Annotated in this window: 37 protein-coding genes and 2 CRISPR repeat arrays (2 of these 39 cut by a window edge); of the genes, 22 read left to right on the top strand and 15 right to left on the bottom strand. The window is 45.5% G+C overall.

Features of this window, described 5'->3' with window-relative positions:
* The 4 genes from ACZ5XY_RS00215 to ACZ5XY_RS00230 all read left to right on the top strand — a co-directional run.
* On the top strand, positions 1–1,501 hold the final stretch of the coding sequence (locus ACZ5XY_RS00215; protein WP_464741857.1) for a UvrD-helicase domain-containing protein. Its footprint begins 4,076 nt before the window's first position; 1,501 of the gene's 5,577 nt are visible here — the last part of the coding sequence; its start codon lies off the left edge, out of view; its stop codon occupies positions 1,499–1,501.
* Positions 1,502–1,515: 14 nt separating this feature from the next.
* Positions 1,516–2,343: a hypothetical protein gene (locus ACZ5XY_RS00220; RefSeq protein WP_464741859.1), complete on the top strand. Its 828-nt coding sequence runs from the start codon at positions 1,516–1,518 to the stop codon at positions 2,341–2,343.
* A 213-nt stretch (positions 2,344–2,556) separates the two neighbouring features.
* Entirely contained in the window at positions 2,557–4,071 is a 1,515-nt protein-coding gene (nirK, locus tag ACZ5XY_RS00225) for a copper-containing nitrite reductase (protein ID WP_464741861.1), read from the top strand.
* A 73-nt stretch (positions 4,072–4,144) separates the two neighbouring features.
* Positions 4,145–4,525 carry a TehB family protein gene (locus tag ACZ5XY_RS00230; protein ID WP_464741863.1) on the top strand — a complete coding sequence of 127 codons (381 nt, stop codon included), beginning with the start codon at positions 4,145–4,147 and terminating at the stop codon, positions 4,523–4,525.
* A gap of 211 nt (positions 4,526–4,736) precedes the next feature.
* A CRISPR array of direct repeats spans positions 4,737–10,768; the repeat unit is 28 nt; unit sequence CTTTCCCACCGCATAGGTGGCTTAGAAA.
* Between the two features lie 80 nt (positions 10,769–10,848).
* On the opposite strand, the gene ACZ5XY_RS00235 is transcribed toward ACZ5XY_RS00230, so the two are convergent.
* Positions 10,849–12,330, bottom strand: coding sequence for a PepSY-associated TM helix domain-containing protein (locus ACZ5XY_RS00235; RefSeq protein ID WP_464741865.1), 1,482 nt, complete (start codon positions 12,328–12,330; stop codon positions 10,849–10,851).
* A gap of 81 nt (positions 12,331–12,411) precedes the next feature.
* Positions 12,412–12,945 carry a hypothetical protein gene (locus ACZ5XY_RS00240; RefSeq protein WP_464741867.1) on the bottom strand — a complete coding sequence of 178 codons (534 nt, stop codon included), beginning with the start codon at positions 12,943–12,945 and terminating at the stop codon, positions 12,412–12,414.
* A 224-nt stretch (positions 12,946–13,169) separates the two neighbouring features.
* Between ACZ5XY_RS00240 and cas1f the strand changes: the two genes are divergently transcribed.
* From cas1f to ACZ5XY_RS00275, 7 genes are all read left to right on the top strand, one after another.
* Entirely contained in the window at positions 13,170–14,165 is a 996-nt protein-coding gene (gene cas1f, locus ACZ5XY_RS00245) for a type I-F CRISPR-associated endonuclease Cas1f (protein WP_464741869.1), read from the top strand.
* Complete coding sequence (cas3f, locus tag ACZ5XY_RS00250) at positions 14,166–17,672, top strand: type I-F CRISPR-associated helicase Cas3f (protein ID WP_464741871.1); 3,507 nt, start codon at positions 14,166–14,168, stop codon at positions 17,670–17,672. It begins immediately after the preceding gene.
* A 625-nt stretch (positions 17,673–18,297) separates the two neighbouring features.
* Positions 18,298–19,683, top strand: coding sequence for a type I-F CRISPR-associated protein Csy1 (gene csy1, locus ACZ5XY_RS00255; protein ID WP_464741873.1), 1,386 nt, complete (start codon positions 18,298–18,300; stop codon positions 19,681–19,683).
* Positions 19,683–20,759, top strand: a complete 1,077-nt coding sequence (gene csy2, locus ACZ5XY_RS00260) for a type I-F CRISPR-associated protein Csy2 (protein WP_464741875.1) — start codon at positions 19,683–19,685, stop codon at positions 20,757–20,759. The genes csy1 and csy2 overlap by 1 nt, the downstream gene beginning before the upstream one ends.
* A 53-nt stretch (positions 20,760–20,812) precedes the next feature.
* Positions 20,813–21,829, top strand: a complete 1,017-nt coding sequence (gene csy3 / locus ACZ5XY_RS00265; RefSeq protein WP_464741877.1) for a type I-F CRISPR-associated protein Csy3 — start codon at positions 20,813–20,815, stop codon at positions 21,827–21,829.
* A 3-nt stretch (positions 21,830–21,832) separates the two neighbouring features.
* Positions 21,833–22,438 carry a type I-F CRISPR-associated endoribonuclease Cas6/Csy4 gene (gene cas6f, locus ACZ5XY_RS00270; RefSeq protein ID WP_464741879.1) on the top strand — a complete coding sequence of 202 codons (606 nt, stop codon included), beginning with the start codon at positions 21,833–21,835 and terminating at the stop codon, positions 22,436–22,438.
* A gap of 169 nt (positions 22,439–22,607) precedes the next feature.
* Positions 22,608–30,445: direct repeats of the CRISPR family, unit length 28 nt; unit sequence CTTCATCACCGCATAGGTGACTTAGAAA.
* 234 nt (positions 30,446–30,679) lie between these two features.
* Positions 30,680–30,805: a hypothetical protein gene (locus ACZ5XY_RS00275; protein ID WP_464741881.1), complete on the top strand. Its 126-nt coding sequence runs from the start codon at positions 30,680–30,682 to the stop codon at positions 30,803–30,805.
* 62 nt (positions 30,806–30,867) lie between these two features.
* On the opposite strand, the gene ACZ5XY_RS00280 is transcribed toward ACZ5XY_RS00275, so the two are convergent.
* Together ACZ5XY_RS00280 and ACZ5XY_RS00285 are read right to left on the bottom strand one after the other, a co-directional pair.
* Positions 30,868–32,412 carry a sensor histidine kinase gene (locus ACZ5XY_RS00280; RefSeq protein ID WP_464741883.1) on the bottom strand — a complete coding sequence of 515 codons (1,545 nt, stop codon included), beginning with the start codon at positions 32,410–32,412 and terminating at the stop codon, positions 30,868–30,870.
* A complete protein-coding gene (locus tag ACZ5XY_RS00285; RefSeq protein WP_464741885.1) occupies positions 32,412–33,080 on the bottom strand; it encodes a response regulator transcription factor in 669 nt (222 codons plus the stop codon). Before ACZ5XY_RS00285 ends, ACZ5XY_RS00280 begins: the two co-directional genes overlap by 1 nt.
* Positions 33,081–33,297: 217 nt before the next feature.
* Here ACZ5XY_RS00285 and ACZ5XY_RS00290 point away from each other — a divergent pair, with 217 nt between their 5' ends.
* Positions 33,298–33,852: a Spy/CpxP family protein refolding chaperone gene (locus ACZ5XY_RS00290; RefSeq protein WP_464741887.1), complete on the top strand. Its 555-nt coding sequence runs from the start codon at positions 33,298–33,300 to the stop codon at positions 33,850–33,852.
* A gap of 89 nt (positions 33,853–33,941) precedes the next feature.
* On the opposite strand, the gene ACZ5XY_RS00295 is transcribed toward ACZ5XY_RS00290, so the two are convergent.
* Together ACZ5XY_RS00295 and ACZ5XY_RS00300 are read right to left on the bottom strand one after the other, a co-directional pair.
* The gene (locus ACZ5XY_RS00295; protein WP_464741889.1) at positions 33,942–35,531 is read right to left on the bottom strand and encodes a hypothetical protein; all 1,590 of its coding nucleotides are present in this window, start codon (positions 35,529–35,531) and stop codon (positions 33,942–33,944) included.
* 79 nt (positions 35,532–35,610) lie between these two features.
* Positions 35,611–37,392 (bottom strand): hypothetical protein, encoded by a 1,782-nt coding sequence (locus ACZ5XY_RS00300; protein WP_464741891.1) that lies wholly within the window; start codon positions 37,390–37,392, stop codon positions 35,611–35,613.
* Between the two features lie 224 nt (positions 37,393–37,616).
* On the opposite strand from ACZ5XY_RS00300, the gene ACZ5XY_RS00305 reads away from it, so the two are divergent.
* The 7 genes from ACZ5XY_RS00305 (at position 37,617) to ACZ5XY_RS00335 (ending at position 45,425) form a co-directional block, all read left to right on the top strand.
* On the top strand, positions 37,617–38,018 hold the full coding sequence (locus ACZ5XY_RS00305) for a DUF4236 domain-containing protein (protein ID WP_464741893.1): 402 nt from the start codon (positions 37,617–37,619) through the stop codon (positions 38,016–38,018).
* A gap of 157 nt (positions 38,019–38,175) precedes the next feature.
* On the top strand, positions 38,176–41,856 hold the full coding sequence (dnaE, locus tag ACZ5XY_RS00310) for a DNA polymerase III subunit alpha (protein WP_464741895.1): 3,681 nt from the start codon (positions 38,176–38,178) through the stop codon (positions 41,854–41,856).
* An 80-nt stretch (positions 41,857–41,936) separates the two neighbouring features.
* The gene (locus tag ACZ5XY_RS00315) at positions 41,937–42,299 is read left to right on the top strand and encodes an Hpt domain-containing protein (RefSeq protein WP_464741897.1); all 363 of its coding nucleotides are present in this window, start codon (positions 41,937–41,939) and stop codon (positions 42,297–42,299) included.
* 3 nt (positions 42,300–42,302) lie between these two features.
* A complete protein-coding gene (locus tag ACZ5XY_RS00320) occupies positions 42,303–43,115 on the top strand; it encodes an RNA methyltransferase (RefSeq protein WP_464741899.1) in 813 nt (270 codons plus the stop codon).
* Between the two features lie 88 nt (positions 43,116–43,203).
* Entirely contained in the window at positions 43,204–43,647 is a 444-nt protein-coding gene (locus ACZ5XY_RS00325) for a YtoQ family protein (RefSeq protein ID WP_464741901.1), read from the top strand.
* A 211-nt stretch (positions 43,648–43,858) separates the two neighbouring features.
* The gene (cysE, locus tag ACZ5XY_RS00330; protein WP_464741903.1) at positions 43,859–44,761 is read left to right on the top strand and encodes a serine O-acetyltransferase; all 903 of its coding nucleotides are present in this window, start codon (positions 43,859–43,861) and stop codon (positions 44,759–44,761) included.
* A 208-nt stretch (positions 44,762–44,969) separates the two neighbouring features.
* Positions 44,970–45,425, top strand: coding sequence for a PACE efflux transporter (locus tag ACZ5XY_RS00335; RefSeq protein WP_464741905.1), 456 nt, complete (start codon positions 44,970–44,972; stop codon positions 45,423–45,425).
* Between the two features lie 10 nt (positions 45,426–45,435).
* Here the strand turns inward: ACZ5XY_RS00335 and ACZ5XY_RS00340 are convergent, their stop codons facing one another.
* The 6 genes from ACZ5XY_RS00340 to pheA all read right to left on the bottom strand — a co-directional run bounded on the left by ACZ5XY_RS00340 (position 45,436) and on the right by pheA (position 52,468).
* Entirely contained in the window at positions 45,436–45,948 is a 513-nt protein-coding gene (locus ACZ5XY_RS00340; RefSeq protein WP_464741907.1) for a 2-amino-4-hydroxy-6-hydroxymethyldihydropteridine diphosphokinase, read from the bottom strand.
* Positions 45,945–46,430, bottom strand: coding sequence for a dihydroneopterin aldolase (folB, locus tag ACZ5XY_RS00345; RefSeq protein ID WP_464741909.1), 486 nt, complete (start codon positions 46,428–46,430; stop codon positions 45,945–45,947). Before folB ends, ACZ5XY_RS00340 begins: the two co-directional genes overlap by 4 nt.
* Before the next feature lie 77 nt (positions 46,431–46,507).
* The gene (gene rarD / locus ACZ5XY_RS00350) at positions 46,508–47,449 is read right to left on the bottom strand and encodes an EamA family transporter RarD (RefSeq protein WP_464741911.1); all 942 of its coding nucleotides are present in this window, start codon (positions 47,447–47,449) and stop codon (positions 46,508–46,510) included.
* Between the two features lie 237 nt (positions 47,450–47,686).
* Complete coding sequence (locus ACZ5XY_RS00355; RefSeq protein WP_464741913.1) at positions 47,687–50,026, bottom strand: bifunctional prephenate dehydrogenase/3-phosphoshikimate 1-carboxyvinyltransferase; 2,340 nt, start codon at positions 50,024–50,026, stop codon at positions 47,687–47,689.
* 65 nt (positions 50,027–50,091) lie between these two features.
* The gene (gene hisC, locus ACZ5XY_RS00360; RefSeq protein ID WP_464741915.1) at positions 50,092–51,207 is read right to left on the bottom strand and encodes a histidinol-phosphate transaminase; all 1,116 of its coding nucleotides are present in this window, start codon (positions 51,205–51,207) and stop codon (positions 50,092–50,094) included.
* 82 nt (positions 51,208–51,289) lie between these two features.
* Positions 51,290–52,468, bottom strand: a complete 1,179-nt coding sequence (pheA, locus tag ACZ5XY_RS00365) for a prephenate dehydratase (RefSeq protein WP_464741917.1) — start codon at positions 52,466–52,468, stop codon at positions 51,290–51,292.
* 304 nt (positions 52,469–52,772) lie between these two features.
* On the opposite strand from pheA, the gene ACZ5XY_RS00370 reads away from it, so the two are divergent.
* Complete coding sequence (locus ACZ5XY_RS00370) at positions 52,773–53,714, top strand: transaldolase (protein ID WP_464741919.1); 942 nt, start codon at positions 52,773–52,775, stop codon at positions 53,712–53,714.
* Between the two features lie 93 nt (positions 53,715–53,807).
* Here ACZ5XY_RS00370 and ACZ5XY_RS00375 read toward each other — a convergent pair whose 3' ends face one another.
* Positions 53,808–54,347 (bottom strand): adenine phosphoribosyltransferase, encoded by a 540-nt coding sequence (locus ACZ5XY_RS00375; RefSeq protein WP_464743643.1) that lies wholly within the window; start codon positions 54,345–54,347, stop codon positions 53,808–53,810.
* A 369-nt stretch (positions 54,348–54,716) separates the two neighbouring features.
* Here ACZ5XY_RS00375 and ACZ5XY_RS00380 point away from each other — a divergent pair, with 369 nt between their 5' ends.
* Together ACZ5XY_RS00380 and ACZ5XY_RS00385 are read left to right on the top strand one after the other, a co-directional pair.
* Complete coding sequence (locus tag ACZ5XY_RS00380) at positions 54,717–54,881, top strand: rubredoxin (RefSeq protein WP_464741921.1); 165 nt, start codon at positions 54,717–54,719, stop codon at positions 54,879–54,881.
* Between the two features lie 13 nt (positions 54,882–54,894).
* Entirely contained in the window at positions 54,895–55,911 is a 1,017-nt protein-coding gene (locus tag ACZ5XY_RS00385) for an alpha/beta fold hydrolase (RefSeq protein ID WP_464741923.1), read from the top strand.
* Positions 55,912–56,001: 90 nt separating this feature from the next.
* On the opposite strand, the gene ACZ5XY_RS00390 is transcribed toward ACZ5XY_RS00385, so the two are convergent.
* Together ACZ5XY_RS00390 and ACZ5XY_RS00395 are read right to left on the bottom strand one after the other, a co-directional pair.
* Positions 56,002–56,979: a WG repeat-containing protein gene (locus tag ACZ5XY_RS00390; RefSeq protein ID WP_464741925.1), complete on the bottom strand. Its 978-nt coding sequence runs from the start codon at positions 56,977–56,979 to the stop codon at positions 56,002–56,004.
* A 204-nt stretch (positions 56,980–57,183) separates the two neighbouring features.
* Positions 57,184–57,671: the end of a solute carrier family 23 protein gene (locus ACZ5XY_RS00395; protein WP_464743645.1), read on the bottom strand. 901 nt of this gene lie beyond the right edge of the window; only the last 488 of its 1,389 coding nucleotides appear in the window; its start codon lies off the right edge, out of view — the gene reads right to left on this strand; its stop codon occupies positions 57,184–57,186.

The following is a 57,671-nucleotide window of genomic DNA, read 5'->3' on the forward strand; positions in this document are numbered from 1 at the left end:
TCAATATATTATGGTCGATGAATTTCAAGACATTGACGAATATCAATATGAAATGATTGGGCTGCTTGCTGATTTGCAAAAAGAGGAAACAGAAGATAACGAGCAAAATTTTGAGCGGACTATCAATGATAAAGACGCGGATAATTTTGACCAACGCGGCTATTTGATGGTTGTTGGCGACGATGACCAAAATTTATATGCTTTTCGCGGCGCAAGTATCAAATACATTCAGCAATTTGAAAACAATTATCATATCAATTCTCAGCAAAAATATTATCTGCTTGATAACTATAGGAGCGCGGACAACATTGTCAGCTTTGCCAATGACTTTATTGCACAGGCGCTGCCAAGTCAAGAGCGCCTAAAGCAAGCTGAGCATAGCGTCAAGGTCACGCAAGCGTACCCAAACCAAGCCATCCGCTACGGTATTTTTCGGCAACCTCGCGGCATCGATATGGCAGCGTTTATTGCCTCAGATATTAAAAATCGGCTAGAAAATCCGGCTAGCAATGCCGAAACCATCGCCATTCTTGCACCAAAATGGTCGCAGTTTGATGCCATTCAGCACTATTTGGAAGCCCAAAACATCAGCAGTCAGCACTTTAATGAAAGCGAGCAGGTTATTCCCATTAATAGCTTTATTGGTCAGGCACTTTTTAAACATTTAAGCCAAAATCGTTTAACGGTTATTGATGGTAAGGTTTGCGACTTTTTGGAAAATTGGCGCATTGAAAACGGTTTTACCCATTTAGACAAAGCTTGGGAGGCGCTACTTCATCGGACGCAAACTTTGCAAGACGTCACGTATGAGCAATTGCTTCAAGCGCTTGATAGCCTACTTTATGATGACAAAACCCAAGTTATTTTAATCACTTATCACAGCGCCAAAGGCATGGAATTTGACCACGTTTACGTTATTGATGAGCAAAATCCAAATGACAACAGCCACGACCGAGCGCTGTATGTGGCATTAACTCGCGCCAAACAAAGCCTCATACTATTTCAGCATTATAAAAACCATCATCCGGTTCTCGCCAAAATCGCAAAAAGCCATACCGAACAAATCAATTTACCTGCCGTTCCCAAACCGGACTGTCTAAGCTTTCATCGCTTTTTGCATTTAGATGAACTTATATTAACGCCGCGTGACTTGGTCAGTGATGACGGCAGAGCGTTTGTCGAAAAGGTATTTTGTAGCAATCATTGGGCGCAAAATCGCGCTCATATAAAAGGCGTATTTCAGGTTCAACGCTGCAAAGAGAGAGTTAAAAATTACGGTTTTCACTCAAATAAAGGTCAGCTGATTGCTCAATTTTCTGGCAACTTTGCCCAAAAATACGCTACAAATGGTCAAGGTAATTCACGCTTGTCAATGACCGGATTTACCACCATGCTATATTATCAGCAAGATTTGACTTGGTATGCGAGGGCGGGCTATTCAGGAAATGAAACGACGCATTATTTAATTATTCCTTATGTTAAATTTAGTGTGCCGTTTTAAAGGTTAAAGGCGTTATGACAAATTTTAAAACGAGCCGCCGTTTCTTTTTTATCGTTATTTTAGGCACTTTTATAATCGTACTTACTATCCTTTTATGGTTAAAAAATCATGACACCTTGCCAAAACCTGAGCCAACCGCTATCAAGAACAGTTTAAATCACGATGTCAAATCACCGTTAAATATATCAGGCTACGCCTTCCCTATCACAGCAATTGAAGCTAAAAACTTAGTCAAAACTATAAATCCAGATAACGGCGCCGAATACATCAGCATCGATAACAGCAGCTTACCTATAGATGAAATCAACAGCTTAAAACGTAATTTTGACAATTTAAAACAATTTGGCAGTTTTAGTGGCGGCAAAATGACGCATGAGTTTGCGCAAACCACTTATTTTAGATGGGCGCTGCTAAAAAATGGCGGTTTAAACCATATTTTGGCAAAGCTAAATTTTACGCCCATTGATATTGGCACGCTGCTTGGTGAGGACTTTAAGCTGATTGGCGCGGATTACTCAGGAGCATTTAATAAGGGTAAATTCAACTCTATTTTTCAGTCTTACGAAAGCCGCAGCGGTAAAAAAGTTGAAATCAACGAGATGTATTTAAACCCTGAAAATAACGTTAGGCTGACCATTTATAGTGAAAGCATAAACTTTGATTTGCTCAGTCATCCTGCGACGTTTCAACAGTTAACAAGTGCGGATGATAAAGATATTTTTGATTTAGATTTTAATATAAATAAGAGAGCTTTTTCAATCAGCTCAGAAGGCTTGAGTTATGATGAGTTTTGGCAATTGGCGGTAAAAATTGTAAAAGCTGCTGAGGAAAATCCGCTTTAAAGGTTGCCTTTTAATAAAAAATACTTTGCCTTGACCATTTTTCAAAATTTGCGCCCATAATTAAGCCCTAATTTATAACTTCTGTAACTTATGTTATCAATGTAATTAAATGCTATGATTCTGCCTTGATATTATATACCCTTTTAGCATTAAGGATTTAAATTTTATAATTATTGAAATTTTGAGGGATAAGCTCAGTCAAGGAAGGTAGCTATGATTAAGGATTTACAGATTTTTAAAAGGCAAGAAAGATTTCAAGGCTCAAGATTAGCATTAAGCCTGCTGTTAGGGGTCAGCGCTTTAACCCTTACCGCTTGCGATAAAACGCAGCCGCCTGTGAAGAACGAAACCGAAAATCAGACTAAGACCACTTCTGATTCGAGCAAACAAAACAACGGCGAGCTTCCCGTCATCGACGCAGTTTTAACCCAAGCGCCCAATGTGCCGCCGCCGATTAACCGAGATTATCCGGCAAAGGTTATCGTGAAAATGGAAACGGTCGAAAAAGTCATGCGCCTTGCCGATGGCGTTGAGTATGATTTTTGGACGTTTGGCGGTCAAGTTCCGGGACAATTTATTCGCATCCGTGAAGGCGATGAGGTCGAGTTTCATTTATCCAACCACCCTGATTCAAAAATGCCGCATAACATTGATTTACATGCGGTGACCGGCGCAGGCGGCGGCGCGGCGTCCTCGCTGACTTCCCCTGGTCACACCTCAGAATTCAGCTTTAAAGCGCTCAACCCAGGGCTTTACGTGTATCACTGCGCCACCGCCCCTGTGGGAATGCACATTGCAAACGGTATGTACGGTCTGATTTTGGTTGAGCCAAAGGAAGGACTTCCCAAAGTTGACCGTGAATACTACGTGATGCAGGGCGACTTTTATACCAAAGGCGGTTACGGCGAAAAAGGGCTGCAACCCTTTGATATGGATAAAGCGGTGGCTGAAAATCCGGACTACGTTGTCTTTAACGGCGCAGTTGGCGCGCTCACCGGTAAAAATGCGCTAAAAGCCAAGGTTGGCGAGACTGTCCGCTTGTTCGTTGGTAATGGCGGCCCAAATTTAATTTCCTCATTCCACGTCATCGGCGAGATTTTTGATAAGGTGAATATCGAGGGCGGAACGGTGGAAAACCATAACGTTCAGACCACTTTGATTCCCTCAGGCGGCGCGGCGATTACGGAATTTAAAACCGACGTTCCAGGTGAATACGTTTTGGTTGACCATTCTATTTTTCGCGCCTTTAACAAAGGGGCGCTTGGCATTTTGCAAGTTGATGGCAAAGAAGATAAGCGCATTTATTCAGGAAAAACCCGTGAAAGCGTTTATTTACCTGAAGGCTCAGCGACGCAAAGTATCCCAACAGCGGATGCACCTCCCCAAAAAGTTGCCGCAAATAAGCAAGAGCGCATCCAAATGGGCGAGTCGGTTTATAAGAGTAACTGCGCCGCGTGCCATCAGCTTGACGGCTTGGGCGTTCCAAAAGCCTTCCCACCGCTTGCAAAGTCGGACTACTTGGCAAAAGACCCGAAGCGCGCCATCAACGCCATTTTATACGGACTTCAAGGCAAAATCACCGTCAACGGCGAGGAATATGACAGCATCATGCCTGCCGTTGCTTTAGATGATGAAAAAATCGCCAACGTCGTGACCTATGTTATCAACACTTGGGGCAACAATGGCGGCGAAGTGACCCCTGATCAGGTCAAAGCCGCTCGCAAATAGACGGTCAACCGGTTATTATTAAACAGTAGTCAACGGTTATTTTAAAACCATAAAACTAAAATAAGGAACAATAATGAAGCCGCAAATTATCCCAAGCCATTATAAAATCAAGCGCTCAACGCATTTTTTTACCAAAGATAAAGTGCCAAAAGCGCTATTGACCCATCACAATACCGCTGAGGGCGTGTTTGGGCAAATCTGCGTGATGCAAGGCACGGTAACCTTTTATGGCTTTGCCGATGAAGCCGCTACCGAACCTGAACAAACTATCGTGATTCACGCTGGCGAGTTTGCCGTCAGTCCGCCGCAATATTGGCACCGCGTTGAATTAAGCGACGATGCTCAGTTTAATATTAATTTTTGGACGGAAGGCGAAACCGAAAACAAATCGCTATTTAACAGCTCAAAAATTCATAATAAGCCGATTAATGCGCTGTTTGATGAGCAAAAATAAGTTTTTTTAAACGCTAAATATCAAAGGCACGGTACTAGAACACCGGTCGTAACGCGCGACCCAAAAAAAGGGCGTCAAAACCCTTTTTTTGCACTATTTAAAAACTTGCAATAAAATCAATAAGTTATACCAAGGCAAAAAATAGAGGGTAAAATAAGGGTTTTTGCCCTTGATGCTTTGGTATTACTGACTTTTTTGAGGTATAATTCCTCTTTCCCACCGCATAGGTGGCTTAGAAAAAGCCCAGTAAAGCGCGTGTCCCAAACAAAGTCTTTCCCACCGCATAGGTGGCTTAGAAAATTGCTTAGCGATTTCGGCCGTAGGATTAAACCTTTCCCACCGCATAGGTGGCTTAGAAAGCTAGGCGGCTAAAATACTCTCTGAGCTTGAGCTTTCCCACCGCATAGGTGGCTTAGAAAAAGCAAGAAACCACTAAAACCGATGACAAAGACTTTCCCACCGCATAGGTGGCTTAGAAAAAATTACAGTAAGAACGACAACAACAAAATCTCTTTCCCACCGCATAGGTGGCTTAGAAAACTTGAGAAGCTGCCTGGCACTGATGGGTATGCTTTCCCACCGCATAGGTGGCTTAGAAATATTACGCGCGACCCCTATAGCGCTTCCGATGCTTTCCCACCGCATAGGTGGCTTAGAAATTGATGGCTTAGACAGTCACGCCATTGCACACCTTTCCCACCGCATAGGTGGCTTAGAAAAAGCGCAGGATTCCCGTCTGTGACGGCGGCGGCTTTCCCACCGCATAGGTGGCTTAGAAAGTTGACGCCGTACACCAAGCAAACTATTCAAACTTTCCCACCGCATAGGTGGCTTAGAAAACGACCGGCAACCCACACAAAACCCAATGCGCCTTTCCCACCGCATAGGTGGCTTAGAAAAATAAAATAAAAACCGGTTTTGCCGGCCCATGCTTTCCCACCGCATAGGTGGCTTAGAAACAAGGTGATGCGCTTAGGCACACCGGTACCGCCTTTCCCACCGCATAGGTGGCTTAGAAATAAATTCCAGTAGTTTATTCGGTCGCTAAGCACTTTCCCACCGCATAGGTGGCTTAGAAAGCTTTGGCGTAACGTCAGCCAGTCTTCACGACCTTTCCCACCGCATAGGTGGCTTAGAAAAAACGTCAGCTGCTTTCGCACCTGCTCCCGCGCTTTCCCACCGCATAGGTGGCTTAGAAAACGACAAAAAAAACTGAACCGCAAATTCCTAACTTTCCCACCGCATAGGTGGCTTAGAAATTTTGGTATCAAGACGCATGGGATAGCGCAAACTTTCCCACCGCATAGGTGGCTTAGAAACACGACCCTCGGCTTCGGAGGTCATGAGTCGTCTTTCCCACCGCATAGGTGGCTTAGAAAAAAGACATGGTGTTGCTCAAGTGGTGGCAAATCTTTCCCACCGCATAGGTGGCTTAGAAATGACCGATATTGACGCACTTGCCGATAGCAATCTTTCCCACCGCATAGGTGGCTTAGAAATTGGTATCCATTCAATTACATCATCTATTGTTACTTTCCCACCGCATAGGTGGCTTAGAAAATCTGTCTGATAAGGAGTACAATCCCGGCTGCCTTTCCCACCGCATAGGTGGCTTAGAAAACGCGACAGCACGCGGTAATTCGTCGCCGTGACTTTCCCACCGCATAGGTGGCTTAGAAATGCCTTCTTTAAAGCGAACGTTTCCTGACATGCTTTCCCACCGCATAGGTGGCTTAGAAAGATTGTAGCCGATGGGTGTCCCAAACGCTGTCCTTTCCCACCGCATAGGTGGCTTAGAAACGTCAGCAGCGCGCTTGCGCCAATTAAACCTACTTTCCCACCGCATAGGTGGCTTAGAAAAGCATTACAAAAGAAAATACGACTCCTCCCCACTTTCCCACCGCATAGGTGGCTTAGAAAAATAATGGTCGCGCCAATCGCTAAAATGCCAACTTTCCCACCGCATAGGTGGCTTAGAAAAACCGTTTTGACCGTGCGTAACTTCCGTAGCTCTTTCCCACCGCATAGGTGGCTTAGAAATAAACAATTCCACTCCGTTTCATCGTTTGGTCCTTTCCCACCGCATAGGTGGCTTAGAAATAAGCGTTCGGTATTGCCTAACGATTTGGTTTCTTTCCCACCGCATAGGTGGCTTAGAAATATTATTGATGCCATTATTGGCACGCTATCAACTTTCCCACCGCATAGGTGGCTTAGAAAGGCTTCCTCACCTGCAATTGCTTTTAATAAGCCTTTCCCACCGCATAGGTGGCTTAGAAAATTAATTGCAAAATCTACTTTAAAAGGCTCTTCTTTCCCACCGCATAGGTGGCTTAGAAAATGACTTGTTCATGTGCTGCAAGGTTGACCGCCTTTCCCACCGCATAGGTGGCTTAGAAATAAGAACTCTTTGCGCTTAATGAGCCGTTGCCCTTTCCCACCGCATAGGTGGCTTAGAAACTGCAACCAAACCCTGTAGGAGACGCTTCTAGCTTTCCCACCGCATAGGTGGCTTAGAAATTTGAAGCCCGCGCCACTGCACGGACTGGAAACTTTCCCACCGCATAGGTGGCTTAGAAAGATGACGGCGCAGGAAATTTAATTAACGAAAACTTTCCCACCGCATAGGTGGCTTAGAAAGAGGTTCGCCCAGCAGGCAACTCAAAGGTTTGCTTTCCCACCGCATAGGTGGCTTAGAAAAAGTTCGCCATAATGATCCGCATATACATTGGCTTTCCCACCGCATAGGTGGCTTAGAAAAGCTTTCAAACTTATAAACTTCCGGTTTTAGACTTTCCCACCGCATAGGTGGCTTAGAAAGCCCCTAATCGTTGTTGCTTTGGATTCAAACTCTTTCCCACCGCATAGGTGGCTTAGAAATTTAGCTATAATTGCTGCTGTCGGATTATATTCCTTTCCCACCGCATAGGTGGCTTAGAAAGTACAGCGTCGATTTAATCGTTGACGATAAAACTTTCCCACCGCATAGGTGGCTTAGAAAAGAAATTTATGAATGACTTGGGTCATTTTGAGCTTTCCCACCGCATAGGTGGCTTAGAAAAGGCGGATAAAATGATTGGACTGTTGCTTACCCTTTCCCACCGCATAGGTGGCTTAGAAATACAGCCATTACCGCCAGTGACGCAATGGCAACTTTCCCACCGCATAGGTGGCTTAGAAATTACTGCTTTCACTTAATCGGACTCTTTTTTTCTTTCCCACCGCATAGGTGGCTTAGAAACACTTTTACTTTGATGACACGCTCGCCTTTTTCTTTCCCACCGCATAGGTGGCTTAGAAAGCGTCACTTGGCAAGCCGTGACGCGCAATTGACTTTCCCACCGCATAGGTGGCTTAGAAAATCTTTACCAATATCGCCTGATAGCATGAGTCCTTTCCCACCGCATAGGTGGCTTAGAAAAACTCCTCAGCGGCTTTTCGCATCGCGTCTGCCTTTCCCACCGCATAGGTGGCTTAGAAAGCTTACCGTGACACGTTTGCCGCGCGTGAGTTCTTTCCCACCGCATAGGTGGCTTAGAAAATTATCCAAACGCCCTCGCAGTCGGGACAGCGCTTTCCCACCGCATAGGTGGCTTAGAAATCATTAGTTAAAAACACGTTACCGCTATATCTCTTTCCCACCGCATAGGTGGCTTAGAAATCACATGGGCGATTTAAAAGAGTCTTCAGCGACTTTCCCACCGCATAGGTGGCTTAGAAATTTAGTTTCAGTACTTATTAATGCATTTATAATCTTTCCCACCGCATAGGTGGCTTAGAAATACACTTGGCTGACCAAAACTGAGGAGGGCTTCTTTCCCACCGCATAGGTGGCTTAGAAAACATCAACCAGGCTTTCCAAGTCGTCCAAAATCTTTCCCACCGCATAGGTGGCTTAGAAAATTTGTACTGCCAAGCCTTGCACCGCCGCCGTCTTTCCCACCGCATAGGTGGCTTAGAAAAAAGTTGGATTCAAAGCGGCGGTTATGAAAACCTTTCCCACCGCATAGGTGGCTTAGAAATTGTTCGTTAAACAAGCCTGAGTCAGCATACTCTTTCCCACCGCATAGGTGGCTTAGAAAAAATGCGTTTGCAAATATCAGCGCAAACATTTCTTTCCCACCGCATAGGTGGCTTAGAAAAAAAGGTGAGGATAAGCCGATAGAAGTTAGTGCTTTCCCACCGCATAGGTGGCTTAGAAAATAGTGACTAGCTTTTCACGACCCTTATCCAACTTTCCCACCGCATAGGTGGCTTAGAAAATTTATGACGCACACCCTGACGCCAATTCAATCTTTCCCACCGCATAGGTGGCTTAGAAATCAAAAAACCAGCGGCGAAACCTGACCATCTGCTTTCCCACCGCATAGGTGGCTTAGAAATAAAATGTTATGCTCTTTTCTTACCGTTCTAACTTTCCCACCGCATAGGTGGCTTAGAAATTTTTCATAATATAAAGGGTAATAAAGATTCGCTTTCCCACCGCATAGGTGGCTTAGAAAGCTGTCCCATCGTTTGGTCGCGGCAAGTAAGGCTTTCCCACCGCATAGGTGGCTTAGAAATTAGAAGTCAGGCAGTCATTCCGTGCTTTGTGCTTTCCCACCGCATAGGTGGCTTAGAAAGTTTCTGCACCAACGCCATGCCAGTGATTAAACTTTCCCACCGCATAGGTGGCTTAGAAATGATGTGCACGACGAGCAAAGTTACTTATCCATCTTTCCCACCGCATAGGTGGCTTAGAAAGAGGATTAATCGTGACGCCCCTTATTCAAATGCTTTCCCACCGCATAGGTGGCTTAGAAAAAATAACGACCAACGCTAAACCAAAATTTATCCTTTCCCACCGCATAGGTGGCTTAGAAAATCGCCCTTGCTATGTTGGTCTTGACCTTGCCCTTTCCCACCGCATAGGTGGCTTAGAAATTGTCCCAAAGCTTGCGAACTGACACCGTGTTCTTTCCCACCGCATAGGTGGCTTAGAAAGCCCTTGTTGTTTCTATCCCAGATAGTATGCTCTTTCCCACCGCATAGGTGGCTTAGAAAACCCCAAAAGGCGGTAGCGTCTTGCCGTCAACCTTTCCCACCGCATAGGTGGCTTAGAAATTTTACGTCCAAATAGGCGCTGATTAGCGCACCTTTCCCACCGCATAGGTGGCTTAGAAATATTGCCAGTGAGGTTGCTGGCTCGTTTGCAGCTTTCCCACCGCATAGGTGGCTTAGAAAGGTCAATGCCCATCCTCTGATTTTTCTTTCACCTTTCCCACCGCATAGGTGGCTTAGAAAAAGTTCAGGTTCTTGCCAATCTGAGATTGAATCTTTCCCACCGCATAGGTGGCTTAGAAAACGCGCGCTCTGAGTTTAGCAGCTCGCAGATTCTTTCCCACCGCATAGGTGGCTTAGAAAAATGCTGATACGTCGTCTGACAAATCGGCATTCTTTCCCACCGCATAGGTGGCTTAGAAATTCTTTTGACCTTCAAGTAATTGAACTAGATTCTTTCCCACCGCATAGGTGGCTTAGAAAAACCGTCAAAGTAAATATTTAGGGCGTCGTCACTTTCCCACCGCATAGGTGGCTTAGAAATAGCGCCCAATGATAAATAAGGACAATACATCCTTTCCCACCGCATAGGTGGCTTAGAAAACTCGCGACCAACTTCAAACGTTGCTGCAAACCTTTCCCACCGCATAGGTGGCTTAGAAAGTCACGTCGGCGTTCGCTCAGGTGGCGATACACTTTCCCACCGCATAGGTGGCTTAGAAATCTGTTTGTTCAAGTTTTAAGTAATCGTTGTACTTTCCCACCGCATAGGTGGCTTAGAAAAAAGCAATTGTTTCATAGGGCAATCTTAATGACTTTCCCACCGCATAGGTGGCTTAGAAACTTGCGCTGCTCAATAGATGTCAAGACGGATACTTTCCCACCGCATAGGTGGCTTAGAAATGTTCACTTAAACGATTATATGGAATTTACTACTTTCCCACCGCATAGGTGGCTTAGAAAAGAAGCAACCGCAAGCGTTAAACCAGCTCCGGCTTCACCACCGCATAGGTGGCTTAGAAATTTTCGACCTGCAAGCGTCAATTGCAAAACGTCTTCACCACCGCATAGGTGGCTTAGAAAAGTTTCTATTGCCAGTTTTAATTCATCAGCCTCTTCACCACCGCATAGGTGGCTTAGAAACTGTCATGATGTCAACAAGCCGCGTGACAGCACTTCACCACCGCATAGGTGGCTTAGAAAAACTGATTGCCGCTCAAAAGCCCACCATACTGATGGGCTTTATCATAACCGCCGACTGCCGATTCAAAAAAGATTTCCGTCTATTTCAACCACTTTTGCAATACTGGTAAATGGCGAATCAGCAAACTATCCAAAATCGCGATAATGCCAATAGCAATGATAGCTGTGGGAAAAATAGCCGCAATAATGAGTAGCAACACGGCAAACGACCACGGCATGGCTAGCTGTTTTTGCGATGCGGGCGGCTGTAATCCTGCTGATGGTTCAGGGCGGCGCTGCCACCACATGACAAGTCCGGTCAAACAAATCGCAATCACTGACAAACAAAACAGCACATTGACTAAAATGCTAAAAAATCCCAGCGTCCCCATATGCAGCGCAAGACCTGCCGCCATGAATTTACCAAACGCGTTATAGTCACTAAAGCGGATATCTGCCAAGATATTGCCAGAATAACGGTCAAGATGAACGGTGCGATCGGCAAACGGACTTGTCAAATCATAACTCATAGAATCTTGGCTTAGCGTCCAAACGCCAGTGTCCCCTTGCGGTAGATTTAACTGATAGCGCCCTGAAAAGCCAAGTTGCCTTGCAAAATCGTCCACGCGGTCAATCGTGATGACCGATTGTGAATCAAGACCACGTTTTCCCGACATGGTGCCGCTCATTGGCATGGGCGTTTGTTCCAATATCCACGGCACTTCTTTGGTTTTGCCATCATTCAGCACCTCGCCATGCGAGGGCATTGGGTGAGTGCCCGAATTATCCGCCCCATGAACGTGCGGCTTGGCAGATGGCGCGGCAGCTTTTTTGTTGCCAAATGGCGATGATGACACGGGTGTTGGCTCAACGCCCCATTTTCCGGCCGGAAACTGACTCCAAGCTTGAACCATTTTACCGCCCCAAATCCCCGCCCAAGCCAATCCGGAAATACAAAAAAACAGTAAAATTATGGCCACCCAACTGCCAAGAGTGGCATGAATGGCGCGAAAGCTGAGCCGTTTTTGCCGTAGATTTTGCGCAGTCGGAATGAGCATTGATTTGAGCGACTGATTTTTTTGCCACCATAAATAAATGCCGGTGACAATCAATAAAATGGTCAATGACGCAGCGGTTTCTTGCAAATAATCGCCGGTGACCCCTAGCATTAAATCGCCGTGAAATTGGTCAAACTTATGATACCAGTTGCTATCACGGGCAAAGCTGTCGACCACTTTGCCTGAATAAGGATTAACGAGCACCATATTGTCCGCAGGAGCCGCGTCATCAATGGATTTGACTCGAAATATCGCCACCGTATCAGCGCGGCGCGGCGCGATATATTGCAGAACCTCGGCGTTTGGCACGGTATTAAGCGCGTTTTGGGCTTGAATAGACACCGCCGCCCTTGTTTCTTGCGGCGAAACGCGGGTTTGGTCAAGGTCACGACCTGTAGTATTGGCAAGCAGCACCATCGCAAGACCTGTGATTGCCAAAATTATCAAAAATGGCGCAACCACAATGCCGGCATAAAAATGCCACCGCCAAACGCGGGCATAAAACTTTGAAATTTGTTTTTTCATAATTTTCACTATTAATTTTTTACACGCAACCAACTGCCCTTTTGATAACAAACCAAAAAGGTGGATTGCAAAGCTATTGGATTAAAAATTAGGGCAATAGTGAAATTTCGGTGAGGCTCGGGTTGGTGGTCGTAAAAAAACAATAAAACGCTGACAAAGTGAGCGGTAAAGAACAGCTGCCAAAATTGCAAATATTGAGACCAGTAGCACAATTAAATCAAAGCCGCTTGCAGGCAAGCTAAACGCCATCATGGCAAGACAAATGCTGCAATCATGATTTTGGGAGGCTGATTTTTTAGAATCTGAATGGGAAGTTTGGATAGCAAAATGTTGACCATCGTCTAATGATGGGAGTGTCAGTAAACTTATATTTTGTAAATGATGATTGTTATTTTGATGGTTTGAGTTATGTTGGTCATGATGTTTTTGAGCGGTAATCACCGGTGCAAGCTCAACACAAATGCCGTGACCCGCGTATAACTCCTTGAGCCATAACGGCGCAAGCAGCGGTGACATCTGCAATAGCCAAGCAAAGCACGCCAGCAGCATCCCAAGATACATCATCCGAGGCGGCAAAGTAGCACGGCGAGCAACTGAAAATAGGCGGCTTATCATAACTTGGGTCTAAATGAGCAAGATGGCAAATTATAGGACGTTTATGGAGCAAGCTCAATGATTAGTTGAGTTTGGTGGGCTTGGATAAGACTATCGATAGGCTAGTCTCAATTAAAACTTACTCATAAACGACAACAGTTGTCGTTTTAAAATAGCACACTATTGTTCTAAGTTTTAAAACTCGTTATATTAAGGTCAATTTTAATAGTTATAACGGCGCGACTATGAGCAAACCCCAAAACCCTTATACTGATAACAGCTTTGTATCTTCAGAGCTCAAAACTATCCTTCATTCCAAACGCGCCAATATCTATTATTTATCGCACTGCCGAGTGATGCAAAAAGACGGCCGTGTGCTTTATCTCACCGAAGATGACAAAGCCAACTTGTTTTATAACATCCCGATTGCCAATACCACCTCGATTTTATTAGGAACCGGAACGTCCATTACCCAAGCTGCGATGCGATTGCTGTCGCAAGCAGGCGTTTTGGTTGGCTTTTGCGGCGGTGGTGGCACGCCTTTATTTATGGGCGGTGAGCGTGAAGTGTTTGTTGAATGGCTGACCCCGCAAAGCGAATATCGACCAACTGAGTACGTTCAAGGTTGGCTAAGTTGGTGGTGGGAGGATGACAAGCGCCTTGCTGCCGCTAAACTGTTGCAACACGCAAGGCTTGCTTATTTGCAAACCATTTGGAGCAAAGACGTTGATTTAAAACGCGCAGGCTTTGATAGCAGCCGTGATGATATCAAAGCGCTTATTGATAATAACAGCCGGCAAATTAATCAGCAAATGGAGGTCATGCATTTATTGCAGTTAGAGGCACGCCTAACAAAAAGCCTTTATAAACTTGCTGCAAAAAATACTGGCTATGATGGCTTTACTCGCGACCACGAGGGCATTGATAAGGCCAATAGTTTTTTAAACCATGGCAACTATTTGGCTTACGGATTGGGCGCAACGACCGCTTGGACGCTTGGAATTCCGCATGGCTTTGCCGTCATGCATGGTAAGACGCGGCGCGGCGCTTTGGTGTTTGATATTGCGGATATTATCAAAGATGCTTTGGTTTTACCGATGGCATTTATTTGCGCCAGTGAAAATATGAGCGAGCAGGAATTTCGCCAAGAGTGCTTAAATATGTTTACCAAGCATCACGCGCTTGATTACCAGTTTGAGGTCATTAAACAAATTGCCCTCACCAAAACTTGGGAGCATTAAATGATTGTCACCTTTATCTCTCAATGCGAAAAAAAGTCGCTTAAACGCACGCGGCGTATCCTTGATGCTTTTGCCAACCGTATTGGTAGCAACGTCTGGCAAACGGCGATTACTGAAGATGGGCTAAATACAGTTAGGCAACTGCTGCGAAAGTCTGCCACCAAATCTACCGCCGTCAGTTGCCACCGCAATAAAACGCGGCAGCTGACCGAAGTGGTTTGGATTGTCGGCAACAAGCGTAAGTTTAATGAAGTTGGGATTGTTCCTGTGAATCGTACCAAACGAAATATTTTGCATAGTGAATGGGAAAATGACTGGACGTATGCCAGTAGTATCCAAATTATTGCTACTATTGCTGCTCTACTTCATGATATCGGCAAATCTACCAAAGGTTTTCAAGATAAGCTTATCAATCGCAGCAAACTTGGTGATCCTTATCGCCACGAGTGGATTTCCCTTAAATTATTTGAACTTATTATTCAAGATTGCAACACGGATGCTGAGTGGCTCAATCGATTTATTAATCTATCTGAATGGCTAAATCATAAAGATATTGAAAAGCAGTTTACGACTTTAAATTTAGAAGATCCGGTTATTGGGTCTATGCCGCCGCTCGCTCAGTGGGTCGCTTGGCTTGTTGTTACCCATCACCGCCTGCCGCCGTTAAATGAGGTATTTTTATCGCGAACCAATATCCAAAGAGCGACCGCTGCTACCAACGCTAACCTTGATATCGAAGTCACGCTTTTTAACTTTTATCAGGGTTTAAAACCTATCGACTACTGGGTAAAAAACCGCAATTCTTTTTTTGCTAAAAAAGATGGCGGAATGACCGCAGCCCAGCGGCAGCGTTTTTGGAGTTTTGATCAGCTGGTAATTCATAGCTTAGTGTGGCAAAAAACCATCAAACGCTGGGCAAAAAAGGCGCTCAATGATCCGGCATTATGCGCCTTATCTGAGTATCATCAGCACGAGCCTATTAGCGATCCAATCTTGATGCAATTATCTCGCCTTTGTTTAATGGTAGGCGATCACAATTACTCAAGCTTAAAACCTAATGACCCCCGAAGTATTACTGTTAAAGCAACCTTTAGCGACTTGGCAGCCAATACCGCAAAAACTGCGGCAAACGCTAACTCAGTGATTAAGCAAACACTTGAAGAGCATCTTATAGGCGTTGGCTCATTTACCGCACATTTTGCTCGCGTATTGCCTATTATTGCAAGCCAGATGCCGCGATTAAAAGATCACGATCCTTTGGTGAAGCCGACCGCAAATAAGCGCTTTAAATGGCAAAACAAAGCATTTTCACTGGCGCGTGATTACGCTGAAATTAGCCGAGATCATGGGTTTTTTGGGGTCAATATGGCGTCAACAGGCGCAGGTAAAACCATTGGCAACGCTCGGATTATGTATGGTCTGGCCGATCCTAAAAAAGGCGCGCGCTTTACCATTGCGCTTGGCCTTCGCGTTTTGACCTTACAAACGGGACTAAGCTTTCGCGAAAATCTAAACTTAAAAGGCGATCAGCTGGCCATTTTGGTTGGCGGCAGCGCTCATAAAAAGCTGTTTGAAATGAGCCATGATCCAACAACTAAAGCGTTTGATAAAATCCTTCAAGAAGCCGACACGCCTTATGACTTGCAAGCTTTTGGTAGTGAGTCAAGTGAAGCGTTGGTTGATGAAATTGTCGATAGCGATATTGATTATAGCGATTTTGATGGTCTAAATCTTGGTACAGTCATCAGTAGCGCCAAAGCCCGCGATTTGTTATTTGCCCCTATCGTGACTTGTACTGTTGACCATCTTATTCAGGCAAGCGAATGTAAGCGCGGCGGTAAATATATTACCCCTATGCTGCGACTGCTTAGCAGCGACTTAATATTTGATGAGCCAGATGACTTTGATCAAGCTGACTTGCCTGCCCTGTCTCGGCTTGTGCATTTGGCAGGACTGATGGGAACGCGGGTACTGCTGTCCTCGGCGACGCTCACCCCCGATTTGGTCACAGGATTATTTGAAGCTTATCTGACGGGTCGCGAGCTATTTAATCACAGTCAAAACAAGCCTGCGCCGCAAGTGGTCTGCGCGTGGTTTGATGAAAATGAAAAATCTATCAACGCCGCGCAGTGCAGCGAAATTGATAGTTTTTATGACAAGCATCAAGCATTTAGCGAAAAACGTGCGGCTTATTTAGCCAAACAGCCTATCAGACGACAAGCAGAAGTTTTGCCGTTATCTCTTAGCTATAGCAATGATAAAGATAGGTTTTATAGCAAGCTTGCGCAAATTTTAGTAGATAACGCTCATAAGCTTCATCTCAAGCACCATATCACTTATGAGCCTACAGCGAAAAAACCACCTAAAACCGTCAGTATTGGTCTGGTACGTATTGCCAATATTAATAATATTACGGCAATTAGCAAGCAGCTATTAACAACCGATAACGTACAAGCTCCCAGCAATACTATGGTTCATGTGGTGTGTTATCACGCAAGGCAGCTTTTATTATTACGAAATAGTCTTGAAAACAAGCTCGACCGGATTTTAGACCGCAGTAATCCTAGACTGACTATTATTGATCATCCTGAAGTTCAGCAAGCAGTCAACAGCCACCCGTCGACGAACCATATTTTTATAGTGCTTGCCACCCCTGTGGCTGAAGTAGGCCGCGATCATGATTATGATTGGGCGATTGTCGAGCCGTCATCGATGCGCTCAATCATTCAGCTGGCTGGACGAATTTGGCGGCATCGTCCGGATAAAGTCGCGGATACAACCAATATGTTACTGCTGCAATATAATCTCAACTATTATAAACGTCATGGTGCAAGCTCGCCGGTATTTACCCGGCCAGGGTTTGAAACTAATGACAGTCGCCCTGACAGTTACGACATCAACAGCCTTATTCCTAAGTGGCAACTGGCGCAGATTGACTCGCGACCCAGAATTATCATTTCAGCAGATGATGCGGTTAATGAAAAAACGGGCAAAGTTGCCACGCTTAGTGGGCTTGAGCACGCCGTTATGCAAAAGCTATTAAACAATCCCAGTCTAAATTATGTTAATGCGTACTGGGATGGCGAGGCAAACTCGCATCGGGCGCATACGCACTTGCAGCAAATCACCCCATTTCGGGCAGGAACGCCACAAGAAGACTGGCTGCTAATCCCGCGACTGGTTCATGACAGCGATGATACGGACTACCCAAGCCATGGTATCGACGCTTATCTTAGCGAAGACGTGTTTGAAAAGGGATTACGTCAAGCCAGCACTCACAATACAGAGGTGCAAGCTATTGATATGACCTTTAATCACCCTTTCATTCAACCTTGGCTGACCACGGACATCACCTATGAGCTGAAACAATTACAGCAGAGCAATCTTGATAAAAGCTTGCGTTCATTAGCCATCACTTATCTGTCGGTATCGCTTGAAAAAAGCAGCATTAGCCAAAGTCGCGGCTGGGCGTATCATCCGTTTTTTGGGTTTATGAGACAGGGATAACGGCCTAGATACCAAATCGCACGGCTATTACCGCGCGATTTGATAAGCCACCTATGCGGTGGGGAAATTTAAGACGTAATAAAGTACTAGTATTTCTAAGTCACCTATGCGGTGATAGTTGAATATGATAGCTAAATAATATTAACTAATCAAATATAGTTAATATAAGGTGGTAATTAAGGTATTAGTAGGTTGACAATTAATGGATAAAGCAGTAAAGTATCAATTAAGCACTTAGCAAACTAGATAAAAAACTCACTATTGTAAAGTAAGTCACTTTAAATAGTTTGCTAAGCGATTCGGATGACGTTCTTGGTATGACTGTTGGTCGTTAGGTAGTAAAATTAAGGATGTTATTAATTTTATTTGACTGATTTTAAAGCTAAAAATAGGAAGCTACTTCTCTAAACAAAATACCTATTTTAGTAAGATAGGTCACTTTGAATAGAAAGTTAGCTTTCGCGGATAAAGTTTATCGTGTGAACTTTAGTCGTCAGGTGGTAGGGTTGATTATGATTGGCGTCAAATCAGCCCTATCTTACCAATTAATCTTAATATCGTAAATACCCATACGATTTTTACTCGTATGTCTTTTTTTGCCCTATAAAAGAGGGAGGATAGAATAATGGAAGATAATAGCTATATAGATGTCAAAGACGCCGTTCAAGCATTCTTAACCAGTCAATACGATAAAAAAACAGAAAAAGAGCAAAAACAGTTAGCTCAAGCTATTGCCGATAATGACTTGGTCAAAATGGGAGCGCTAAAGCAAACCCTTTTGGATGCTCAAGAAAAATATAGTAAATCCACTTGGTTGGATGACGCGGCAACTCGAATGGCAAGGCAATTAAATTTTGGCACACACATCTCAAAAGGGATTCACCCTGACGCCAAAGGCGATAATATAAGCTTTGCTGCCTCTACCAAACTGCCTCATACCATCGTTGGCACGCACTCTATTGATAGCGGCTATATTGATGCTAATGGTAATGCCGCTGCTCTACCTCTAGCGGCGTTTTTTGATTTTGCCGTGACGGACAGTATAAAAATAAGAGACCTTATTTTGTCGGACAATAGCGATTTTATTGATACGCTCAGTCAAGATAAAAATATCGCGCAGCAAATGCATCATATTTTTAAAAGCGCCTTACAAAATACGATAACTGACCCTGCCACTCATGAGCGCAATAAACAAACCTTATGGCCATTAAATGCTTATAGCGCCAATGATTTAGCGGCGCTAAATTATATCAATATTATTCCACTTTATCCGTCAGTGCTAACCTTTACCGTATATCAGCGTATCAATCATCTTAAGTTTTCTGACGAGAATAAGCTTGCGAAAAGCAACCGCTTTAAAGCAACTGCTGAGCACAAGCCTTACGTAAATATAAACGATTTAGCCACGGTTCAACTGGGCGGCACTAAGCCACAAAATGTCAGCCTACTGATGAGCAAGCAAGGCGGCCGCAATTACCTACTGCCCTCACTTCCGCCAAGCTTAAGCTTTAAAAACAGCAATTTTAAACCCTCCAAATTTGCCAAAAGTATCTTTTCGGTCGCCCTTGCAAATAAAGTCAATCCCATCTTACAAGATATTTATGACGTGGTGAAAAGTAAGAAAAACCCTTATACCGTCCGAGAGGCGCGGCAAAAAGCGATGAATGAAGTTCTAAATCGTTTGTTTGAATTTGCAGCTTACATGCGCGATGAGCTGCCTGCAGGTTGGACGATTGATTATGAGCTTGATGAGGTGGAGACGTTTTGGCTCGACCCTAATCGCGCTGATTTACCTGAGCAAGCAGATTGGCAGTCGCGGCGCAATGATCCCAATAATGATTGGAATACAGAAATCGTGCGCCGGTTTGCCCGATGGATCAATGAGATTTTGCAGGTCAAATTTGACGATAAGCGCAGCGACTTTGCTGATCCTGAGCATCATCAATGGGAGCGCGATATTGAAGCTATGCAAAAGCAGTATGAGCGCGCAGGAAAAGGAGTGTTTTTATAATGATACCACCCATTAGCCCCGCTAAAAAACGATCTCGCGTGACGGCATCAAAGCAGACTCATGAGACAAATGAGACAAATGAGACAAATGAGACAAATGAGACAAATGAGACAAAGGGAAATGATAAGTCCATCATTGGCTATTTATTGTTTAAAAAGGTGGTCATTGAGGGCGCAAATGCCATTTCAAGCCCTCTGACTTATGGCTTTCCTGCTGTGACCGGGTTTTTGGGCAGTTTTCATGTCATGTCACGTAAGATGGCAGAACATGATGAGCTAAAACAGTTGTCGCTAGGCGGCGTTTTGCTTGCTTGCTACGAATGTACGCCGCACGTTTACCGCGATCAACCCTATAGCAACTATACCTTTAATCAATCACGTAACCCAATAAAAAAAGATGGCAAAACCGCTTCTATCATTGAAGAAGGCAAATGCCGCTTGGTCATGAGCTTTGTGGTTGAGGTTTTAGCTGATAGCAAGCCGGCATCTGATCGGATAGACAGCTTAAAGGTGCAAAGCTTACAGTGGATTCAGCAGCAGCGTTTGGCAGGCGGCAGCGTGTTTGGGGTCGATCGCGTCACTCCCGTTCAGTTTTTTGCCCGTGATGATGTTGATGCCGTTGTGCCGCATTTACTGCCAGCTTTTGTACTTATGGAAGCAAAACAAGATTTTAGTGAAATTATCGATGCGGTGCAGACTGACCATCCAGACGCCACACCTTTAGACGTGTTAATCGATGTTTGCGCTTTGCATCATATTCCAGAAACCAAAGCAAGTGGCGAGACCAAATGGTCAACGATGTCACGAAAATCAGGTCATGGCTGGCTTGTTCCCATGCCGATAGGCTATCAGGGCATCTCTGATGTCTTTGACGCCGGAATTATGCAAAACGTTCGCAATCCTAAATACCCAAGTCAGTATGTCGAGGCGGTTTACAGCCTTGGTAAATGGGTCTATCCGCAGCGATTGGGAATCAATAGCGAATATGATCTGACAACAGCCTTTTGGCGATATCACTATGACGCCGCTGATCAGCTGTATCTTGTCACCCAGTCATCAAGCAGTTTGCCTATTTAACCATTCATCATTTTAACCTTCATTTTATTTAATCATACCCAAGGAGTCACCTTATGAGTAAGCCCGCCCCTCAACTAAAAACGGCCTCTGTTCTTGCCTTTGAGCGCAATCTTGATACCTCCGATGCTTTTTTTGCGCAAACAGACAGCCAAAATAAAAACCCTCAAGCCAAACCTGTCACCATTAAAGAAAAGTCGGTTCGCGGAACGATCAGCAATCGTCTTAAAAATACCGTGACCAATGACCCTGCTAAGCTTGATGCTGAGATTGAAAAAGCCAACTTACAACGGGTAGACTCAGCCGCTCTTGATGAAAATAGTGATACCTTGGTCGTTACTTGGAGCTGTAAAGTCTTGCCATTTACAGGAAAGCCTTCAGTTTGTAACGATCAAGACTATCAGCAAGCCCTGCAATCCACAGTTCAAGACTATTTAAATACTGAGGGCGTAGACGAATTATCGCGCCGCTATGCAGCTAATATTGCCAATGCGCGCTGGTTGTGGCGAAACCGAGTTGGTGCTGAGAGCATCAAAGTAGAGGTCAGCTGTGATATTAATGGCCAAAATCATAGCTTTGAATTTGATGCCAAATCAATCTCACTCAAAGACTTTAATACAGACAATGCTAAAATCGATGAACTGGCAAAGCTCATCACCCAAGGTTTAAATGGTGACGCTTTTGTAATTTTATACATCAAAGCTTTTGCAAAAATGGGCTACGGTCAAGAGGTGTACCCTTCACAAGAGCTGGTGCTTGATACCGGTAAAACCAAGTCCAAAGAGCTGTATCAAATCAATGGCAAAGCTGGAATGCACTCACAAAAGATTGGTAATGCCATCCGCACCATTGATGATTGGTACCCAAATGCTGAGTTTCCAATCGCCATTGAGCCTTATGGCGCAGTCACGACACTTGGCACAGCCTTTCGTCAGCCGAAAGCAAAAATGGATTTTTATACCTTATTTGATAATTGGGTGCTAAAAGGTGATACGCCTGATATTGACCAGCAGCATTATGTTATGGGAGTATTGATTCGCGGCGGCGTATTTGGTGCTAGCGGTAAGGAGTAAGTTATGACTTGGCTTACTCATTTTCAAGAAATTACCATTCTTCCAGACCCTGACATTGCACCTTACTTTATTTGGAGTAAGTTATTTACTCAGTTGCATATTGCTTTAGCAGACGTTAAACATAATCATGGTATTGATACTATTGGTGTTAGCTTCCCTGATTATCATTACGATGATAAAAAAGAGCAATCCTCTAAACTTGGGCTAAAGCTACGTGTCTTTGCAACCAGTCAAAAGGATTTAGAAACTCTAAATCTTGCTAAATGGCTGGATAGGTTGACTGATTATGTTCATATTAAGGGTATTAAAGAAGTAGGGGAAAAGGCAACAGGATTTGTCAGCGTCCGTCGCTATCGCTTTAAGCCTATCGATGTGCAAGTTCAGTCACTTGCTCAAAAGATGCAGGTCGGTACTGATGAGGCGGCAGCAATTGTTGCAAAACGCAAACCTGAAATGAAGCTGCCTTTTATCAGAATGTTTAGTGAAAGCAATCGAACGCATTATCCATTACAAGTCTTGCAAAGGCCTTATGAAAAAGAAATAACTGGTAGTTTCAATGTGTACGGTATGAATGGCATGTCAGATCAGGTCACCGTACCGCATTGGTAAGCTGTCGTTACGCGCGACCCAGAAAAAGGGTGTAAAAACCCTTTTTCTGCACTATTTAAAAATTTACATTAAAATCAATGAGTTATGACAATGAAGAAAATGGAGGGTAAAAGAAGGGTTTTTGCTGTCCAGCCATTGGTATGACTCACTTTTTTGAGGTATAATTCCTCTTCATCACCGCATAGGTGACTTAGAAAGTTTTCATCGGTTGATTTATACGGCAAGAACTCTTCATCACCGCATAGGTGACTTAGAAAGGAAAAGAAAAGCCGCGCATCTGACCGAATCCCTTCATCACCGCATAGGTGACTTAGAAAACGACGCTCTATTTTTAAGCAGTACAAGATAGCTTCATCACCGCATAGGTGACTTAGAAAGGTGACGGCTGACCCAAGCCAGTTGTATCAAGCTTCATCACCGCATAGGTGACTTAGAAAGTGGCTGAATATGGGTAACGCTGCATTGCAGCCTTCATCACCGCATAGGTGACTTAGAAATGCATGATTTGCTGTTGCTGCTGCTCACTGGCCTTCATCACCGCATAGGTGACTTAGAAATTGCGCGTCCATTGAGGGCTATACGCGCATCCCTTCATCACCGCATAGGTGACTTAGAAAAACTTTGTAACCCGCCACGTCTTTGGCAAATTCTTCATCACCGCATAGGTGACTTAGAAAACAAAAAAGCCGCTGACGACGTGGAAATCGAGCTTCATCACCGCATAGGTGACTTAGAAATTACCTGTCGATCTCCCAACCCGCCATCGAGCCTTCATCACCGCATAGGTGACTTAGAAAGTTTGTGTGACAGCAGAGGTGCTATTACCACTCTTCATCACCGCATAGGTGACTTAGAAAACGTCAAATGAATTCACAATCTCACTATCATCCTTCATCACCGCATAGGTGACTTAGAAATGAACCAACGGAGCGCGAACCGGAAGCCGAAACTTCATCACCGCATAGGTGACTTAGAAACACCAAATTAAAGCTATACCAATAAAGACTTTCTTCATCACCGCATAGGTGACTTAGAAAAAGTAATGCAACCATGAGCGAATATCGCCTGTCTTCATCACCGCATAGGTGACTTAGAAATCGGATTGGTTTCAAGCTTCAATTCAAGCGCTCTTCATCACCGCATAGGTGACTTAGAAATTGCTCACACCCTACTACGTGAGTATTACAAGCTTCATCACCGCATAGGTGACTTAGAAATCATTATTTTAACTCCTTAGCTCTATTATACACTTCATCACCGCATAGGTGACTTAGAAACACGGCGCAACAGCGGCGGCAGGGTATGTAACCTTCATCACCGCATAGGTGACTTAGAAAGGATTTCGCGCCCTTGAGCGTCTTTTTTCTTGCTTCATCACCGCATAGGTGACTTAGAAACAAAACACTGGTCATGGGTTTGGTCAAATCACCTTCATCACCGCATAGGTGACTTAGAAAATGTATAGCCGCGATTGTTAATGCTCACGGGACTTCATCACCGCATAGGTGACTTAGAAAGTAATCGCAAGTCCTCAAGCGTTTTGATGTGGCTTCATCACCGCATAGGTGACTTAGAAAACAGAAACCGTATTTCCGGCGGGCGGTAACGGCTTCATCACCGCATAGGTGACTTAGAAATACCAAATTCAAACCCCGCAAGCCCAGTGTTTCTTCATCACCGCATAGGTGACTTAGAAATGCTCAACGTCTAAGATAATCATGCTATAGCCCTTCATCACCGCATAGGTGACTTAGAAAATTTCAATCATTAGAAAAACACCTCTGAGTAACTTCATCACCGCATAGGTGACTTAGAAAGGTCACGTAGAGAACAAAACCAAAAACATGGACTTCATCACCGCATAGGTGACTTAGAAAGCGGTGACCGCTGTTGAGGGTGAGCATTACAACTTCATCACCGCATAGGTGACTTAGAAAACGTTTGCGAGTTTGTCAGCCCAAGCGCTGCACTTCATCACCGCATAGGTGACTTAGAAAATCACTGCGACCCGTAAAACGCTCGAAAGCCACTTCATCACCGCATAGGTGACTTAGAAACAAAGCAGCAGATTGATATTGTTTTGGTTGCTCTTCATCACCGCATAGGTGACTTAGAAACATCACAACAAACGACCGCGTACCATCGTTTGCTTCATCACCGCATAGGTGACTTAGAAAGAGCCGTGCGCTTGACTTGCGCCGCGCAATACCTTCATCACCGCATAGGTGACTTAGAAAGCTGCCGCTCAATGTGCCGCTAAGCGAGCAGCCTTCATCACCGCATAGGTGACTTAGAAAATCCGTAATTTTTAACGCCTCGGCTTTGGTCATCTTCATCACCGCATAGGTGACTTAGAAAACGTAAAATTAACGCTGGACGGTGTGACCACCCTTCATCACCGCATAGGTGACTTAGAAAAAAACCCTCGCAGGTCGGTTTTAGCGACAGACCTTCATCACCGCATAGGTGACTTAGAAAGATAAAATCAGCGCCAAGTTGCGAGCTAATCTCTTCATCACCGCATAGGTGACTTAGAAAGTCGGCGACCAGCTTTTAAACAAGCTGAACCTCTTCATCACCGCATAGGTGACTTAGAAAAAACGCGCTTATCCCGTTGAGAATACTTATGTCTTCATCACCGCATAGGTGACTTAGAAAGGCCAAGTGACGAAACAGTAAGTTACTTAATGTTCTTCATCACCGCATAGGTGACTTAGAAAGACCAATGACCGATGACAAAGTAAACTTTGAGCTTCATCACCGCATAGGTGACTTAGAAAAGTATTTTTCATTCTCTTTATCTATTTCTGCCCTTCATCACCGCATAGGTGACTTAGAAAAAAACAGCTTAGTGCCAACTGGTTGAAGCTTACTTCATCACCGCATAGGTGACTTAGAAAAGTGCTTAATTACGGTCATTATGACCTCCTTTCTTCATCACCGCATAGGTGACTTAGAAACAAAAATTATAGATAAGGTTCATCTAATGATGCTTCATCACCGCATAGGTGACTTAGAAATATAAATCCAAAAATCACTTGAGGCAGTATGTCTTCATCACCGCATAGGTGACTTAGAAAATCATTACTGACAGTTAGCCCACTTAGTTAGTCTTCATCACCGCATAGGTGACTTAGAAAATGGTCGCAGCCACAATGGGCAAAGCCAAAATCTTCATCACCGCATAGGTGACTTAGAAAGCAATAGCCAAGGCTTATTGCTTTCATCAAAACTTCATCACCGCATAGGTGACTTAGAAAAGTCCAGCATCTCTCGCATCAAGCACCAGTTACTTCATCACCGCATAGGTGACTTAGAAAATCAACATCGGGCAAGGATAAGCTAACTATGTCTTCATCACCGCATAGGTGACTTAGAAAAACATCCCAACCACCAATGTTTTGATTAAAGACTTCATCACCGCATAGGTGACTTAGAAATTAATTAAGAACCTAGACCATCTGATACATAGCTTCATCACCGCATAGGTGACTTAGAAATAGATGCCGGAGCGCCGCAACTTGCCGATGCTCTTCATCACCGCATAGGTGACTTAGAAACTCGTCGTCATAGTAATCATAACAAGTATTATACTTCATCACCGCATAGGTGACTTAGAAATTGAGCGCATCGCTAACAAGCTTATTGCCGCCCTTCATCACCGCATAGGTGACTTAGAAAGCCATAAAGCGCTTGCCATAAAAAACGATGTAACTTCATCACCGCATAGGTGACTTAGAAATTGGTGCTGACTGATACTGCGACGCCTGTCGCCTTCATCACCGCATAGGTGACTTAGAAAAATTGCTTGCCTTGCTAAAGCAAACGCATGACCTTCATCACCGCATAGGTGACTTAGAAAGGTAATGAGTCGCAGCCTTGGTATAACGTTAACTTCATCACCGCATAGGTGACTTAGAAATCGGTCGCACCGGTCTTGACGTCGCTTGAGATCTTCATCACCGCATAGGTGACTTAGAAAAGCACGCGCAAGGATTTCAAAGCCTTCTGCGGCTTCATCACCGCATAGGTGACTTAGAAATTTAGGGTATAAGTCAGCTTGGAGTCTTATATCTTCATCACCGCATAGGTGACTTAGAAAAATTGCTTGCCTTGCTAAAGCAAACGCATGACCTTCATCACCGCATAGGTGACTTAGAAATTAGCAGAAGATTGGATGTTAGTTAAATAAGGCTTCATCACCGCATAGGTGACTTAGAAATTTTGAAATGCTCATAAGCCCGACCGAGTATTTCTTCATCACCGCATAGGTGACTTAGAAATTGCACCAAAAAAGAAGCTGAAATTAGCTTGACTTCATCACCGCATAGGTGACTTAGAAAGCGCCCACGGTCACGATATTTAGCCTTGCCATCTTCATCACCGCATAGGTGACTTAGAAAAGTCAATAAAATCACTTATCTCTCATTATCAACTTCATCACCGCATAGGTGACTTAGAAAAAGGAGGAGCAGGACACTATAAGCGCCACTATCTTCATCACCGCATAGGTGACTTAGAAAATCACGCTAAGCTAAGAGAGTCAAAATGCCAACTTCATCACCGCATAGGTGACTTAGAAATTAACGCGCTCGATCTCTTTTTCGCTTCCTGTCTTCATCACCGCATAGGTGACTTAGAAATTAAGGCTAACGGCATCAAGCAGCCACACGAGCTTCATCACCGCATAGGTGACTTAGAAATTAGCCAGCTATATCCTGAGCAGTTTGTTAAGCTTCATCACCGCATAGGTGACTTAGAAAAAAGGCTTTTGCTCATAACCGCGCCAGCAATTCTTCATCACCGCATAGGTGACTTAGAAATATACCCTAGGCTGTGGGGCGTGGCAGTTGTTCTTCATCACCGCATAGGTGACTTAGAAAGTGATGCGTTCACATCCGATATGTTCACAATTCTTCATCACCGCATAGGTGACTTAGAAACGATAGATGTCGTCATCGTACCCGATAGATGTCCTTCATCACCGCATAGGTGACTTAGAAACTAACCTTTAGCGCGTCCGTCACTTGGATTGCCTTCATCACCGCATAGGTGACTTAGAAAAGTCTGCAATCAAAGCCTTTGAAAACTGCGAACTTCATCACCGCATAGGTGACTTAGAAATATAAAGCAGTGGGCGCTTTTGTGGTCAGGCACTTCATCACCGCATAGGTGACTTAGAAAGTGCCACAGCCTTTTGTTTACGACTACAAAAACTTCATCACCGCATAGGTGACTTAGAAAGTGCCACAGCCTTTTGTTTACGACTACAAAAACTTCATCACCGCATAGGTGACTTAGAAAGTGCCACAGCCTTTTGTTTACGACTACAAAAACTTCATCACCGCATAGGTGACTTAGAAATAAACGGTCAAGACCGCTGGATTGGGTACTACCTTCATCACCGCATAGGTGACTTAGAAACTGATAGACAGAGCTTAGGGTCAGCCATCATTCTTCATCACCGCATAGGTGACTTAGAAAAGCAATGGGCGGAACTGTGGCAAGACTGCTTGCTTCATCACCGCATAGGTGACTTAGAAAATTACTGTGCCAGATGCAAACAAACTGACCTCCTTCATCACCGCATAGGTGACTTAGAAACTGAAGATATTGAAGCTATTGCAGAGTATATTCTTCATCACCGCATAGGTGACTTAGAAAGCAATATATGCGAAGTCCGTAGTATAAAAACCCTTCATCACCGCATAGGTGACTTAGAAAGACACCCTATCACCATAATAAATCACGCTAACCTTCATCACCGCATAGGTGACTTAGAAAAAGTAGCCATAAGCGCCATTCTCTAACGTCGTCTTCATCACCGCATAGGTGACTTAGAAAGTTGCGCGTTGCTGCTCGTTTTGAATTTCGTGCTTCATCACCGCATAGGTGACTTAGAAAGCCTTGGTCTTTAATGACCTTGGCTGCATAATCTTCATCACCGCATAGGTGACTTAGAAATCAACCGATGCCGCATAATCAATATCAATTTCCTTCATCACCGCATAGGTGACTTAGAAAATCAATCGCAGTCAAAATGGCGCGATTTGAGACTTCATCACCGCATAGGTGACTTAGAAAACTACGCGATTTGGGTAACGCTGCCAACCAAGCTTCATCACCGCATAGGTGACTTAGAAAGGACTTTTCAGCACCGTCAACGATGGCGTCAACTTCATCACCGCATAGGTGACTTAGAAACGACCTCAATCCTGAGCAATACGGCGAACTGGCTTCATCACCGCATAGGTGACTTAGAAAATAAATAGATATTGAATATTGAGCGCATGGCTTCTTCATCACCGCATAGGTGACTTAGAAAGCATCAAGTGACGTGCTGGCTTTGTCGATAAGCTTCATCACCGCATAGGTGACTTAGAAATCTTGGCTGGGTTTGCGCCGCGTTAACGGCGCCTTCATCACCGCATAGGTGACTTAGAAATCTCTAGCATTTACTGCTAAAAACCCAATCCTCTTCATCACCGCATAGGTGACTTAGAAAGCGTACGGCATTGACCTTGATAAGCTTGCTGCCTTCATCACCGCATAGGTGACTTAGAAAAGTAACTTGCCACTTATCCAGTGATTATGCTGCTTCATCACCGCATAGGTGACTTAGAAAAACTTGCGTAAGTATGCCGCAAATCATACAAGCTTCATCACCGCATAGGTGACTTAGAAAATGCTCGTTGAGGAGTCGCAGTTTGTTAAAGCCTTCATCACCGCATAGGTGACTTAGAAAGAATAAAAACGTTAAAACCAACATCATCACTGCTTCATCACCGCATAGGTGACTTAGAAAAGTTGGAACAATTCGCGTAGGTGATATTTGTACTTCATCACCGCATAGGTGACTTAGAAACCCACCTTCATTTTTCAGCTTCCACTTGATTTCTTCATCACCGCATAGGTGACTTAGAAAGTAGTTTTGTTTTTGATACATTGACAGCTTTATCTTCATCACCGCATAGGTGACTTAGAAATTTGAGCAGGCAGAAAGCGCGATACAGGCTACTCTTCATCACCGCATAGGTGACTTAGAAAAACTTGCGTAAGTATGCCGCAAATCATACAAGCTTCATCACCGCATAGGTGACTTAGAAAATGCTCGTTGAGGAGTCGCAGTTTGTTAAAGCCTTCATCACCGCATAGGTGACTTAGAAATCAGTCCTGACCACTGTTGGTATGAGAATGTCCTTCATCACCGCATAGGTGACTTAGAAATGAGAGTCGTGACCCAACAGGCGCTGATGCTACTTCATCACCGCATAGGTGACTTAGAAAAGCTTTGTCATTGTCGAACGCCCAAACTAGTTCTTCATCACCGCATAGGTGACTTAGAAAATCACCCGCGAGCGAGCGGCTCAAATTAAGCACTTCATCACCGCATAGGTGACTTAGAAAAGCCTGTCTTAATTCTGCGTCTTTAGTTAAGCCTTCATCACCGCATAGGTGACTTAGAAAAGTGACGGCAAGCGGATGCACTCAGCGCCGACCTTCATCACCGCATAGGTGACTTAGAAAGCTCAATCACAGTGTCAGGTATCAAAACAGAGCTTCATCACCGCATAGGTGACTTAGAAAGAAAATGGTAAACAAATTTTTAAGATGTTTAACTTCATCACCGCATAGGTGACTTAGAAAAAAGGCTACGACTACGGCGGTCATTTTGCGCCCTTCATCACCGCATAGGTGACTTAGAAATGCTCAGTATGCAGCAGCAAAAGCCCGTTGCTCTTCATCACCGCATAGGTGGCTTAGAAAATGGAAAAACCTTTTTTTATGGGCGTTCCCTTCTTTCCCACCGCATAGGTGGCTTAGAAAAAATTGGATAATGCCAGCGCCGATGCCTTGCCCTTTCCCACCGCATAGGTGGCTCAGAAAACAAGGCGCGGTGCATTCTCAATTACATTAGGCTTTCCCACCGCATAGGTGGCTTAGAAACGAAGAAGTGGGAGAATATCCCACCCCTAGCCCTTTCCCACCGCATAGGTGGCTTAGAAATGTTGCCGCAAACCAAAAAAGCCATGTTAATAGCATGGCTTTTTTCATTCTCACAAGCTTATTGAAGTGCTCAAGAGCGCATGCTTGTGCTTGGACGTTATGACAACCTGCTACTGATGGTCAGTGAGCGCGGAGTGCTGCGGCTATAGCAGCACTGACAAGCTTGCCACCTCGACAACTCACTTGCGGTTTGTGGCATGATAAAACCCTACCCCCACGGCTTAGGAGCAAGTTATGGCGATTTTAATTCTTATTGGCTTATTGATTAAATTTTTGCTTATCGGCGCGGTGCTTTGGGCAGTATTTGCGGTCATAATGATTGTCATCAGTATTATTGCCAAGATTCTTAAAATTTTTTAATAGCCCCCATTTTTTAATACCAACTGTTGCTGCGTTTTGCTTGTTAAACTTAACTTTGCCAGTTATCCGCTTTTAGGTAGCCGCACCTCAACCACCAATCCTGAGGCGCCATCTTGCCGATTGAAAACCCGAACCGCACCGCCATGCGCCGCCACCACCGCATGAGTGATGGCAAGCCCTAAGCCGTAGCCACCAGTTTGGCGATGCCGTGCCGAATCAAGACGCACAAAGGGCTGAAATATCCGCACCAAATCCGCCTCATCAATTCCCGACCCTGAGTCCGTAACGGTTATTTGCAAGCTTGGGCGCGCTTTAGGCGTTCTGATTTTATCTAACTTAACGGTTATCGCAAGCTCATTTGGGGTGTGCATAAAGGCATTGCGAATGATGTTTTCAAAGGCGCTGCGCAACTGGTCAAAATTGCCCATAACGATGGCGTCAAAAGGCGGTGGCTGCCAGTGCCACGCGATTTGTTTTTGTTGAAATTCAAAACAGACATCTTGACCTATCTCACTGATAAGTTGCCCCATATCAACCGGCTCCCGACCGTGGTCATCAAGGCTATACTGCTGCATCTGCAAGGATTGAATGCGGATAATTTGCTCAATCAAATCATTCATTCGCGCCGACTCTTTATCAATCCTATCTAAATAGCGACCGGCATTCGGAGCAAAATCGCGGGTCAACTCGGTGGCAACCTCAAGCCGTGCCAGTGGTGAGCGCAGCTCATGCGAGATGTCACTGAGCATCTGCTTGCGGGCGCGCTCGCTGTCATTTAAACGCTGGCTTAACAGCGCCACATCTTTAGCAAGCTGACCCAATTCATCATCACCCAAGGTTTCAAGGCTTGAATGACTTGAATAGTCGCCAACCAACAAGCGGTGGACGCTGTTTTGGACACGGCGAATTCGGCGAATGAGCGTTTGACTGAACCAAAAACAAACCAAGCCGCCAAAAATAACCACCATCGCTAGCCGAACCGGCATATTGCCGCGCTGAAGCTCAAGCACATCTTTAAACAACAAATGCGGTCTGAGCTGAATAATTCGCGTTTGACCATCGGGTAACGTGAGGGTTTGGTCGGCAAGCTCAGGGCGGCTGTCCATATCGGCAATGGCGCTGTAAGGCGGTAGCGGCTGCCAAATATCAGCAAGCGAAAACGGCTTCGGCGCTGGCAAAAAGTCATGATGCTCCGGCACTCGTCGTTCAGCAGGCGGCAATGTGCTTTGATGCGGACTGCCCTCTTTGCCGCCACCGCGACCGCCCGACCTGCCCTCACGAAAGCGGTAGCGAGGAAACAGCATCTCGCCTTGACCGTCAAAGACGCGGATTTGGCTCATCAGATAGCGGTCACTGCGATACAGCCGCCTGACCTCCTCATCATTTTGCGCCATGAGCGCTTGAGTTAAGGCGGCGCGTTGAATGACTAACTTATCAATTTGCTCGTCCATTTTACTGGCAAGGGCGCGCTGATTGAGCTTGCGCTCAGCAGCAACCGACAAAATAGACGTCAGCAAAATCATAAGTAACAAGCTTAAAAACAGCCGCCAAAATAGGCTAAGCTTTGGGTTAATCCGCCAGCGTTGCCATTGAGATGGGAGAGTCATTAGATTACCAACTGATAGCCTTTACCGCGAATTGCCTTGATGGGGTCATCATGAAACGGCTGCATTTTTTTACGAAGGCGCGATACATGAACATCAAGGCTGCGGTCAAAAGGCTGCAGCTCGCGCTGAAGGACGTTTTCTGACAGCCAAGCTTTACTCACCACCTCGCCTTTTTGGCTCAATAGCGCCCACAACAAATCAAACTCCGTTCCCGTCACCTGAAGCGGCGTCCCATCCACCTGACAGCAGCGGGTCACCTGATTAAGCTGCAACCGGCTTTCAGGAAGCAAATCATCAGGCGGCGGCGCTTGGGTACGTTTAATCACCGCGTTAATGCGCGCAAGCAGCTCTCGCGGGTTGCAAGGCTTGGTGATATAATCATCAGCGCCAAGCTCAAGTCCAATAATGCGGTCTATCTCCTCACCTTTTGCAGTGAGCATAATCACCGGCAACTGGCTGATGCTCGGCAACTGTCGCAAAACGCTTAACCCATCAAGCTTAGGCATCATAATATCCAGCACCAACAAATCATAATGCTGCTTGCCAAGCTTATCTATCACCGCCATGCCATCAAAAGCGCAATCACAGCTAATCTCATGATTTTGTAAGTATTCTTGCAAAAGTTGGGTCAACTCTTCATCATCATCGCCCAATAAGATTTTTGGCACGCCTGCCCCCTTTATGTTTCATCACGGATGGTTCAGCAACTACCATCTTGACCAATCCTGCCTGCTAAACCCAATCTCATTATAGCTTTTTTTGGACTAAGCAAGCGTCTTTTACCGCCGCCTTTACCTTTCTTAATCTTTCATAAAAGATATTAACGCCCGCTTTTTTTATGATAAGTCCTATCAAATCCAACCTGAAATTTGCAAAAGGTCCTTTATGAAAAAACTTCTCATCAGCACCGCGCTTATCACCTCAGCCACTTTGGGAATCACTGCCTGTTCAAGTGTTAACGCTGCCACCGACAGCGCACCAATTGCCAAACCAAGCGCCATGCATCAAGACAGCGCTCGCCAGCATAAGCGCTTCTCAAATCATGCCGGCAAAAAGCCATTTGCTGAACTGAACTTGAGCGCCGACCAAGAGGCGAAAATCAAAGCCATCATGCAAAAAAATCATAACAACCGCTCTGAAAACTTTGAAGCGCTAAAAAATGAACGCAAAGCCACGCAAGCTCAAGTTCAAAACCTTGCCAACAGCCCAACGCTCAATAACGCCGAACTTAACCGCTTAGCCAATGTTGAAGCTGAAAAAACCCGTCAGCGTTTTGTCAACCGCGTTCAGATGCAGCGTGAAATTGCGCAAGTTTTGACCCCTGAGCAGCGTCAAAAATTAGCCACCATGAAATCTGAGCGCCAAAACAATCGCGCAAACCACGCCCAAAAACGCTCGCAACATGCAAAATATCAGTCAAAATCTACCGCCAAGCAATAAATCAATCTTTAATTAAAAAGATTAAAAGCTAAAAAAAGCGCTCGAATTGAGCGCTTTTTTATCACAAACTTCCTGCAAATTAAGGAGAGTTATTCTAAAACTTCCTCCTCGATAGGCATTTCTAACCTATCACTGTCAGCAGGGGCATCACTTGGGAACAGTGGCGACTGACCACTCATCACCCCAAAAATCAGCTTACCAAACGTCGCCCCGCCGCCTTCTTTATAGCGCGCCAAAAGCTGTTTGCTGTAGTCTCTTAAATCAATGCTTGTTGCCGCTGTCGGCGTCTGCTGCGCTTTTGGCAAATTGACAAAGCTGCTTTCGCGGTTGAGCGGTAAAAACTGGCTGAGCACATCAATACTTATAAGACTATCCGCCTGATTGGGCACCTCTGTCGTCTGCGTGCCGCCAAAACTGTGCGCTTGTTGCCAAATCAAGCGCTTTTGCTTATCAAAGCCGTAAAAGCGCTCTTCAATATCCCCTGATTTTGCAATAATATTGTCTGTGGCTGCCATCTCTTTGATAGCGCTTAGCATCAGCTGCATCAATTTTTTGCTATTAAACGAGGTGGCGATTAGATTTGACGGGGACTCAATACTGCCGGTCTCAGCGCTGATTAATTCTGGAAACTGCTTGCTCATCAACTCATAAAAGGTAGTCAGATAGGTTTGATAATTTTGAATTTGGGTGTTGGGACTTTGCTGCTGCCGAACAATCATTGCGCCTGACTGCATCACTGACAATTGATGACGGGGCAAGGTAAAGTTAAGCTTACTTAAATCGGTGGGCGCCATATAGCTAAACTCGCTTGCAGGCATGGCAGTAAACATCTTATCAAGCGCGGTAAAGTGATTTTGAATCAGCGCTTTGCCAAAGCCTTTAGGTAAGCTGCCATCATTTAAATCAATTCTTAGCCATTTGTTTTTCCACTTTAGCCCAAGCTTTTCATCAAACAATTGCGAGGTCATAAAAGCGGCATTGTCTGCCCAAAGGTACAGTTGACCTGATTTTAAATCGATATAAATGGGCTGATTAAGTTGGCTTTGATGATTTTTGCCGTGATATTGCACCGATGCCAGCAGCGTCATTTTTCCCGATAGCGGCTGATAGTTGCCTTGAGCGTTCAGTGATAAGGGTTTGAGCCCATACTCGTTAAGCAGTTGGCGTTTTTTAACATCGCTTTGGCTTTGCTTGAGCGGATAGTTATCAAACATCTTGATAAGCTGAGCGTATCTTTTGTCCGCCGCTTGCAGCTCGCCGCCTTGCTGTCTGAGCCAAGCTTGATAAGCCTCAAAACAGATGGCGTAGTTGGCTTTAATTTGACTGCGCCGTACCTCAAAGCGCGCATCATAAACGTCCGTATTTGCCGCTTCTGCTTGCTTTAAGAGCCCAATATAAGCATTATCATGAACAGTCTGACAATGAGTATCAGCGCTTGAGGCAACCGCAAGTGATTGCTGACTTGTCATGGGCGCTGCAATCTCAATGTTGCTATGATAGCTAAACGACTGCTTGCGCTGTGCTTTGAGCGCATTAATTACCGTAGCTTTTGGATTGGCGCTTGGCAATTGAGCGGCTGTCTTGACGCCGTTTGTTTCAGGCATCGTTTGGCAAGCGCTTAGCATCAGCGCAGCAAACGGGAGCAGCAATGAGGCGCGCAAATTGGGTTGAAGCGTCATAATCATATCCTTAAAAAAGCCAAATGCTGGTCAGCCAATTTTTATCCATTTACAGTTGTCAGTCATCGTTAAGCCGCGATTAATCCTCACTAGGAACATCATCAATCACGATGTTGCTTGAATAGTCCTCTGTCAGCCCCTCTTCTATAGCCGCCTCTTCTAAACCATAATCCTCGCGGGCATATTGAGCTTGACGTTTGCGGTATTCATTTTGGTGAATGCGCTCAAGCCAAGCGTTGCCATCGATTGCCGCTTTGTTCTCAAAGGTTTGTAACAATAGCGGGGCAAGCTCATGACGGCTTAAATCCTGCTCGTAACGCGATTGGCTAATCATCTGGTTTTGGATGTCAAATAGACCGCTGCCAACGTCTAAGCGCTGCTGCTTGCCAAGCAAACGATTATTGGCGTCCAAGTAATAATAATTGCTGTTATTAAAATCAATTGGCGCAATCGCTTCAATCAACTGCAGCAATGACCCCACATCAGCGCTTTGATAGCCTTGGTTATAAAGCGCCATTTTGGCTAAAATATCTTTCAGCGCTTTATTTTCCTCAGTGTTTTTTGGATTGGCTTGAATATAGTCATTGAGCGATTTGGTTAAATATTTAACCATTATTCCAATAACTTTACCGCTAAATTTGGCATCGGCATTGATTTTTATGGCACGAGTGGCGCGAAGGTCTTGGGCAAACTTATCCTCGCTAATATCAACCGGCGTAAAATTTGTCGCCTCAAGCTCATGGATACTGGCTAAAAATGCGTTGGTGACGGCTTCATAAATAAAGCTCGTTGGCACACCGCCGCGCATTTTTTCGGTTAAATGAAAATCCACCGTTTTTCCCGCCAAGTCTTTTGGCAACAGCGCCTCATCGGGGCTAACCAATGCCACAAGCGGCATCATCGCGGCAGGGTCAACGCGCAAGCGGTTGCTGCTAAAGTCCACCGCGATGGGCAGCTGAATTGAGGAGCTCATGGTGGGTGCAAGATAGTCATAGCTTAAAACGCTTTGGATTTGCTTGTGCTTAGGGTCAAAGCGGCTGAGCGTATTGATGGTCAAATATTGATTTTGGTAGTGATTTTTAGCAGCGATTTGCTCAGGGCTGCGCTTCAGCAAACTTAAAAAGTTGGGCAGCATTCCGAAACTTGCTTCATTATCTGAGCTTGCTTCTTGATTGCGCATTTCAGCATAATCTTGCAACAGCTGAAACGGATTGACATTGGTAATGCCAAAGATGTTGCGCTCATCATCCCCTGTAATGCCATAATCATCAGGGTCTAAATCGTCCTCTGAGATTTCCTCGTCATCACTGGCTTGAGCGACATCTTCAATCACCTGCTCCGCGTTATCGTCGTCCTCAAAAGCGCTCATGCTACGCTTAATACGATACAAATAAACGTCCAACAAAGATTTAAAAATGCTGTCAGCGCCTTGGTCAATGCTGCCCTCGGCAATGAATGGCGCGCCATAAGAGCGAATTTGACTGCTTGACCAATGCGGCGTCGTTAAATGCTGACTCATGGCAGAAAGCAGTCGAAGCTTGGCTTGCTGCTCGCTATTGACCGCGCCCGATTGAGTAAAAAGGGCTTGATAAGCCGCTGTATTTTTAGGTAAGACCTCTTGAAAGGCTCGGCGCTGAGCCGCTGTGGTGGCATTATCCGTGCGACTAAAATCAATCAACGCTCGGTTTTGCGGTGCAGTTGCCATTGGCGCTGACTGACAGCCTGTTAATACCAAAAGCACCGCGCTTATGACAGCAGCAAGGCATGACTGGTGAATCGTGCGCTTCGATAGCTCAAGTTGCTGCGGCAACTGCGAAAGATTGTCAGCGCGCTCTGAGCGCTTTCGATTCAATAATCTCATAACCATCCTTAGTCGTTGCCGAACAATCGCTTACTGAATTTAAAGCTTAGTTATAGCATGTTAAGTTACAATTAGGCAATTTGTAAGTAAGGTTAAGATACAAAATTAAATATTTAACAGCATTAACTGAAAAATTAATTTTAGACAAAAGTTAATCTTTTTTTTGATGCTATGCTAACCTTGCTAAACTACAGTTTTAATTTATTTACTAAGGCAGGCAATTCATGGGATTTAGATTTCGCAAAAGCATCAAGCTTGCGCCCGGTGTCAGGCTAAACGTCAGTAAAAAAGGCATTTCAAGCGTCTCTATCGGTCGCAGCGGCGCTCGCGTCAACATTGGCAAAAAAGGCACTCGCAGCACCCTTGGTATTCCCAAAACCGGCTTATCTTATTCCAGCTACCGACCCTATCAACAAACGCCTGATCGAACACGCCAACCAACTTCACAACCGCGATTGCCTGAGCAAAATGCAAGCCATCACCGCGCGGTAAGTCTGCCATTAATTTTGGGCATTTTTTTACTTCCCATCGTTTTTGCTTGGTTCACCCTTCGTCAAGGTCATTCCACCTTAAGCCGTGTGCTAAGCTTTATTTGGCTGCTTATCTTTATGTTAGCTTGGCGATAACGTGGCGGATTTTTGGAAAAAATGCTATGATATTGGCTCAAAAGTTTGATTAATAAATAAGGCGCAATTTGCCTTATTTTTGTTTTTAGCCGGCTTTATGTTTTTGATAATGTTGAATTATTATTAATATGAGCGCAAGTTAGCAAAAGAGCGATTTATGGCATTTGTTCATCTAGGCATTCATAGCGAATATTCCATCACCGACTCTATCATCCGCATTAAGGCGCTGGTAAAGGCGGCAGCGGCGGACAATCAGCGCGCGCTAGCGTTGACCGATTTGTCCAATCTTTATGCCACGGTGAAGTTTTATCGCGCCTGCCTTAGCGCAGGGATTAAGCCGATTATCGGCAGCGAAATCATTCTTGATAACGAAGACTCGCGGTTGATGCTGCTTGCCATGGACAATACCGGCTATCAAAATTTAACGCGGATTGTGTCTTTTGGCTTTACTCACGGCCGCGCCAATCCGGACAATCGCGGGACGCCCATTGTCACCCGCGAGCAAGTCCTTGAGCATAGCGAGGGCGTGATTGCGCTATTCACCGAAAAATCAGAAATCGGTCAAGCATTAATCGGCTCGGCGCCTGAAAAAGCAGATGAGCTGATTGTTGATTGGCAAGCAGCATTTGGCGACCGGCTATATTTGGCAATTAAGCGCACCAACCGCACCGGCGAAGATGCCTTTATTCATGCGGCAATTCATTTTGGCGCGCGTCATCAAATTCCTATCGTTGCTCATAATGACGTTCGCTTTTTAACCCAAGATGACTTTGACGCTCATGAAGCCCGCGTTTGCATTGCCGGCTCTTACGTTTTGGCCGACCCAAATCGACCAAGATTGTACTCAGAAGAGCAGTATTTAAAATCGCAATCACAAATGACGACGCTGTTTGCTGACATTCCGCAGGTGATTGACAATACCGTTCGCCTCGCCTCACGCTGCAACGTGATATTAACCCTTGGCATTAACGTATTGCCGGAGTTTCCGGTTCCTGAGGGCGAAACCATTGAGTCCTTTTTTCGCAGTGAGTCCAAGCGCGGTTTGGATAAGCGCTTGCAAAAGCTGTACCCAAAGGAGTCTCGCGATGAGACTTGGGAGACGGTTCGCGCGCCTTATGATGAGCGGCTTGAATATGAGCTTGACGTTATTTTGTCCATGGGCTTCCCCGGTTATTTTTTAATTGTGATGGATTTTATCCGCTGGGCAAAAGCCAATGGCGTCCCCGTAGGTCCCGGTCGCGGCTCAGGCGCAGGGTCACTGGTGGCATATGCGCTGAACATCACTGACCTTGACCCACTGCATTACGACTTGTTATTTGAGCGCTTTTTGAACCCTGAGCGGGTGTCAATGCCCGACTTTGATATTGACTTTTGTATTGATGGTCGCGACCGCGTGATTGATTACGTGGCAAATACCTACGGTCGCGAGGCAGTATCGCAAATCATCACCTTTGGAACGATGGCGGCAAAAGCGGTCGTCCGCGATGTGGCGCGCGTTCAGGGCAAATCCTACGGTCTTGCCAACAAAATGTCCAAGCTGATTCCCAAAACGCCAGGGATTACCCTTAATGATGCCCTAGAGCAAGAGCCGCAGCTGAAAGACTTGATTAAAAATCCAAGCAACATGGATTATGAGGACGCCCTTGAGATTTGGGAGATGGCAATCAAGCTTGAGGGCGTTTGCCGAAACGTGGGCAAACATGCCGGCGGCGTGTTGATTGCTCCTAATAAAATCACCGATTTTAGCGCCATTTATTGCGATGAAGACGGTCACCGCGTCAGCCAATTTGACAAAGACGACGTTGAAGCGGTCGGTTTGGTTAAATTTGACTTTTTGGGACTTCGAAACTTAACCGTCATTAACGCGGCGGTCAAAAACATCAACGAGCGCCGAAAAAACGAAAATCAGCCTGAGCTGGTGTTAGAGGACTTGCCGCTTGATGATAAAAACGCCTATAAACTGCTGCAAGAAGCCAAAACTACCGCCGTCTTTCAGCTAGAAAGTATGGGAATGAAAAAGTACCTCGCCAAATTGCAGCCAAGCAATATCGAGGACGTCATCGCCATGTGTGCGCTGTATCGACCGGGACCTTTGGATGCCGGAATGGTCGAGATGTACATCGACCGAAAGCATGGTCGCGAAGAAGTCATTTACGACCACCCAAACCTTGAGCCGATTTTGGAAAACACCAATGGCGTTATCGTTTATCAAGAACAGGTGATGCAAATCTCGCAAGTTATGGCAGGCTATAGCCTCGGCGGCGCGGATATGCTCAGGCGCGCCATGGGTAAGAAAAAGCCGGAGGAGATGGCAAAGCAGCGCGATATTTTTGTCACCGGCGCGCTTAACCAAGGCATCGATGAAGCCACTTCCGGCGGCGTGTTTGATTTGATGGAAAAGTTTGCCGGTTATGGCTTTAACAAGTCGCACTCAGCAGCTTATGGGGTGCTCGCCTATCAAACGGCGTATTTAAAGCACTATTATCCGGCAGAATTTATGGCGGCGGTCTTAACGTCTGACATGAACAACACCGATAACGTGGTGTTTTTTATCAATGATTGCCGCGAAAACTTTAATTTGACCGTTGCCAATCCGTCGGTGAATCGCAGCCAGTGGCATTTTGTTGCGGACTCTAAAGACAATATCATTTATGGCTTGGGCGCAATTAAAGGCGTTGGCGAAGGCGCGGTTGAATCTATCGTTGAAGCTCGAAAATCGGGCGGCGCATTTAGCGACTTGTTTGACTTTTGCCGCCGCGTTGATATGAAAAAGGTCAATAAACGCACCCTAGAAGCGTTGGTTCGCGCCGGCTGCTTTGATGATTTTGCCAAAACTTTGCGACCTGACTTACCAAGTGACGCCGCCTTTAGCATTCGCGGCGCGCTCATGAGCCAATTGCCAAGCGCTGTTCAAGCCGCCGAGCAAGACCGAAATAACAATGAGCTTGGCATCATGGATTTGTTTGGCGAAATGGCAAGCGTTGTTGCCGCGCCGCCCCTGCCAACCGACCCCGAGCTGATTTGGAATGATAAAGTTCGCCTAAAAGGGGAAAAAAGCACCCTTGGCTTATATCTAACCGGTCACCCCATTGACGAATACCGTGCGGAGCTGAGACACTTTACCGGCGGCAGCACCTTAGCCACGCTCACCGACACCGGCTACAATGGCGGCTGTTATTTTGCCGGTCTTATTATGGACATTGCCAACTTTGGCAACCGCTACGTGATTACGCTTGACGATGGCACGTCACGCCTTGAGGTCAGCTGCTACGCTGAGCGCTTTAGCCGCGTCAAAGAGCAGCTTAAAGTTGAAGAAGTCGTCATTATCAAAGGCAGTATCCGCGAGCGCGATGGCAGACTTTTTGCTCGACTTGATAAGGCTTTGAGCATGACTGAAGCGCGAATTCGTTGGCTTAAAAAAATCAGCTTTTCATTAAAAAGTGATGACATTGAGCGGTTATTAAACTTAAAGCCGTTATTAAAATCAGCGCAACGGCATCTTATTCCGCAGCCAAGCCAAGCGCTCGATAGCGATAGCGAGGATTACGGCAACGATGACGCTTATGACTATTATAACAATTATGACAGCAGCGCGATGCCGCCTGATATGGCAGATGCAGGCGATGTGATTGAGCATTCGGCAGTGGCGAGTGCCGCGATTGCTAAGCCTAAGATTATCAACGACAACTGCACGCCGTTTGAGCTTTGCCTTATTGAAGACTTTGCCAAAGCTACGGTTGAGCTGTCAGAGCACTGGCGCGTTTATCCGAATGATGATAACCTAATGGCGCTAAAAGCCATCATTGGCGATGAGCAGTTGCAATTTCATTATCATTAACTATTAACTATTAACTATTAACTATTGTCTTTTTACTGGAACCAGCGCTGCTTGCAAGCGGCGCGATGAGGACGCTTTTCATGACTTCAGAATCTAATTTTAATCCTCAAGACCTTATCAACGATGAGCAGTTTGAAGACATGCGCGATTTGCTTGACGATGACTTTAATGACTTGGTGCAAACCTTTATTGCGGACAGCAAAAAACGCCTGACCGTCTTACAAGACGCTTTTGCCAACCATGATAACGCTGCCGGATTTGAAGCAGCTCATGCCATGAAAGGCGCCAGTGCTAACCTTGGCGCTGAGCTTTTAATGAGGTTGTCGGCGCAATTGCAAGAAGCTTGCCGCAATCAAGACCTCAGCAATCAAAAATCAGCTTTACAGCACCTTGAGCAAGCGCTTGATGCAACCGAAGCTACCATTTTAAAGCGTTTAGGATAAATTATGCCCAGCGCAAAAATCCAGCTTGCGGATTATTTAAATGCCGTTCAAATTGTGATGGTAAATACCACCTTGCCTGCCAATATTGGCTCAGCGGCTCGCGCCATGCAAACGATGGGGCTGTCAAATTTAATCGTCGTTGACCCAAAATTGCCCATCGATGACACAAGCGCGGCGCATGCAGCAGGCGGCATTGATATTTTAACTCAAGCTAAAATCTGCCCAACGCTAAGTGACGCCATTCAAGATTGCCAATTGGTATTTGCGGCAAGCAGCCGAAGCCGCCATTTACCGCGTCCTGTCGTCAACCCAAGCCAAGCAGCGGCCCTTATTGCTGATTTTATCGACCATCAACCGAGTAAAACCGTACTAAACATCGCCATTTTATTTGGTCGTGAAGACCGCGGCTTGACCAATGACGAGCTTGCTGCTGCCGATTATCATATTCAAATTGATGCCAACCCTGATTATCCGGTGCTGAACGTCGCCTCCGCCGTTCAGGTCATTGCAAGCTTCATCTTTACTTATTTGCAAAGCCATGTTAATAATAAAGCCGCTGATAACTTGCAAAATGAGTCATCACCTACGATTCAAACTGTGCTGCGCCAACACTGGGATGAGCCGGCGATTACTCAGGCGCAATTGCAGCAGCTAACCACCAGTATCACCAAGCTTATGGTTACCCGCAATCTTGCCGACCCTAATCATCTTCGCGCCCTGCCATCAAGACTGTCAAGGCTAGGCTCTCGCCTTCAGCTTGACCAAAAAGAATATCAATTGCTCAGCGCTTTAATCGCTAAGCTTACAAAAGACTAGCAAAAATTTTTGGTAATTTTAAAGTTAATTTCAAAAAACTATCACAAGGTAGCTGATAGTGGCAACCTTAATTCACAAGGAGTAAATCATGACTTGGAACGTTTATTTATCTGGGGAAATCCACAGCGATTGGCGCGAGCGCATCATTCAAGGCGCAAAAGAGCACAACTTGCCGATTAGCTTTACCTCAGCGGTCACCGACCATGATGCCAGTGACGCGGCTGGCGACGTTTTGGGCAAAGATGACAATGGCTTTTGGCGCGACCACAAATCCTCAAAAGTGAACGCCATTCGCACCAAAAATCTCATTCAAAAATGTGACATTGCCATCATTCGCTTTGGCGATAAATATAAGCAGTGGAACGCCGCTTTTGACGCCGGCTATTGCGCCGCCCTTGGCAAGCCTTACATCACCTTGCATGCCGACGACATTATTCACCCGCTAAAAGAAGTGGACGCGGCGGCGATGGCTTGGGCGCAAACCCCTGAGCAAGTCGTTGAGCTGCTCAAATACACGGTAAGCGACAACTAAGCTTTAGACGTTACCGCTGTTTAAAGCCAAACAGTTTTCATTAAGGCGCGTCATCTTAAATTTGAGGGTAATTGATAAAAACCATCACGATTTAAGGCGGCGCGTCTTAATCTTTGCAATTCGCCTTTTCTTATCAACCTTGCCTCGCTATACTTCATGATACAAAGCTTATAATTAAAAATTTGCCATCAAAATTAAGATAGGATGCTTTATGTCATTGCCAACCGCCCTTTTCAAATCTTTGTTGTCCATCAAAAAGGACTTAAAAGACGACATTAACGCCGTGTTTAGCCGCGACCCTGCCGCTCGCAACAGCCTTGAGGTGCTGCTCACCTACCCTGGCATCCATGCGCTCATCTTGCACCGCGGCGCGCACAGCCTTTGGCAGCATGACCACAAGTTTGCCGCGCGCGCCATTTCTTACGGTTCACGAATGATGACCGGCATTGAAATTCACCCTGCTGCCAAAATCGGTAAGCGCTTTTTTATCGACCATGGCATGGGCGTGGTGATTGGCGAAACGGCAGAAATCGGTAATGACGTGACCTTATATCACGGCGTCACCTTAGGTGGGGTGTCTTGGAACAATGGTAAACGCCACCCTACCCTTGAGGACGGGGTCATTGTCGGCGCTGGTGCTAAAGTCTTAGGACCTTTCACCGTTGGAAAAAATGCCAAAATCGGCTCAAATGCGGTGGTGGTCAAGCCCGTTCCGGCAAACGCCACCATGGTCGGCAGCGCCGCGCGGATGATTTCTGACCATCATGATGAAAAAGGCAACCCAATTGCGCTCAAAGTCAATGACGCCAAGCAGCAAGAAAAAGCCGCGGCAACCGACTTAACTATTAAATCGGCGGCAAAATCCAAAAGCAACTCTGCCCGCGAAACGGCGTTCCAAGCTTATGGCATTGACCCATCCTCACAAGACCCCGTTGCCGAAGCTTTCACCAAAATGCTTGAGCATATCCGCCAGTCCGAAACGCGCCTTGACCAACTGCAAGCCGCCATGTGCAAACTTGACCCAAGCTTTTGCAAAAAAGAATACGACAAGCTTAGCCGCTCTGATTTGGACATCATCGCTCAAAACGATGGCGCGGCAGACGATACGCTCTAATACTTTATAACGATTGCCGAGGCATTTTGCGAAACTTTTAGTTTTTGCTATAATAACCAAAACAACTGACTGTTTCGCACTTTACTCAACCGTTTGATGATAAAGGTAGGCTCAAGCCTGCCTTTTGTTGTTTAGGCGTTAGTTAGGCAATTGCCGCTGAATAGCAAAAATTTACCTTAATTCTACCAAAATTTTGTTGGAGAAGACCGTGATTACCCTAAGTCCGCTCAAACGCCGGATTACTTATGTGACCATTTTTGAGATTTTAGCGATTTTGCTCTCAACACTCATTTTGATGTGGCTTAGCGGCGGCGACGCGCAAAACTCGTTTCCGGTTGCGGTCATGGTGTCGATTACCGCGGTCATTTGGAATTTTATTTATAACACCGGCTTTGAAAACCTTGAGCGCCGCTTAAAAATTACTGAGCGCACCGTTTTGCTTCGCAGTATTCACGCCATCGTTTTTGAATCGGGGCTTTTGCTATTTTGTATTCCGATTTATATGTTTTGGTATAACGTCGGGATTTGGCAGGCATTTGTGATGGAAGCGGCGCTGCTGCTGTTTTTTTTGGTATATACCTTTGCATTTACGCTGATTTTTGACAAAATTTTTACCTTGCCGTATCAGCAAGAACAGCTAGATGCTCAAACATATTCTTCGTAATGGTAAAGTTTTAACCGCTGTGATTTGCCGTATCACTTCTTAGACCCAATTCTGCCAAACCGCAAAGTTCATGCGTTTTTAACGGATAACGATTGGCTAAAATTATCCAAGATGGCGTTACGGCTATTTTTACAAGCAAAATATCAATATCCATCGTCACCAAATTTTGCGGATTTTTTGGCTCGCGGCAGCGGTTACAGCATTTCTCAATGGCTTTAAGTTTTTGTTCAAGCTTGCTTAACGGCAACGGCTGAGCCAAGATCAAAACCATGGCTTGATTGGTATAATCAGGCTTTGGATTGGCTTGGGTTGAGGTAAAGTCAGGATTGACGAGCAAATTTGAGGCGCAAATTTTGCCAAGCCGCAAAAGCTCTTGATGGGCAATGTCAAAATAACGACCCGAATCATGATTGCTGCCAAGCGCTAATATTGCCCCATCGACAAGCTGTTGAGCCATGGCGCTTGGGTCGCAAATTGGCAAATTTTGCAAGGTGCTTGGCAGCCGGTCACCATGAGCGGTCATAAAGTCGAATCAGCAGCAGCATCGTTGGCATTATCGTTGGCATTATCGTTTATCGTATTTTCTTCCTCAGTTTTTTGCTCCAAAGCCCCATTATTTTCAAGATAAGACTGCTCAGGTCGCGCGTATCGGGTGATTTGAACGCCAACCGCATCAGCGGTATCAATTGCCGTGGGCTTAGCTATGCTTAGCGTGACTTTCTTGCAAGGATATTTTGATAGCAGCTTTTTGGTAAGCATGGCGGCTAAATGCTCTAAAAGTTTGGCTTGAATCTCTTTACACCATGCGCTCACATCATCACAAACGGCTTTATAGTTGAGCGCATCGGCAACATCATCGGACGCCGCCGCCGCTGTAACGTCGGTTTCAAAAGCAATATCGATGAGCAGCGGCTGGTTGATGGCGCGCTCCCAATCATAAACGCCAATGACCGCCATGACTTTAAGACCTTTGACAAATACCACATCAGAGTCGGTTTGAAACATTCTGTATTTTCCTTAATTATTTTTCTTCTTAATGATGATGGCAATTATCATAATCTATCACGGCAAAAGTCGCCATGCTATTGTGCAATTTGCACCGAATTTGCCAACTTTTTGGGTCGATGTCGCCACAAGTCGATGCTAAACAGCAGCAGGCCAAACCAAATCAAACCAAAAACAACCAAGCGGTGGCTGTCAAACGGCTCATGATAATAAAAAATGGCTAAAAAGAAAATAAAGGTCGGCGTTAAATAATTCATAAAGCTTAAAATGCTGTAGGCCACAAGTTTGGTTGAATAGTTAAATAAAAGTAATGGCACCAAAGTAATGGGACCTGCCAGCATCAGCAGCCAAATATTTGAGGTAAACCAAAAGCTCAGCTGACTGCTTGCCACCCCCGCCTGCCAAAACCACCAAATACAAATCGGCACAAGCATTGCCGTTTCAACAAACATCGCATCAATGGCGGTAAGCGGGGTTTGCCGCTGAATCGTGCCGTAGGTGCTAAAGCTTATCGCCAAAATCAGCGACACCCAAGGCAGGCTGCCAAGCATGACCACTTGGATAATGACTGACACAAGCGCAAAGCCAATAGCCACCCACTGCAAAGGTCGCAGCCGCTCTTTAAACAGCACCATTGAGAGCGCCACGCCTACCAAAGGACCAATAAAGTAGCCCAAGCTTGCCTCTAAAATATGGTCATGATTGACCGCCCAAACGTAGGTTAGCCAATTGGTGGCGATAATTAGTCCTGAAATAAAGGTCAGCGCAATCCATTTTGGCTGCTGCTTTAACACAGAAAGCCACTGCCAACGCCTTGCCGCAACAATCACCACAAGCAGACAAACGAACGTCCAAATGATGCGATGACCAATGATTTCAACGGCATCATAATCAGTTAACTGCTTAAAATAAAGTGGAAAGGCACCCCAAATAAAAAAGGCACCAAGCGCGGTAATGATACCTCGGCGCGAGGTTTGAATGGTGGTGATGGGTTTTTTGGTGACGTTTTTGGAACTCATAAGGCAAAACAACTTGTTATTACAAAAAATAAGCCAAGCTTGAGATTGACCCTCAGCTTAAGCGCAATCGCTGTCCTTAGGCGAAAAAGGCAAAAGCAATGCGCCAGCAAACTTGTGCCAACCCATTGCTTTTTTGCGGCAATCCTATGCCGTAACTATGACTATAACTGGCTTGATTTATAGTCGATTCATTTATGGTCGCGAAAGAAACAATAAGCGACCACTTAATGCTATAAATTAGTCTTCAGAATTTACTTCAATATTCATTCCCACTTGATTTGCCAACTCCGCAAACCCTGGGAAGCTGGTATTGACCGTTTCAACGCCTTCAATGGTGATGGGTTTTGAGGCACGAAGGCTGGCTACGGCAAAGCTCATGGCAATTCGGTGGTCATGCTGTGATTTAATATTCGCCCCACCAAAAATAGGCGCACTGTTGTCCACATGATTGCCAATGACTTTGGTCGCCTGACCGTGGCTGCCCTGACCTTCAATAATCAGCCCATCTTCAGTAACGGTGCACTCTACGCCAAGCGCTTTTAAGCCATCTGCCATGACGGCAATGCGGTCGGATTCTTTAACGCGAAGCTCTTTTGCACCAGTTAAAATGGTTTGACCTTCCGCGCAAGCAGCAGCGATAAATAAAATTGGGAACTCGTCAATAGCAAGCGGCACAAGCGATTCAGGGATTTTAATACCAACTAAGTTCGATGAGCGAACGGTAATATCCGCAACCGGCTCTTCACCAACGTAAGTTTTATTAGAAAGCTTAATGTCCGCTTGCATCAATTTTAAAATATCAATGATGCCAGTTCGAGTTGGGTTGATGCCTACTTGGGTTAGGGTCAATTCGCTATTTTGGCTAATAGCAGCGGCAACAATAAAAAACGCGGCTGAGGAAATGTCCGCAGGGACTTCGATATTGCAGCTTTTAAGCGTTCCACCGCCGGTTACGCTAATCTCATTACCTTTCGTTTTAACTTCATAGCCAAACGCTGAAAGCATGCGCTCGGTGTGGTCGCGGCTGACTTCCGGTTGGGTAATCGTGGTCGTACCTTCCGCCCAAAGTGCTGCAAGAAGCACTCCTGATTTCACTTGTGCAGAAGCAACTGGCATTTGATAATTGATGGCGGTTAATGGCTTGCCGGCTTTACTGCGACCGGTGATGCTCAAAGGCGCCGTGCCCTGTTGACCGGTGCTTTGAATCATCGCGCCCATTTCACGTAAAGGTTTTGCAACCCGCTCCATCGGGCGTTTGTTTAAACTGGTGTCACCCGTCAACACGCTATCAAAGTCTTGCGCCGCCAAAATCCCCGCAAGCAGGCGCATACTGGTGCCCGAATTTCCCATATATAGCGGCGTTTTGCTTGGCTTTAAACCTTTCATGCCAACGCCATGAATGACCACATTACCCTCGTTAGGGCCTTCAATGCTTACGCCCATATCGCGAAAAGCTTGTAAGGTGGCAAGCGCATCTTCACCTTCTAAAAAGCCGCTAACGCGCGTCGTGCCCTCAGCAAGACTGCCTAGCATGATGCTTCGGTGCGAGATGGACTTGTCTCCGGGCACGGTGATGGTTCCAGAAACGGTGTTGCTTGGGGTAATATGATAAGATGCTGACATGAAAGAGGTATCCGTATAAGGCGTGCTGGCTAACATATGGCCAAAATGTCTCCGTGCGGCTTGCGCGCGGCCCAAAAGTCCCATCAGGGCGGTTGAATCATTATTAATAATCAGTTGTCGCAATGTCGCTAAATAATCGCGGTATTCATCAAGGGCGCTAATCAGCGCGGTTTTATTGGCAAAAAAGATGTCGTGCCACATTTTTGGGTCACTTGCCGCAATCCGCGAAAAGTCCCGAAACCCGCCTGCAGCATAGCGAAAAATATCTAAATTGTCATTGTGGCTTGCCAATTGCTCAACCAAATTAAAAGCAAGCAGGTGCGGCAAGTGACTGGTATGCGCCAAAATCGTATCGTGGTGCGCCGCGTTCATCGTCATGACCGTTGCCCCAACCGCTTCCCAAAGCGCCACAACCTGCTGAACAGCTTCAGAATTTGAGGTTGGAAGCTCACAAACAATCACACTATGATTGACAAATAAAGTCGCTCGGCGGGCTTGGTAGCCTGAATTTTCTGCCCCTGCAATCGGATGCGCCGGCACCAATCCTGACGGCAAGGTTTTAAAGACTGCCGCAGCCGCTTCAATGACATTGACTTTGGTGCTACAAACATCACTAATCAGGCAATTTTCACTTAAAATGCCATTTTCCATTGCGTTTTTAATATCGGCAAAAATGGCATTTACCGTTTGCACCGGCGTGGCAATGACAATCAAATCAACGTCTTTAGCAACCTCAATAAGCTGACCACTTCCGGCATCTAAAAGCCCATGCGCCATTGCTTCATCAAGGCTTGGCTGATGCTTGTCAACCGCAACAATTGAATGGCTTAATCCACGGTCTTTAATCGCTTGCGCCAGACTTGCCCCAATTAAACCCAGACCAATCACGCAAACCTTGTTAAATAACGGTTGGTTTTGTTCTAAGTGCTGCTTTGAATCTGGCGAACTTTGCATCGTTGGCATGACCTTTACCGCTGTTGTTACCAATTGTTGTTACAAACTGTTTTTATAAGCTATTGTTACAAATCATCATTATTTAAAATCGAGCGCAGCGTATCAATCAAGCGCAAATTGTCCTCAGGCGTTCCCACGCTCACCCGAAGCCAGTTATCAAGACCATAGTTTTGCAGCGGTCTAACGATGACCCCTTGAGCCAGCAGCGCCTGATTAACTTTTGAAGCATTTTCAACCTCAACCATAATAAAATTGGCAGCCGATTTGATAAAGCCAAGACCAAGCGCGTCAAACTGCGAGCCAAGCCAGCGGCGCTGCTCAATATTTGCTTGATAAGAGCGCTCAATAAAGGCGCTATCGTCAAGTGCAGCAGCGGCGGCAGCAAGACCAAGTCGGCTGACATTAAACGGCTGACGAACGCGGTTGAGAATTTCAGCAACACTTTTAGAGCTGAGCGCGTAGCCAATTCGCAGCCCTGCCAGCCCAAACGCTTTTGAAAAGGTGCGAACAACCACGACGTTAGCAAACTCATCAAGCAGCACTTTATGGTTGGCAGTTGGGCAATATTCAACGTAAGCTTCATCAATAACCACAAGCACGGATGAGGGAATTGCTTTGATAAAGTTGCGAATATCAGTAACTTCCAATAGCGTTCCCGTTGGGTTGTTTGGGTTAGCAATAAATACCATTTTGGTGTTGCTATGTTTAATGACCGCTTGCGCCATGGCTTTTAAATCATGAGCAAAATGCAGCGCCGGAACTTCAATTCCGCGCGCCCCTTGAACTTTTGCTAGCATGCCATAAACAATAAACGCAAATTGGCTATAAACAATAGCATCTTTGTGACCAACAAAACTTCGCGCTAGTAAATCCAAAATATCATTGGCGCCATTGCCAAGGGTGACTTGGCTAGGACTAACATCATAAACATCAGCAAGCTTTTGCTTTAAACCAAAGCCATTGCCGTCCGGATAGCGCGCAAGCTTAGCAAGCTCTTGGGTAATCGCAAGGGTGACAAGCGGCGAGCTGCCATAAGGATTTTCATTACTGGCAAGCTTAATCACATCCGTTACCCCCATCTCGCGGGTCAGCTCCTCGATGGGCTTGCCGATTTGATAAGGCGCCAACGTCTCAATGCTTGAATACGCCGAAGTTATCGCTTGAGCCTCTTTTTTTGGCATATTAAATCCCTAATTGGCAAATGAACATAAGCTGGCAAGTGGTCAGACGCTATAACAATGCTATTTTGTATCAAAAAACAACTTACAGCACCGCTTTTGGGTACGAGCCTAAAACGCGAACTTCTTTAACCAGTGGTCTGATATCGGCAATTGCAGCGCTGACATTGGGGTCATCAATATGACCTTCCATATCAATGAAAAACACGTAAGCCCACTTGTTCGGGCGCTCAGGTCGTGTTTCGATACTGGTCATCGACACGCCGTGATGCGATAGCGGTTTTAAAATTTCAATCAGCGCGCCGGCTTTATCATGAGCTGAAACTACAATCGAGGTTTTATCCTGACCTGACGGCGCAACGGCCTCGTGACCGACAATTAAAAAGCGCGTGGTGTTGCTTGGGTTGTCCTCAATGTTGCTATAAAGCTTATGCAAACCATATTCAGCAGCAGCAACGTCCCCTGCAATGGCAGCCGAATGCCACTCATTTTTAAGGCGGCGGGCAGCTTCGCCATTGCTTGATACGGCAACGCGCTCAACGTTTGGAAAATTCACATCAAGCCAGTGGCGACACTGAGCAAGCGACTGCTGATGCGAGTAAATCCGGCTTAAGCCATCGACTTTGGTATGTTCAGCCACCAAAAAGTTTTGGTGAATCGGCAATTCTACCTCGCCGATAATTTTTAAACTTGAAGATAAAAAGCCATCAAGGGTATGGTTGACAACGCCTTCAGACGAATTTTCAACGGGAACGACGCCATACATTGCCGTTCCTGCTTCCACTTCGCGAAATACGTCAGTAATGGTGGTTAATGGAATGGTGTCCGCCGCTTTACCAAAATGCTTTAAGGCAGCAGCATGGGTAAACGTGCCAACAGGTCCTAAAAAGGCAATGCGCTGCGGCGCTTCTAGATCGAGGCAAACGGACATAATTTCGCGGAACAGTCGCGCCATTTTTTCATCAGCAATCGGACCCGTATTTCGTGCCATCACTGCTTTTAAGACTTGAGCTTCGCGCTCAGGACGATAAAAAATAGGGTCTTTATTGGCTTTTGGGTCTTTAGCAACTTCATCTTTTTTAACCATTGCCACTTGCTGAGCCAATTTGGCACGGTTATTAATCAGCGTTTGAATTTCGCAATCAACGGCATCGATTTTTTGGCGCAATCGGGTCAAAAACTCTTGGTCAGTTGAGGTGTTGCTGGCAGCAAGTGAGTCTTGGTGCAATGATTCTGATTGTGGCGCTGCTGGCTGCTCGCTCATGTCTGATAATCCTTATTGGCTCGATTACTTTTTAGGGTGTTTTTAAGATAACTTCCGTGATAGCGCTTGGCGGGTTACCCAAGCATCATCCTACTATAACAAAATCTAAACAGCGTGCCCATACCATCGCAAGCAATTTATTTAAAAGTCTGTCAGCCATCAGCACTGCTCTTGACCTAAGCCCTATCAACTGTGCTAAAGTTAGGACAAGCTTTGGCAAGCTACGGTTTTGCGTCATTCATTTGATAACAAGACCATTTAATAAAAATCACTTTATAAAAAACTATAACCATGAGGACAATCAATGAGCGCTCTTGACCAATTAAGTACCATGACCACCATCGTTGCCGACACCGGCGATTTGAGCGCCATTGCGCGGCTAAAGCCCGTTGATGCGACCACCAACCCAAGCCTTATTACCAAAGCACTTATCCATCCGGACAACCAAGCGATGCTTGCCGACACCATGAACCGCCACCAAGGCGACGTTGATGCGGTGATTGACGCCCTCACCGTTCAAATTGGCTGCGATATTTTGGCACTTATTGAAGGTCGCGTGTCAACCGAGGTTGATGCCAGATTGTCTTATGACACCCAAGCGACCATTGATAAAGCCCTTGAATTTATGGACGCCTATCAAAAAGCGGGCATCGACCCTGAGCGCATTTTAATTAAAATGGCAGCAACATGGCAAGGGATTGAGGCGGCGCGCTATCTTGAATCACAAGGCATTCATTGCAATTTAACGCTGCTGTTTGGTCAGCATCAAGCGGTTGCTTGCGCCGATGCCGGCGTGACTTTGATTTCACCCTTTGTTGGTCGGATTTTAGATTGGCAAAAAAGTGAGCAAAATCGCCAAAATATTCCTGCTGCCGATGACATGGGCGTGCAATCGGTCAAACTCATTTATCAATATTACAAGCAGCACGGCTACAAAACGCAAGTGATGGGCGCAAGCTTTCGCTCGGTTGAACAAATCTTAGCGCTTGCCGGCTGCGATTTGCTCACCATTTCTCCTGATTTGCTTGATGAGCTTTCCCATCTTGACACCACCGTCAGCCGTCAATTGTCGCCGAATATGGTCAGCACTAACGCGATTGGCGAGCGCTTAAGCTTAACCGAAACGGCATTTAACCAAGCTTATCAAGAAGATAAAGTGACCCAAGCCTTACTGCCAAAAGGTATTGACGGCTTTATCAGCGCCCGCGAGCAGTTGGCGCAAACGCTTGCCGCAATTCGTAGTTGATATTTTTAATGCAACTTTCATAACCATAAAAAAGCGCTTTGAAACCTTTTTATCGCAGTTCAAAGCGCTTTTTTTGATTAAAGTTCTAATTACTTATCGTTGTAATACGGTATAAATTGGCACCGGAAAATTACCGTGAAGGTCGATTAAATCAAGCAGCACCAGCGCGCCAACCACTTCATGATTTGCTGATTTACAAAGCTCGTAAGCGGTCATTAATGTGCCGCCCGTTGCCAAGATATCATCGACCAAAAGCACGCGCTCAGGCGGCAAGTTATTTTGCATCTCAAGGGTGTCTTTGCCATACTCGAGCGCATAAGCTTTATTAGCAACCGGTGGCGGCAGCTTCCCCGGTTTTCTAAGCAAAATCATTCCTTTACCCAACCGCCCTGCCAAAAGGCTTGCAAAAATAAAGCCGCGAGCTTCAACTGCCCCAAGACAATCAATCTCATCAATCAAGCCGCTTGGTAATGCGGCAAGTAACGCATCAATGACCTCGTTAATGTGGCTTCGCAGCAGCGGCGTGATGTCATAAAAATCAATGCCGGCTTTCGGAAAATCGGGAACGGTTCGGATGATTTGCCAAAATGGATGGTCGGGATGCTCTAGCTTAGTTGGTGTTGCCAAAGCCATATCGTCAGTTATGCTCATAGTTAACCTTTGTTTTTGATGGTACTGCGCTCATTTGAATAACTTGGTAGTAAGGCGCTTGAATGATGCGATACCAAATTATCAATTTATATTTTAGCATATTGAATTGACTTCACAGGGCAACAATAATTATTTTTAATAATAGCGGGTCAAAATCCCTTATTTTCTTAATTATAGTGAGGCGACAGGTCTTATTTTTTACTCCTTTTAAACCAAAAACCTTGATTATGAACTCATCATCTCAATATACAGCTGTAAACTAAACTCGCAAAAGCCGCGTTCTATGCTAAACTACGAGCGCTTTTTGCGCCCTTTGGGCAATATCTTTGATGGTATAGATAGGATTAAAGTATGAGACGTTTTGAATGTATTGTCTGCGGCTGGATTTATGATGAAGCGCTTGGCTGCCCTGAAGAAGGCATCGCCCCAGGAACGCTTTGGGAAGACATTCCTGAGGACTGGACGTGCCCTGAATGCGGCGTGGGCAAGCTTGATTTTGAGATGGTTGAGATTTAATTAGGGAATCTTTATGACCAAAACTGCCCATGATGACAGCGGTCAGGAAAAAACAGCCTTTTTTCCAACTCCTGATTGGCAAAAATTTGGGGCGCATGACTGGCGCGCCTCTGATTTAAGCGACCATCTGTTTCAAACGATGATTGATATCGGTGATGGTATTGAGCTTTGCGTTGAGGCGGGCGGCAATCCTGACAACCCGCCGCTGCTGCTCGTCATGGGACTTGGCTCACAAATGGTCTTTTGGCCGGACGATTTTATCAAGCGCTTGATTGACGCCGGATTTTTTGTGATTCGCTTTGACAATCGTGATGTTGGGCTGTCCTCAAAAGTGCAAATCGAGGGCTTACCGCAAGTCAGTCAATTTAAAATGATGCTAAGAGTGCAAGCAGGACTGTCCAATAAATCAAAGCAAGTGGCTTACAATTTAACGGACATGGCAGAAGATACGGTTCGGCTGATTAAAGCGCTCAACCTTGGTCATACGCATTTGCTTGGGGCATCGATGGGCGGTATGATTGCCCAAATCGTCGCGGCGCGCTACCCAAGCTTGGTGGATAAAATGGCGCTGCTATTTACCACCACCAACCGCGCCTTTTTAAGACCGCCCAAAGCGCGGCAGCTTTATACGCTTATTAATCGTCCTGAAAGCCACTCAGAGCGCGATATTATTCGCCATAGCGTTTGGTTTATGAAAGTGGTTGGAACGCCCGGTCACGTGAATGTCCGAACCGTTCGCGAGATTGCCAAGCTTCGCTATCAGCGCAGTTTTCACCCCCTTGGCGCGGTTCAGCAGTTAAACGCCATTTTATCGTCAGGCTCCATCAGCCGCTTTAGCAAACAAGTCAAAGCACCAACGATTGTGATTCACGGCAGCAAAGATGGCTTGATTCCGGCGTCACAAGGTCGCGTGGTTGCCAAAACCATTCCTAATGCCAAATTTCATCTGATTGATGGTATGGCGCATGACATTCCGGCGTATTATCAGCCGTATTTGACCGATTTAATTCGCAATCATTTATTAGGCTAAATCTTAAAAAAAGCCATAATTGCTGTCATGGCTTTTTTATTGCTTTGCTTTTTATTGTTTAGCTTTTTTATTACTTGAAAATCAAAAGCTTTAAAAATCACAAGCAACTTCAGCAAACTTTTTATCAATACACTGCTTTTGACCATTCACCGTTGCCACCCAAGCCTTACCTTGATTAAAAACAAACGACGGCGCGCCAAGATAGCTGTTGGATAAATCAGCAACTTCCCCTGAGTTTTGAAATGAAAACGGCACGACCAAGTCGCCACCTAGGTTTAAAAAGCCCCACTCATCAGCAATACGAACCGCCGCCAGACCTTCAGAAAATGGACGAACCTCATCAAATGAATAGGTAATCATAATCGTGCCCTCATCATCAACAAAGCCCCAACGACCATCTTGCTGATGCGCTTGCAGGGTAGTAAAAGGCGGCTTAGTTGGCGCAGTTGGCTTTTGCTGAGCTTGATTTGGCGTCACGGCTTCTTGTGAATTTTTAGAAGGCGAACTATTTGGTTTATTGCTTGCCGCTAAATTTTCTAAGCTCTTATTTTCTAAGTCCTTATCACGATATTTTGTCGGGTCCGCCGTTGGGTTGCCATTATTATTCACCCAACTGATAGCCTTGCCTTTATAAACCCTTGCATGACCATCATTAAAATCATCAATATTACTGATGGCTTTTGAAAAGGGCACGACCGTTTGATTACGGGTATTAATCACGCCAAATTCGCCGCCTCTTTTGACCACGATTTTACCTTCTGAGGCGGCGCGAGCGAAGCTGCCCCCTTCACTAATGGTATCATACATCGGCGGGACGACCTCGCGACCTTGCAGATTGACGTAGCCGACCCGATTGCCGCGTAAAACAGGCAGCAGTCCTTCAGCCAAGCGCTTGCCATCAGCGCGCTGATAGCCCATCAAATCAACCACGGTTTTACCGCGATTGTCAATCAGTGCCACCGGCGCCCCATAATCTTTAGTTGCCAAAAAGTAGCCGGCACTTGCGGTGCAGCTGACATGCTTAAAATAGCTTTTGGGCAGTTTACAACTGGCAGCTTGGGCAGTCATACCCAGTGGTACTATCGTTGCTATTAAGGTTAAGCAAGAAAACAAAGTTAAACGTTTAATAGCCGCCGCCTCCAAAATTTGGTTATAAATCAAGGCGCAAGCTTAACAAATCCGTCTTTTATTGCCAACTTAAATTGCAAGCCAATTGTGACACAAAGCTGTCGAGTTCAAATCAATTTTGTTGCAGCGGTTATGGGCAAATTTTTACTCAGCGCCTTTTTGCCGGTTAAATAGCGCATTTAACACAATCGCGGTTAACGTTGCCGTACCGATGCCGCCTAAATCAAAGCCGCCCAAATGCAAGCTGAAATTGCCCGTTCCCATAATGACGGTGACCGCCGCAATGATTAAATTGCTATTTTTGCTAAAATCGATATGGCTATCGATCCAGATTTTCGCGCCAGCAATAGCGATCAAACCAAACACCACAATCGACGCGCCGCCCAAAAGCGCTGGGGGAATGGTTTGGATAATCGCGCCAAATTTGGGCGATAAACCAAGTAAAATCGCCACCAGTCCGGCTACCACAAAAATCGTCGTGCTATAGACTTTAGTCACAGCCATGACGCCGATATTTTCCGCGTAAGTGGTCACGCCCGTTCCGCCAAACCCTGCTGAAAAAACAGTGGCAAAACCATCAGCAAAAAAGGCGCGACCCATATACGGCGTCACTTTGGTTTTCGTCATGCCCT

It is taken from the genome of Psychrobacter sp. GTC18467 (genome assembly GCF_055397455.1).

Excerpts from the sequence above, each read along its gene's own strand:
- ACZ5XY_RS00220 (WP_464741859.1), top strand. The coding sequence starts at position 1,516 with ATGACAAATTTTAAAACGAGCCGCCGTTTCTTTTTTATCGTTATTTTA.
- nirK (WP_464741861.1), top strand. The coding sequence starts at position 2,557 with ATGATTAAGGATTTACAGATTTTTAAAAGGCAAGAAAGATTTCAAGGC.
- ACZ5XY_RS00230 (WP_464741863.1), top strand. The coding sequence starts at position 4,145 with ATGAAGCCGCAAATTATCCCAAGCCATTATAAAATCAAGCGCTCAACG.
- ACZ5XY_RS00235 (WP_464741865.1), bottom strand. The coding sequence starts at position 12,330 with ATGAAAAAACAAATTTCAAAGTTTTATGCCCGCGTTTGGCGGTGGCAT.
- ACZ5XY_RS00240 (WP_464741867.1), bottom strand. The coding sequence starts at position 12,945 with ATGATAAGCCGCCTATTTTCAGTTGCTCGCCGTGCTACTTTGCCGCCT.
- cas1f (WP_464741869.1), top strand. The coding sequence starts at position 13,170 with ATGAGCAAACCCCAAAACCCTTATACTGATAACAGCTTTGTATCTTCA.
- cas3f (WP_464741871.1), top strand. The coding sequence starts at position 14,166 with ATGATTGTCACCTTTATCTCTCAATGCGAAAAAAAGTCGCTTAAACGC.
- csy1 (WP_464741873.1), top strand. The coding sequence starts at position 18,298 with ATGGAAGATAATAGCTATATAGATGTCAAAGACGCCGTTCAAGCATTC.
- csy2 (WP_464741875.1), top strand. The coding sequence starts at position 19,683 with ATGATACCACCCATTAGCCCCGCTAAAAAACGATCTCGCGTGACGGCA.
- csy3 (WP_464741877.1), top strand. The coding sequence starts at position 20,813 with ATGAGTAAGCCCGCCCCTCAACTAAAAACGGCCTCTGTTCTTGCCTTT.
- cas6f (WP_464741879.1), top strand. The coding sequence starts at position 21,833 with ATGACTTGGCTTACTCATTTTCAAGAAATTACCATTCTTCCAGACCCT.
- ACZ5XY_RS00275 (WP_464741881.1), top strand. The coding sequence starts at position 30,680 with ATGGCGATTTTAATTCTTATTGGCTTATTGATTAAATTTTTGCTTATC.
- ACZ5XY_RS00280 (WP_464741883.1), bottom strand. The coding sequence starts at position 32,412 with ATGACTCTCCCATCTCAATGGCAACGCTGGCGGATTAACCCAAAGCTT.
- ACZ5XY_RS00290 (WP_464741887.1), top strand. The coding sequence starts at position 33,298 with ATGAAAAAACTTCTCATCAGCACCGCGCTTATCACCTCAGCCACTTTG.
- ACZ5XY_RS00295 (WP_464741889.1), bottom strand. The coding sequence starts at position 35,531 with ATGACGCTTCAACCCAATTTGCGCGCCTCATTGCTGCTCCCGTTTGCT.
- ACZ5XY_RS00300 (WP_464741891.1), bottom strand. The coding sequence starts at position 37,392 with ATGAGATTATTGAATCGAAAGCGCTCAGAGCGCGCTGACAATCTTTCG.
- ACZ5XY_RS00305 (WP_464741893.1), top strand. The coding sequence starts at position 37,617 with ATGGGATTTAGATTTCGCAAAAGCATCAAGCTTGCGCCCGGTGTCAGG.
- dnaE (WP_464741895.1), top strand. The coding sequence starts at position 38,176 with ATGGCATTTGTTCATCTAGGCATTCATAGCGAATATTCCATCACCGAC.
- ACZ5XY_RS00315 (WP_464741897.1), top strand. The coding sequence starts at position 41,937 with ATGACTTCAGAATCTAATTTTAATCCTCAAGACCTTATCAACGATGAG.
- ACZ5XY_RS00320 (WP_464741899.1), top strand. The coding sequence starts at position 42,303 with ATGCCCAGCGCAAAAATCCAGCTTGCGGATTATTTAAATGCCGTTCAA.
- ACZ5XY_RS00325 (WP_464741901.1), top strand. The coding sequence starts at position 43,204 with ATGACTTGGAACGTTTATTTATCTGGGGAAATCCACAGCGATTGGCGC.
- cysE (WP_464741903.1), top strand. The coding sequence starts at position 43,859 with ATGTCATTGCCAACCGCCCTTTTCAAATCTTTGTTGTCCATCAAAAAG.
- ACZ5XY_RS00340 (WP_464741907.1), bottom strand. The coding sequence starts at position 45,948 with ATGACCGCTCATGGTGACCGGCTGCCAAGCACCTTGCAAAATTTGCCA.
- folB (WP_464741909.1), bottom strand. The coding sequence starts at position 46,430 with ATGTTTCAAACCGACTCTGATGTGGTATTTGTCAAAGGTCTTAAAGTC.
- rarD (WP_464741911.1), bottom strand. The coding sequence starts at position 47,449 with ATGAGTTCCAAAAACGTCACCAAAAAACCCATCACCACCATTCAAACC.
- ACZ5XY_RS00355 (WP_464741913.1), bottom strand. The coding sequence starts at position 50,026 with ATGCAAAGTTCGCCAGATTCAAAGCAGCACTTAGAACAAAACCAACCG.
- hisC (WP_464741915.1), bottom strand. The coding sequence starts at position 51,207 with ATGCCAAAAAAAGAGGCTCAAGCGATAACTTCGGCGTATTCAAGCATT.
- pheA (WP_464741917.1), bottom strand. The coding sequence starts at position 52,468 with ATGAGCGAGCAGCCAGCAGCGCCACAATCAGAATCATTGCACCAAGAC.
- ACZ5XY_RS00370 (WP_464741919.1), top strand. The coding sequence starts at position 52,773 with ATGAGCGCTCTTGACCAATTAAGTACCATGACCACCATCGTTGCCGAC.
- ACZ5XY_RS00375 (WP_464743643.1), bottom strand. The coding sequence starts at position 54,347 with ATGGCTTTGGCAACACCAACTAAGCTAGAGCATCCCGACCATCCATTT.
- ACZ5XY_RS00380 (WP_464741921.1), top strand. The coding sequence starts at position 54,717 with ATGAGACGTTTTGAATGTATTGTCTGCGGCTGGATTTATGATGAAGCG.
- ACZ5XY_RS00385 (WP_464741923.1), top strand. The coding sequence starts at position 54,895 with ATGACCAAAACTGCCCATGATGACAGCGGTCAGGAAAAAACAGCCTTT.
- ACZ5XY_RS00390 (WP_464741925.1), bottom strand. The coding sequence starts at position 56,979 with ATGACTGCCCAAGCTGCCAGTTGTAAACTGCCCAAAAGCTATTTTAAG.